Source organism: Streptomyces sp. NPDC023527 (assembly GCF_055560115.1).
The window spans coordinates 57672-113783 of sequence record NZ_JBVHJJ010000016.1 but is presented as its reverse complement, the minus strand read 5'-3'; the positions used below and the strand labels follow the sequence as shown (position 1 = coordinate 113783).

Below are 56112 nucleotides of genomic sequence, written 5' to 3'. Positions count from 1 at the left end.
TGCGGGCGTTCGACGCCGCGGCCGACGGCACCGTCGGCGGCACGGGCGTCGTGGCCGTCGTCCTCAAGCGGCTGGAGCGCGCCCTCGCCGACGGCGACACCGTGCACGGCGTCATCCGGGGCTGGGGCGTCACCAACGACGGCGCGGGCAAGCAGGCGTACGCGGCCCCCAGCGCCGACGGGCAGCGGGCCGCGATCCGGCAGGCGCTGGACCGGGCGGGCGTCGGCGCCGAGAGCATCGGCTATCTGGAGACCCACGGCACCGGCACGCTCAAGGGCGATCCCATCGAATTCGACGCCGCCGCGGCCGCGTTCCGCGAGGACACCGACCGGGTCGGCTACTGCGCGATCGGCTCGACGAAGCCCAACATCGGCCACCTCGACGTCGCCTCCGGACTGGCCGGCCTGATCAAGACGCTGCTGGTCCTCCAGCATGGGGTCGTACCGCCGCTGGCCAACTTCAGCCGCCCCAACCCGCTGCTCGCCCTCGACGACAGCCCGTTCCACATCCCGACCACCGCCCGCCCCTGGCCGGAGGGCGACACGCCACGCCGCGCGGGCCTGACGTCCCTGGGCGTCGGCGGCACCAACGTCCACCTCGTCCTGGAGCAGGCGCCCGAACCGGCGCCCCGCTCCGGCCGGGCCACCCCACCGGGCGTGCTGGTGCTCTCCGGCAGCGGCGAGGACGCCCTGGCCGCCAACGCGGCGGCCTTCCGCGACCGGCTGCGGCAGCGCCCCGACACCGACCTCGCCGATCTCGTCACCACCGCCGCGCTCGGCCGCGCCCACGGCAGGCACCGGCTGGCGGCCCGGGGCACGTCCCCCGCCGCGCTCGCCGACGCCCTCGACGCCTGGCTCGCCGGCTCGCGTCCCGCGACGGTGACGACCGGCACGGCACCGCGCGAGGAAACGGCCGGGGTCGCCCTGATGTTCACCGGGCAGGCCGCCCCGTACCCCGGCATGGCCCGGCCGCTGTACGAGCGTTTCCCCGCCGTCCGCGAGGTCCTGGACACCTGCGAAGCCCACTACCGGGACCTGGCCGGCGGCTCGCTCCTGGAGGGGCTGCTCGGCACCGGCGCCCGCGCCGACGGCGACACCGTCTGGCCCACCGACACCGCCCAGCCCGCCCTCTTCGCCCTCCAGTGCGCGCTCACCCGCCTCTGGCACGACGCCGGCATCGTCCCGGCCGCCGTCACCGGCCACAGCGTCGGCGAGTACGCGGCCCTGTACGCGGCGGGGGCGCTGTCGCTGGAGGACGGCATGCGCGTCACCGCGGAGCGCGGCCGGCTGATGCGGCGGCTCTGCGCCCCGGGCGCGATGGCCGCCGTCCCCCTCGACCGGGAAGCCGCCCGGACCCTCGCCGCCGGGACACCCGGTCTGGAGCTCGCCGTCAGCAACGGCGAGCGCGCCCAGGTGCTCGCCGGGCCCGTCGCCGCCGTCGACCGCCTCCTGGACACGCTCGCCGGGCGCGGTATCCGGGGCGAACGCCTGCCCGTGGACCGCGCCTTCCACACCGCCCTGATGGCACCCGTCCTGGAACCCCTGCGGGCGCTGCTCGCCGACGTGACGTTCCGGCCGGTGACCGTCCCGTTCGTCAGCGGCCTCGACGGCCGGACCCGCGCGCCCGGCTGGGTGCCGGACGCCGACTACTGCGTACGCCAGACACGCGAACCGGTGCGCTTCCAGGCGGCGTTGCGCGGCCTCGCCGGCCAGGACGGCATCGCCGTGCTCGTCGAGGCGGGCCCGCACACCACCCTCAGCGGCCTGGCCCGACGCGCCCTGCCCGAGCTCCGGTCGGTCCCCACGCTGCGCCGGGGCGCCGGGCTCGAAGCGCTGTGGGCGGCGGTGGCGGAGCTGTACTGCGCGGGCGCGGAGATCACCTGGCGGGCACTTGTGGAGGGCAGCGGGGGCCGGAGGATCCCGCTGCCCGGCTACCGGTTCCAGCACCAGCACCACTGGACCGGACCGGAGCTGACGGCCGTCAGGTCCACGACACCAGCGAGAAATGGAGCCGTAGTGGCACAGCACGAGGCAGCAGTCGAGCGGGTCGTCCGCACCATCGTCGAACTGACCGCCCGGCATCTCGGCCATGACCCGGGTGCGATCACGGGGGAGACGTCCTTCTTCGACCTCGGCGCGGACTCGCTCCAGATGATCAGCGTGCTGCGCGAGCTGGAGCAGGAGCACCGGGTCAAGGTGGCGATGAGGGAGCTCTTCGAGGAGACGGGCACGCCGCGCCAGCTCGCGGAGCTCATCGTCAGCCGGATGGGCGGACCGGAGCGACCGGCGGCCGAGCCGGCCGTGACGTATCCGGTGATGCCGGAACCAGTCACTCCGCAGCCCGTCGCCGCGCCCGAGCCCGTACGCGCTCCCGCCGTCGAGGCGCCGGCCGCCGCGCCCGAGTACGCCACGCGCGGCGAGCTGGAGGATCTCGCCCACAAGCTCCAGCAGATATCGCGGATACAGCTGCAGATGATGTCCCAGCTCTCCCAGCTGCTCGCCCTCCAGACGGCGGCCGCGACGGTGACACTGAACGGCAACGGCAACGGCAACGGCAACGGCAACGGCAAGGTGGCCAAGTGAGCGGCCTCGGTGCCGCCTCGGCGGCGCTCGACCAGGACCTGGCGGCCATGGCCGACCTCGCGCGGCGCATCGCACAGCAGCTCGGGACGCCGGAGACGGAAGAGACGGAAGAGAGGGCAGAGGCCCCCGATGCCGCGGAGAGCCCCCGGCCCCCGGCGACGACACCCGCCGAACCGCAGCGCGCGCACGGCCCCCGGGTGAGCGTCGCCCGCTCCTCCGGCATGGTCCGGGACGCCTCACCACGCGCCCAGCAGGACCACCTCGACGAGCTCGTACGCCGCTACACGGCCCGGACCCCCGGCTCCAAGCGGCTCGCCCAGCGCCACCGCCGGGTGCTGGCCGACAGCCGCGCCGTCGTCGGTTTCCGCAGCGCCACCAAGGAGATGCTCTACCCCATCGCCGGGCGCCGGGCGAGCGGCGCGTGGCTGGAGGACATCGACGGCAACCGCTATGTCGACATCACCATGGGCTTCGGCGTGCTGCTCTTCGGCCACGAACCGTCGTTCGTGAGCGAGGCGGTCCGCGAACACCTCTCGCGCGGCATCCAGCTCGGCCCCCGCGCCGCCGAGACCGGCGAGGCGGCCGAGTTGCTGGCCGGAATGACCGGCATGGAGCGGGTGGCCTTCGCCAATTCCGGCACCGAGGCCAACTCGGGCGCGATCCGGCTCGCCCGCGCCGCCACCGGCCGCGACAAGATGGTCATCTTCAACGGCGCGTACCACGGCCACGCCGACACCGTCCTGGGCCGCTCCTCGGGCCCGGCGAGCGACCGGACCACCGTCCCCGTCTCCAGCGGCATCCCGCACAGCGCGGTCGCCGACCTGCTGGTCCTCGACTACGGCAGCCGGGCGAGCCTGGAGGCCATCGAGCGGCTCGCGGACGAGATCGCCGTGGTCGTCGTCGAGCCCGTGCAGAGCCGGCACCCCTCCCTCCAGCCGGTGGAGTTCGTACGCGAACTGCGCGAGCTCACCCGCCGCCATGGCATCGTGCTGATGTTCGACGAGATGCTGACCGGCTTCCGGCCCGCCGCGCGCGGCGCCCAGGAGCTCTACGGCGTCACGCCCGACCTGGCCACCTACGGCAAGCTCCTCGGCGGCGGCTTCCCCATCGGCGCCATCGCGGGCCGCGCCGACATCATGGACGGCGTCGACGGCGGCCACTGGAGCTACGGCGACGACAGCTACCCGCCCGCCGACACGACCTTCTTCGGCGGTACGTACATCCAGCACCCGGTGTCGATGGTCGCGGCGCGCGCCGTGCTGACCCACCTCAAGGAGCACAGCCCCACGCTCCAGCAGCGGCTCAACGCCCGCACGGACGAGCTGGCCGCCACGCTCAACGGCTTCTTCGAGGCGGAGGAGTTCCCGCTGCGGATGAGCCACTTCGGCTCGCAGTTCCGCTTCGACCACCGCGCCGACATGGAGCTGCTCTACCACCACCTGATGCTGCGCGGCGTCCACGTGTGGGAGTGGCGCAACTTCTTCCTGTCCACCGCCCACTCCGACGGCGACCTGGAATTCGTCGCGGACGCCGTCAAGGACTCGCTGCGCGAACTGCGCCGGGCGGGCTTCTTCCCGGGCGGCCCGACGGTGGCCCGGAAGGGGGTGGCAGCAGGGCCCACCGCAGCAGGGCCCACCGCAGCCGCGCCCACCGCGTCCGCCGCCGCGCCCGCCGCCGCGCCCGCCGCGATCCCGACCATGGCCCTGAACGCGGCGGCGGCCCACCCGGCGAGCAGCGCGGCACCGCCGGTGCAGGAGCCCACGACCTCGGCCCTCGCGCCGACGACGGCCCCCACCCCGGTGCCGGCCGCGCAAGCCGCCCCCCGTACCACCGACTTCAGCATCTACTTCTTCGGCGACTACCCCCAGGACGACGCCGCCCGCCACGGCAAGTACGAACTCCTCATGGAGACCGCCCGCTTCGCCGACCGGCACGGCTTCCACGCCCTCTGGATGCCCGAGCGGCACTTCCACTCCTTCGGCGGTCTCTTCCCCAACCCCGCCGTGCTCGCCGCCGCCCTGTCCCGTGAGACCGAGCGGATCCGGCTCAACGCCGGCTCCGTCGTCCTCCCCCTCCACGACCCGATCCGGGTCGCGGAGGAGTGGTCCATGGTCGACAACCTCTCCGGCGGGAGGATCGGCATCGGCGTCGCCAGTGGCTGGCACGCCCACGACTTCGCCTTCTTCCCCGAGCGGTTCGGCCGCCATCGGGAGCTGATGTACGAGCAGTTGGCGGACGTCCGGCGGTTGTGGGGCGGCGAGGCCCTGCGGCGCGCCACCGGCGACGGCGAGGCCGACCTCCGGCTCTTCCCCCGGCCCGTGCAGGAGGCCCCGCCGCTGTACACGGCGGTCGTCGGCAACCCGGCCTCGTACGAGCTCGCCGCCCGGCACGACCTGGGCATCGTCACCAACCTGATGACCCAGAGCGTCGAGCAGCTCCGCGACAACATCGCGCTGTACCGCCGCACCCGGGCCGCCCACGGCCTGGACCCCGACAGCGGCCGGGTCGCCGTCCTGCTGCACACCTACCTGGCCGCCGACCACGCCACCGCGCGCGCCGAGGCGTACGAGCCGCTCTCCCGCTACATGCGGGCCTCCCTCTCCCTCTTCGGCGGCGTCGCCAACAGCCTCGGCCACAAGGTCGACCTGACCGGGCTCAGCGAGGACGACCTGGACGCGGTGTTCCGCCGCGCCTATGACCGTTACTGCGACCAGCGCGCGCTCATCGGCTCCGTGGACAGCGTCGCCCCCGTGGTCGACGCGGTGAGCGCGGCGGGCGCCGACGAGATCGTCTCCCTCGTCGACTTCGGCGTGGCGCCCGACGCCCTGCGTTCCGGCCTCGCCCATGTCGACGCACTGCGCCGCCGCCACCGCGAGCGGCCCCGGCCGGAGACCACCGACAGGCCGGCCGGCGCCCCTGCCCCGCTCTCGCCCGGCCAGCAGCGCATCTGGTTCCTGGAGCGCATGCTCCCGGGCCGCACGGCCTACAACGAGACCAAGGCCATCCGCCTCGACGGACCGCTCGACGTGCCCGCCCTGCGCGCGGCACTGCACGGGCTCGTGGCCCGGCACGAGGGGCTGCGCACCGCCTTCCGGGAGATCGACGGCGAGCCGCGCCAGCTCGTACGGGCCCCCGGCCGGGTGGACTTCGAGCTGGTCGACGGGGCGACGGACGACGACGCCCTCCAGCGGGTCCTGGACACCGAGAGCGCCCGCCTGTTCGACCTGGAGAACGGGCCGCTGTTCGTCACCCGGCTGGTGCGGCGGACGGACACGCGGCACGTGCTCGTCCTCTCCCTGCACCACATCGTCGTCGACGCCGCCTCGGCCACCGTCCTGGCCCGCGACCTGTCGGCCCTCTACCGCGCCGAGCGCGACGGAACCCCCGCCGAGCTCCCCGCCCTGACCTGGAGCTACGCCGACTACGCGCGCGAGCGGGCGGCCGGCCCGGACGAGCCCCGGGCCGCCGAGGACCTGGCGTACTGGCTCGACGCGCTCGGCGACGAACCGCCCGCCCTCGCCCTGCCCACCGACCGGCCCCGGCCCGCCATGATGACGTCCAACGGGCGGGCGGTCTTCCACACCCTCGACGCCGGCCTGTCCGCACGGCTGCGGGACGTCAGCCGCGCCCACCGGTCGACGCTGTTCATGACGCTGCTCGCCGGCTACGCCGCCATGCTGCACAAGGTCACCGGCCAGGAGGACATCGTCATCGGCACCCCGATGTCGAACCGGCCGCCCGAGGCCGAGAACCTGCTCGGCTTCTTCGTCAACACCCTCGCGCTGCGCGTCGACCTCTCCGGCGACCCGGAGTTCGGCACGCTCCTGAAGCGGGTGCGCACCGTCGCCCTCGACGCGTACGACCACGCCGGCGTGCCGTTCGAGACGGTGGTGCGCGCGCTCGCGCCGCGCCGGGCGACCGACCGGACCCCCGTCTTCCAGGTGCTCGCCGAGTTCCAACGCGACGAACCATTCCGCTTCGAGCTGCCCGGCATCGAGGCCACCCCGCTGGACGCGGGCCCGGACAAGGCGCTCACCGACCTGACCGTCTACTTCACCGACCAGCCGGAGGGCATCCGCTGCCATCTGGAGTACAACACCGACCTGTTCGACCCCGAGACCGTCGAGGGGTTCTTCACGACGTTCCGCGAGCTCCTCGAAGCGGCCGCCGACGCGCCCACGACCCCGCTGTCCCGGCTCGCCGCCCCCGTGGCCCACGGCGACCCCGTCCCCGCCGCGTGGCAGCGCGGACCGGTGCGCCCGCCGGAGCCCACCACCGTGCACGAACTGGTGGCCCGGCAGGTGGCGGCCGTCCCCGGCCGCACCGCCGTGATCTGCGGTGACACCTCCCTGACCTACGGCGAACTGGACGCGCGCGCCGAGCGGTTGGCCGCCGTCCTGCGGGAGCGGAACGAAACCGGCGACGAGCCGGTCGCCCTGTGGCTGCCGCGCTCGGCCGACCTCGTCGTGGCCATGCTCGCCGCCCTGAAGTCCGGCCGCCCCTACCTGCCCCTGGACCCCTCCCTCGGCCGGGCGCGAGCCGAGGCGGTGATCGCGGAGAGCGGCGCCCGGACGCTGGTGACCACCCGCTCCGCCGCGGCCGCCCTGACCCTGCCCACCGGCCTGGCCGTCGTGGCCCCCGACGACACCCCGGAGGGCACCGCCGCCCCGGGCCCGGTCGCCACGGACGGCGAATCCCTCTGCTACGTCATCCACACCTCCGGCTCCACCGGCGGCCCCAAGGGTGTCGCCGTGCCGCACCGCGGCGTCGTCGACCTGTGCCAATGGCACCACCGGCGGTTCGGGTTCACCGCCGACGACCGCAGCGCCGTCGTGTGCGGCCAGTCCTTCGACGCCTCGGTCATGGAGATCTGGCCCGCCCTGACGGCGGGCGCCTCCCTCACCGTCGCCGACGACGCCGTACGCACCGACCCGCGTGCCCTGGCCCGCTGGTACGCGGCGGAGAAGGTCACCTTCTCGATCCTGCCCACGGCCCTCGGCGAGCTGGTGCTGGAACTCCCGCCGGCCGACCAGCCGCCGCTGCGCCACCTGCTCATGGGCGGTGACGTCCTGCGCACCCGGCCCCGCCCGGAGGCCCCGTACGAGACGGTGAACGTGTACGGGCCCACGGAGGTCACTGTGCTGTGCACCGTCGAGACCGTCACCCCCGGCCCCGACGGCCGGGAGATCACGATCGGCCGGCCCGTCGACAACGTCCTCCTGCGCGTGCTCGACCCGGCGGGATCGCCGGTACCGGTCGGCGCGGTGGGGGAGTTGTACGTCGGCGGGCCCGGCGTGGCCCGCGGCTATCTCGGCCGGCCCGGCGCGACCGACGAGCGCTTCGTGCCGGACCCCGACGGCGGTCCCGGCCGGATGTACCGCACGGGTGACCTGGTGCGCTGGACCGAGGAGGGAAAGCTGGAGTTCCGCGGCCGGGCCGACGAACAGGTGAAGATCCGGGGCTTCCGGGTCGAGCCGGCGGAGGTCTCCCGCGCGCTCGACGCCCTCGACGGCGTCCGTGAGGCCGTGGTGCTGGGCCGGCGCGACCGCCGGGGCGAGGCGTACCTCGCGGCCTTCGCCGTACCGGCCGACCCGGTCGGAGGGACGGCCGCCGACCGCCAGGCGTTCGCCGACCTCATGGCGGACGAACTGGCCGCCCGGCTGCCGGAGTACCTCGTACCGCGCGCGTGGGCGGTGCTCACCGCGCTGCCCCTCACGGGCAACGGCAAGCTGGACCGCGCCGCCCTGCCGGCCTGCGACCTCGTCACCGGTGCGCCGGGCCGCGCCGCGCCCCGCCCCGCCGGGACACCGGCCGCCGAGCCGGTCGTCGCGGAGCTGCTGCGGGAGCTGTGGGCCGCGCAGTTGGCCGTCGGCGTGGAGGAGATCGGGCCCGATGCCTCCTTCTTCGACCTCGGCGGGCACTCGATCACCGCGATGCGGCTGATCAACCGGGTCCGGGACGCCTTCGGAACGGACTATCCGATGGCGCGCTTCTACCAGGAGCCGACGCTGCGGGCCATGACGGAGCATCTGTCCGCGGCCTTCACGGACACCGATACGGACGCGGGTACGGTCACCGATACGGGCGGGACCGGCACGGAGACCGACGCCGAGGTCGTCGAGGGCCGGGCGCCGGCCACCACCCAGCAGATCCGCTTCGTCTCCGCCCACCACGCGCACGCCCTGCCCCAGGTGCTCAACGTCGCCCTGCGGATCACCCTCTCCGGCCCCCTCGACGTGACCGCCCTGCGGACCGCGCTGACCCGGCTCGTGGCACGCCACGAGTCGCTCCGCACCCGCTATGTCCAGGAGGGCGGCGAGTGGTACCAGGAGGTGCTCCGGGCCCGCCCGGTGCGCCTGCCGGCCGAGGAGGCGCGCGGGGAGGAGGCGGAGCGGATCTGCGTGGAGGCCGCCAACACCCCCTTCGACCTCGCCGCGGGCGTCGCACCGGTTCTGCGCCTGCTGCGGACGGGGGAGAGCACCTGGGTGCTGCTGGTCGTCCTGCACCACTCCATGTGCGACGGGTGGGCCGTCAGCGTGCTGCTGAAGGAGATCGCCGCCCTCTACCGCGCCGCCGCCACGGGCGAGCCCGACACCTTGCCGGTGTCACCTCCGCAGCCCACCGCGTACGTCCAGTGGCAGCGGCAGCAGACGCGGGGGATCTCCACCACGGCGACGGTGGACCACTGGGTGCGGGAGCTGGAGGGCGCGGCCTTCCGGCACACCCTGCCGCTGGACCGGCCGCGCCCGGACGCCCTGAGCGGGCGCGGCGAGGTCGTGATGTTCACCGTGCCGGCGCCGGTGCGCGACGCCGTGGAGACCCTGGCCAGGCGGCGCGGCACGACACCGTACGCGGTCACGGCCGCCGCCCTGGGCCTGCTGCTCTCCCGGAAGGCCGGGCAGCCCGAGGCCGTCCTCAGCGTGCCGTACGCCAACCGTGAACGGTGGGAGTTCGAGCAGCTCGTGGCCTGCACCACCATGGCGTTCGTGCTGCGGGTCCGGGCCGGGGCGGCCGAGTCCTTCGGTGCCCTCGTCGATCAGGTGGCTCGTGCCTCGGCCGACGGCGTCGAGCACGTCGTGCCGCCCCGCGATCTCGCACCGGCCGTGCGCGAGCGCCTGGGCGTCGACATGCCGGCCCCGCTGCCGCTCGGCTTCGCCTACCAGAACTCGCTGGAGGCGGAGATCGACCTGCCCGGTGTCACGGCGTCCGTCGAGGACCTCGCGCCCGCCGCCAGCCGGACGGAGCTCAGCTTCGGCCTCGTCCCCGCCGGGGACGTGCTCACCGGGTACGTCGAGTACGCGGCCGATCTGTGGGACCGCGACACCGTCGAGGGCTGGGTCCGCGACTACGTCGGGCTGCTGGAGGAGGAGACCCGCCGGGCCCTGCGCGACTGAGGGCCCGGGCGACCGGCGGACCGGGGTGGGGCGAAGATCACAGCGCACCGCCCCGGTCGGTACGGGCGCTCCTGAGTACCGTGAACGGGTGCCGAAGAACCGGAACACGTTCTCATCCGACGCCCCCGCCGCCCTCGCGGCCTGGGGGCGTCGTGCCGCCTCGCGCGCGGTCCACAGAGGCTGGGCGTGGGTCCAGCGGGCCGGCGCGGTGACCGCCGACCGCCCCGGCCCGTACCGCTTCGGCCGGATCGGCGCCGGCACCCGGCTCGCCTTCCCGCTGGGCACGGTGTTCGGCGAGCGGTGGATCGAGCTGGGCGAGCACTGCATCATCGGCGAACAGGTCACCCTGACCGCCGGGATGATGCCCGACCTCGACCTCGGCCCGGATCCGGTGCTGCGCCTGGGCAACGGCGTGGTCCTCGGCCGGGGCAGCCATGTGGTCGCCTCCGCGCCGGTGACCTTCGGCAACGATGTCTTCTGCGGCCCGTACGTCTACGTCACCAGCGACAACCACTCCTACGACGACCCCGACCAGCCCATAGGCCGGCAGTGGCCGCGCAGCGCGCCCGTCACGATCGGTTCCGGGAGCTGGCTGGGCACCGGTGCGGTGATCCTGCCGGGCGCGCGGCTCGGGCGGAACGTCGTCGTCGCGGCCGGCGCGGTCGTACGCGGCGAGGTGCCCGACCACGCGGTGGTCGCCGGGGCCCCCGCCAAGATCGTACGGCGCTGGGAGGCCGCGACCGGCTGGGTGCCGCCGCTGCGCACCCCGGCGCCGATGCCGGTGCCCGACGGCGTCACGCACGAGCAGCTGCTCGCGGTCGCCGACCTGCCGGCGGAGCCGGGCGCCTGACCCGCCGTGGCGGGCGGGGTCACCCCGCCGCGAGCAGGACCGTGCCGACCAGTGCCAGTCCCGCTCCCGCGGCCTGTACGGTGCGCAGTCGTTCGCTGAGTACGCCGCGTGCGGCGAGTGCGGTGACCACGGGGTAGAGCGAGGCGAGCACGGCCGCGACGGTGACCGGGCCGCTGTGGGCGGCGAGGTTGTACGTGCCGTTGGCGGCGACGTCGGCGAGGCCGACGAAGGCGAGGGCGGGCAGCGCCGCCGTGATCGCGCGGCGCCCCTCGGCCGGCAGCGCTGGTGCCCCGCGCCGTACGGATACCAGCAGTGCGGTGCCGCCGACCAGGACGTTGCACACGCGCTGTATGAACAGGGCCAGGAACAGGCCGGTCAGCGTGGTCGATGCCTCCGCGATGAGCGCCATCACGGTGCCGAAGCCGAATGCCGCGCCCAGGGTGTACACCAGTGTCCGGCGCTGGACGGGCGCGCCGCCGCTCGCCGGGCCGCTGGCGAGGACGACCCCGGCGACGGCGACGGCGATGCCCGCGAATTGTGTGAGGCCGGGCCGTTCCCCGACGGCGAGACCGACGCCGAGCGGCACGGCGACGCCGCCGAGCGCGCCGATGGGTGCCACGACGCCCATCGGGCCGAGGGCCAGGGCCTTGTAGAAGGCGAGCATCGCGGCCGGGCCGACCACGCCCGCGGCCACCGCGAACCACAGCCGGGGCCCGGCCTCGCTCCAGCCGCCGGTGGCCACGACGACGACGCCGAGCACCGCGACGGCGAGCAGCTGGGAGACGACGACCACGGTCAGGGCGGGTATGCGCCGGGTCAGCAGCCCGCCGCCGAAGTCGGCGAGCCCCCACAGGAGGCTGGTGGTCAGGGCGAAGACCGCTGTCATGGGGGAGACCTCGCAGTACAGTGTGCTCAACAGGGTGGTACAGCGCACTGTAGTGCAGTCTATTGAACTGTGTCGCTAAAATATTGGACGGAAGCAGTGACGGACTTCGACCAGCTCACCCAGTCGCTCGCCCGCAACCTCAAGCGGTGGCGCGGCGAACGCAACTTCACGCTCGATGCCCTGGCGGCTCGTTCCGGAGTCAGCCGCGGCATGATCATTCAGATTGAGCAGGCCCGTACGAACCCCAGTGTCGGGACGACCGTGAAGCTCGCCGACGCGCTCGGCGTCAGCATCACCACGCTGCTCGACCAGGAGCAGGGCGCCCGGGTCCGGCTCGTGCCGGAGGAGCGGGCGGTGCGGATGTGGGCCACGGAGGCCGGCAGCCACACCACCCTGCTCGTGGGCGCCCAGGGGCGCGGGCCGCTGGAACTGTGGGACTGGCTCCTGGTCCCCGGCGACAGCAAGGACTCCGACCCGCACCCGCCCGGCACGGTCGAGATGCTGAGGGTCACGGCCGGCGAGCTCACGCTCGTCGTGGACGGCGAGGAGCTCACCGTGGTCGCCGGCACCTCGGCGACCTTCGACGGCGGTCTCGCGCACACCTACCGCAACAGCGGCACCGAGGCGGTGGAAATGACGATGGCGGTGTCCATCCCGTCGGTGGGCTGATCCCCCCCGGGGGGGGCTAGCCCAGGGACCTCAGCTCGATCGCCGGGCAGCGGTCCATCACCATGTCCAGGCCGGCCGCGCGCGTCCGCTCGTACGCCTCCTCGTCGACGACGTCCAGCTGGAACCAGACCGCCTTCGCGCCGATCGCGACGGCCTCGTCGGCGACGGCGCCGGCGAGGTCGCTGTTGACGAACACGTCCACCACGTCGACCGGAAAGGGGATTTCGCCCAGAGTGGCGTACCCCTTCTCGCCGTGGACCGTCTCGGCCTTGGGGTGGACGGGCACGACGCGCTTGCCGTGGCGCCGGAGCACCTCGGCGACGCCGAACGCCGCTCGCCGCTCGTTGTTCGACAGCCCGACCACCGCCCAGGTGTCGCCGGTCCGCTCGATGATCTTCCGGATGATCCCCGCCTCTGCATACATGCCCGCTCAACGACCGGCCGGCAGGGAGCATTCCCGGGCTGCGCATAGGGTGGCCGGATGCAGGACCATTACCGGACGGTGGCGCGCGAGGGCGTGCACGAGATCGAGATCAACAAGTCGCGCTTCCTCTGCGCGCTCGCGCCCGCCGCGACCGAGGAGGAGGCGCAGGCGTTCATCGCGCGCGTCCGCAAGGAGCACCCGACCGCCCGCCACCACTGCTTCGCCTACGTCCTGGGCGCCGACGGGTCCGTGCAGAAGGCGAGCGACGACGGTGAACCCGGCGGCACCGCCGGCGTCCCCATGCTCCAGATGCTCGTACGCCGTGAGGTCCGGTACGTCGTCGCCGTCGTCACCCGCTATTTCGGCGGCGTCAAGCTCGGTGCGGGCGGGCTCATCCGCGCCTACGGAGGCGCCGTCGGCGAGGCCCTCGACACCCTCGGCACCGTGACCCGGCAGCGGTTCCGGCTGGCCACGGTCACCGTCGACCACCAGCGGGCCGGCAAGCTGGAGAACGACCTGCGGGCCACGGGACGGGCGGTGCGCGAGGTGGACTACGGCGCCGACGTGCGCATCGAGGTCGGGCTGCCCGAGGCCGACATCGAGGGCTTCCGGGCCTGGCTCGCGGACACCACGGCCGGCACGGCCGGCTTCGAGCTCGGCGGCGAGGCGTACGGAGACGTCCGAGCCGCCGGGTCGGATCAGACGTAGTCCTCCAGCCGGGCCAGCGCGTAGCCCTGCTCCGTGACCTCGCGCAGGACCAGCCGCAGCATGTCGGTCATGGTTCCGCCCCACGCCTTGGGGCCGTTGAAGTGGGTGAGGATGATGTCGCCGGGGTGGAACCGCTGGTCGTCGTGGCCGAATTCGATCCGGTCCGCGAACGCCTCCTCCATCCACAGGGGCGCGGCGCGGGCCCCGCACTCCTCGGCGACGGTCAGGGTGTCGGCGTCGAAGTCACCGAAGGGCGGCCGGAAGAGGTACGGGCGGACGCCGATCTCCTTCTCCAGCTTGTCCTGCTGACCGCAGATCTCCTCGTACTGCTCGTCCGCGTCGATCGTGATCATCTGCGGGTGGTGCAGGGTGTGGTTCTGGATCGAGACGCCGAGCGAGTGCAGCTCGCGGAAGTAGCCGTAGTCCTCGCTCACCGACTCGTGGGTGAGGAACGCGGAGAGCGGCACCTTGAGGTCGCGCACCATCCTCAGGAACTCGGGGTCCTTCGCGGCGCCGTCGTCGACGGTCAGGAAGACGATCTTCTCGGTGGTCGGCACATGGGTGAACGCGGGAATCAGCCCAGGGCCCTGATCGGCCCACTCCGGCGTGGTCAGCTCCGGTTTGGCCTTGGGCGGTGGAGGCGCCACCAGGGGGACCCGCTCCAGGCCCCACTTCTTCGCGGCGGCCGTCCGCGCCTGGCGGGTCTGTGCCGTTCCGGCCGGGGCCTGGCCGTCCTCGGACGCGGGCTGGAGCGCGTCCCAGTCGGAGCAGGCGGCGCCGCTCATGAGGACGAGGAGTACGGTCAGCAGCCACCCGGCGGTGCGGCGTGCGCCGCGACGCGATCCGGACCCGGAACGTATGAGTCGCATATTCCGGATCCTGGCAGCGGGCCCCCGCGGGCGCTCGCCCGATACGCCCATCGGTGACACGCCCGTGGCGAGGGCACCCCGCCACGGGCCCGCGGCTCAGTCGGTGTCGAAGGTGCCCCGGCGGCGAGGCGGGTGAGCTCCATTCGACGTGGAGGATACCGCGGTCGGCGCCATCGGCGCGGTCGAGCTCGTACCGCTGATCGTCTGCGGCCTCTATGGCGGTGCGCCCGCCGCCGAAGCCGATGTCCTACGACCGGCGGACCGACGAACACGCCGTACGAAGGCGCGAGCGCGAGGCGGCGGTCGTCGAGGCGGCCTGAGCGCGGACGCGTACGCGACACCGGTGACCGCGCGGGACAACTGCGCTTCCAGAACGCGCTGTTGAACGGCGCGGCCCATGCCGCCCGCGCGAAGGGCTGCCATATGGTGGTGTCCGTGGGAGGGGTTGGAGGCAGGACCGGCCCCGGTGCCCGGCGTGGGCGCGTCGCGCGGGACGGCGGCGGGCTCCGGCCGGTGCTCGGGGGTGCGGTGGCGATCGCGGCCGGGGCCGGGGGCGGGTGGGCCTACGGCCACGCCGGCGCGTCGCCCGCGGACATCCTCCGCGACCTGGCCGTCGGCTGGGCCTTCGCCGGCGCCGGCCTCATCGCCTGGTGGCGCCGCCCGGCCAACCGCACCGGACCGCTGATGGTGGCCGAGGGCGTGACGTGGTTCCTCGGCAATCTCCAAGGCACCACGGTGCCCCTGCTGTTCGCCCTCGGCGCCTGGTGGGAGGCGCTGAACCTCGCCGTGCTCGGGCACCTCCTCCTGGCCTTCCCCGACGGCCGCCTCACCACGCCCCTCGCCCGGCGCGTCGTGACCGCCGGCTATGTGCTCGTGGCCCTGGGCGGACTGCTGCGCGTCCTCACCTACGACCCCGCCGCCGACGGCTCCGCCACCTACCTCACCTGCGACGGCTGTGGGCCCAACGCCCTCCTGGCCCACGCCGACCAGGGCCTCTTCGACGCCATCGACCTCGTCTACCGGTGGGCGGGCGCGGCACTGACCGTCGTGGTCGTCGGCGCCATGGTGCGCGGCTGGCGGGCGAGCGGCCCGGCGCGTCGCCGGGCGCTCCTGCCGGCCTGGATCTCCGTCCTCATCGCCGCGGCCTTCGTCGGCTGGGAGATCCTCTACGTCCTGTCCCCCGGCCTCCTCGGCCCCGGCGAGGCGACCCTCGCGCTGCTGTCCGACCTGAGCGAGACCGCCGTCCCCGTCGCCTTCCTCATCGGCCTGCTGCGGATGCGACTGCGCCGCGCGGCCGTCGGCAACGTGGTGATCGAGATCGGCGCCGACCCCACGCCCCGCCGCCTCCAGGACGTCCTCGCCCGCCGGCTCGGCGACCCCTCGCTGCGCCTCGGCCTGTGGGCGGACGAGGCCCACGCACACCTCGACCCGGACGGCCGCCCGCTGCGCCGCCCCCGCCCCGGCTCGGGCCGCAGCGCCACCCCGGTGGACAGTCGCGACGGCCCGTCGGCGCTGCTCGTGCACGACGCGGCCCTCGACGACGACCGGGAGCTGCTGGCGGCGGTGAGCGCCTCCGTACGGCTGTGCCTGGAGAACACCCGGCTGCGCTCGGAGGCCGACCGCCGCGGCCGGGAGACCCGGGCGGTCAACTCCCGCATCCTCCAGGCCGCCGACCGCGAACGGCAGCGGCTCGAACGCGACCTGCACGACGGCGCGCAGACCCGGCTGGTCTTCGCCCTGATGGCCCTCCAGCGGCTCGACGCCCGCCTCGCGGACAGCACGGACGTCAAGCTGCGCCAGACGGTCGCGGAGACCGACCGCACCCTGCGCATGGCGCTGTCCGACCTGCGCGGCATCGCCCGCGGCATCCACCCCGCCGTCCTGACCCGCGAGGGCCTCGGCCCGGCGGTCACCGCGCTCGCCGAACAGGCCCACCTCCCGGTCGTCGTGTCGGTGGAACCGCGCCGCTGCCCGCCGCTGATCGAATCGACCGCCTACTTCGCCGTCTGCGAGGCCCTGTCGAACGCCACCAAGCACGCCCGCGCCCGGGCCGTGACCGTCACCGCCCGGCACACCGGCGGCCGGCTGACCGTGGAGGTGACCGACGACGGGATCGGCGGAGCGGACCCCGGCCGGGGAACCGGGCTGCGCGGGCTGGCCGACCGCCTGACCGCGCTCGGCGGCGTCCTGCGGGTGACGAGCCCGCCGGCCGGTGGGACGCGGGTCCGGGTGGAGCTGCCGTGCGAGTGACCGTGACCGAGGACTCCGTGCTCCTGCGCGAAGGGCTGGTACGGCTCCTGGCCGAGGCCGGCGTCACCGTCGCCGGCCAGAGCGGCGACGCCGGCCGGTTGATCGAGCTCGTGGCGGAACAACGCCCCGACGTGGCCCTGATCGACATCCGGCTGCCCCCGACGTTCACCGACGAAGGGGTACGCGCGGCCTGCGGCATCCGCGAGCGCTTCCCCGACGTGGGGGTGCTGCTGCTGTCCCAGTACGTCGAGGCCGGCAGCGCCGTCCAGGTGATGTCGAGGGACCCGAGGGGCTTCGGCTATCTGCTCAAGGACCGGATCGCGGACGTCGAGGAGCTCACCGCGGCCGTCAAACGCGTCGGCGCGGGGGAGTCGGTCATCGACCGGGAGGTCGTCGCCCGGCTGCTCCACCGCCGCCGGGCGACGAGCTCGCTGGACGAACTCACGCCCCGGGAGCGGGACGTGCTGGAGCTGATGGCCGAGGGGCGTTCCAACGAGGCCATAGCCGAGCGGCTGTTCGTCGGTGGCAAGACCGTCGAGACCCACGTCCGCAACATCTTCGCCAAGCTCGGCCTGGAGCCGAGCCTCACGGACCACCGGCGGGTGCTCGCCGTGCTGACCCACCTCCAGCGCTGAACCACCCGCGCGGTACGCCGATTTCAGGGCCTGCCCTGAGGTGCGGGGCCGTGGTCGGTCCTTCAATGGAGTGCGCCGGGAGAAACACCCGGAAGGCAACACAAGAGCACGTCCAACGGAGGAAAGCTCATGAACCCACGCAAGAGCCTCGCCGTCGCGACGGCCGCGGTGGCACTCGGCACCGGCCTGACCCTGGCCGCTCCCGCCGCGCAGGCGCAGACGGCGGCGAAGCCCGCGACCGCGACGGCGGTGGGCTCCACCGCCGACTCGCCCGCCGTGCAGGCGAGCTGGAAGCGGATCTGGGGCCCGGTCAAGCACTCACCCACCAAGTACTGGGCGACACCCGACTTCACGCCGCGCAGCAACGCGCTGGGGGCCCACGCCCGCTGCTGGAACGGCGGCGACGGCACCCGGCTCAAGATCGACATCGTGCGCAGCAGCGACAAGAAGGTCATCAAGAAGGGCGGCTGGGGCGTCTGCACCGGGGACTGGATGAACGTGGACGCGTTCAACGCCAAGCCCGGCCAGAAGCACTACATGCGCATCTACCTTCAGGGCAAGGCCCACACCATCGAGGCCCGGGCCTACCACAAGGTCTAGTGGCGCGACCGGCGCCTCCCCGCTGACGGCCGCCGCGGGCGCGTTCGTCCCACCGGCCCCGGCCGGCGGGGCGAACCGCTCCGGGCGCGGGGGCGTCGGGGCCGGTGGCGGTACGGGGGTGCGCCACCGGTGCCACCGGCGCGCCCGTGTCCGCGGTGGTCGGCCACGGGTGGGGGCGCGCAGCGCGAGGACGGCCATGTCGTCGTGGCCGTCGCCGGGCCGGGCCTCGGAGACCGCCTGGCCCAGCGCCTCACGGGTGACTCAGTGCCCGGAGCGTGGAGGTTCGGCGGCTCTCGCGGAATCGTGATCGTCGTCCGTGACGCGCACCAGGAAATCGCCCCGCCCGTCGAACGTCACCTCGTGCACGGCGTCGAAGCCGTCCGTCCGCCGCGGCCGGCGGAGCCGCTTGAGGGTGGCGTACATACCGACGTCCGGCACCCGCTCGCGGCCCTCCCGCGCCGCGTTCCGCTCCAAGGCACCCGCGACATCCGGCGGAAACCAGTACGCCACGACCCGCGCCCCGTACCGACGGCCCGCCGCGATGAGCGGCGCCCACTCCAGGGGCGACGGGTTGGTGTTGTCCACCACCACCGGCACCCCCTCGGCCAGTGCCTCCCCGACCAGCCGCATCTGCCGCCGCTGCCGGTGCCGGGCCCCGCGGAAGAGATCCTTGCTGACCAGGGCGTGCGTGCCGGAGAAGGTACGGGCGCAGAAGGTCGACTTCCCCGACGCCTGCAGCCCGACGAGCACCACGAGCTCCAGGGGGACGGGGTCCGGCCCGTCGGCCGGGACGGGCGGCGGCCGGTGCATCGCGCCTCCTCTCGCCTCGTTCACGGGTGGGTGATCAGCGTACGGACCGGTGTCGATCTCCGGCTCGCCGAGCCCCGGGCGGGGTGCCCTCCGCCGCCGACATCCGCGGTCCGGGCATCCGCGGTGCCGACATCGAGTACCGTGCTGGTCGGGGTTGAATCAGAGGCGTGGAGGAACGGGAAATCATGCAGGTCGGAGACCCGGCGTGAGACTGCTGCACACCTCCGACTGGCACCTGGGCCGGTCCTTCCACCGGATGAGCCTGCTCCGCGCCCAGCGTGACTTCATCGATCACCTCGTGGCCACCGTGGCCGAGCACCGGGTCGACGTCGTGCTCGTCGCCGGGGACATCTACGACCGGGCCGTGCCCCCGCTCACCGCCGTCGAGCTGTTCGACGAGGCGCTGCACCGGCTCGCCGACCTCGGTGTGCCCACCGTCATGATCTCCGGGAACCACGACTCGCCCCGCCGCCTCGGCGTCGGCGCCGGCCTCATCGAGCGGGCCGGCATACACCTGCGCACCGACCCGGCCGGCTGCGGCATCCCCGTCGTGCTCGCCGACGCGCACGGCGACGTCGCCTTCTACGGGCTGCCCTATCTGGAGCCCGCCCTCGTACGGGAAGAGCTCGGCGCCCGGCGCGGTGGCCACACCGCCGTGCTGGAGGCCGCCATGGAGCGGGTGCGCGACGACCTCGCCGCACGCCCCGCCGGCACCCGGTCCGTCGTCCTCGCGCACGCCTTCGTCACCGGCGGCACCCCCAGCGACAGCGAGCGCGACATCACCGTCGGCGGCGTCGCGTCCGTCCCCGCCGAGGTCTTCGACGGCGTCGACTACACCGCCCTCGGCCACCTCCACGGCTGCCAGGCCATCACCGAGCGCGTCCGCTACTCCGGCTCCCCGCTCGCGTACTCCTTCTCCGAGACCGACCACCGCAAGACCATGTGGCTGATCGACCTCGACGACGCGGGCACCGTCACCGGTGAGCGGCTCGACTGCCCCGTGCCCCGGCCCCTCGCCCGCGTCCGCGGCCACCTGGAGGACCTCCTCCAGGACCCCTCGCTCGACCGCCACGAAGAAGCCTGGGTCGAGGCCACCCTCACCGACCCGCAGCGCCCCGACGAGCCCATGGCCCGCCTCGCCACCCGCTTCCCGCACGTGGTGAGCCTCGTCCTCGAACCCGACCGGGCTCCCGACGACCCACTCGCCTCCTACGCCCAGCGGCTCCGCGGCCGTAGTGACCAGCAGATCGCCGAGGACTTCGTCGCGCACGTACGCGGCGGCCGCGGCCCCGACGACGCCGAGCGCGAGGTGCTGACCGCGGCGCTCGACGCCGTGCGCCTGACCGAGATCGCGGGCGAGGGGGCCCGATGAGGCTGCACCGGCTCGCGATCACCGCCTTCGGGCCGTTCGGCGCCACCCAGACCGTCGACTTCGACGAGCTCTCCGCCGCCGGCCTCTTCCTGCTGCACGGCCCCACCGGCGCCGGCAAGACCTCCGTGCTCGACGCCGTCTGCTACGCCCTCTACGGCGGCGTGCCCGGCGCCCGCCAGGGCAGCGGCCTCGCCCTGCGCAGCGACCATGCCGCACCCGAGACCCTCACCGAGGTGACGCTCGACCTCACCGTCGGCGGCCGCCGCCTGGAGATCACCCGGCGGCCCGAGCAGCTGCGCCCCAAGAAGCGCGGCACCGGCTTCACCCGCGAGAAGGCGTACAGCGCGCTGCGCGAACGCGCCGACGACGGACAGTGGCGAGGCCTCAGCCGCTCCCACCAGGAGATCGGCGAGGAGATCGGCCAACTGCTCGGGATGAGCCGGGAGCAGTTCTGCCAGGTCGTCCTCCTGCCGCAGGGCGACTTCGCCCGCTTCCTGCGCGCCGAGGACACCGCTCGCGGCAAACTGCTCGGCAAGCTCTTCGACACCGGCCGCTTCGCCGCCGTCGAGGACCGCCTCGCCGAGCTGCGCCGCGCCGCCGAGGAGCAGGTGCGCACCGGCGACGAGCGGCTGCTCGCCCTCGCCCACCGGATGCGGCAGGCCGCCGCCGACCCCGCACTGCCCGAGGTCGGCACGGCGTCGCCGTCGGCCGCGGACCCGTCGCCGGGCACCACCGACGCGGCCGGCGGACCCCACGCCGTCCCGGCACCCCGCGCCGCCGCGACCGGGCGGCGCGCCTCCTCCCGTACGACCGCACCCGCAGGACAGACACTTGCCCCCGGTGACGACGGCCTGGCCGACGCCGTGCTGGAGTGGGCGGCCCTGGCCCGTACGAACGCGCGCGAGCGGCGCGGGATCGCCACCCTGGCCGTACGGACCGCCGAGGACGCCCACGGCGCCGCCCGGGACCGGGCCGACGCCGTCCGTGAGCTCGCCCGCCTCCAGCGCCGGCACGCCGAGGCCCGGCTCCGCGCCGACAGTCTCGACGAGCGGCGGGAGGAGCTCGGGCGGATCCGTGAGCGCCTGGAGCGGGCCCGCGCCGCGGCCGCCGTGGTGCCCCTCCTGGAGGCGCGCGACCGGGCCGAGCGCGCACACCGCGCCGCGGCCGCCACCGAGGCGACGGCACGCGCCGAGCTGCCCGACGAGCACCGGGACGACGGCGTCGAGGCACTGACGGCGCTGGAGCGGCGGCTGCACGAGGAACTCGGCTCGCTCTCCGCCGCCCGCCGGGCCGAACAGCGGGCCGCCGACATCGTCGCCGAGCGCGGCCGCCTGGACCGGGACGCCCGCCGGGCCGAGGAGGCCCTCGCCGACGCGACGGAATGGCTCGCCGACTGGGACACCCGGCGCGCCGCCCACGAGCAGCGCGTGGAGACCGCGCTGGCGGCGGTCACCCGGGCGGCCCTGCTCGAAGGCGAACTGGCCCCCGCCCGGCAGCGCCTCGACACGGCCCGCGAGCGCGACCGCCTGGCCGCCGAGGTCGAGGCCGCCGAGCAGCGGCTGCGTGACGCGCGTGACGTCGCGGGCGCCGCCCGCGAGCACTGGCTGGAGCTCAAGGAGCGCCGCCTGCTCGGCTTCGCCGCCGAGCTGGCGGCCGGACTGAGCGACGGCGAGGCGTGCAAGGTGTGCGGCGCCACCGAACACCCCGCCCCGGCCCGGACCACCGCCGACCACGTGGACCGCGCGGACGAGGAACGCGCGCTGCGCCGCTTCGAACAGGCCGACACCGTACGCGCGGAGGCCGACCGGCGACTCGGTGGGCTGAGCGCGTCCCTCGCCGTGGCCACGGCCGGCGCGGGTACCGCCACCGTCGCCGAACTGGCCGGGCTCGCCCAGGACATCGAGCGGACCTATGACGCGGCGCGGGACGCCGGTGCCGACGTCCACGCCGCGCGCCAGGCCCTCGAAGCGGCGAAGCGCGAATACGAGCTGCGCCGCGAGGAGCGGCAGGCGGCACAGCTGCGGATCTCCGCCCACGCGGCCCAGAGGGACCGCCTGGACGGCGAACTGGCCGAGCTGGAAGAGGAGTTGAGGCGGGCGCGGGACGGCGCGGAGACCGTCGAGGAGCGCTCGGCCCTGCTGGAGCGCCGGCTGATGTGCCTCGCCGACGCGATCGACGCCGTACGGGCGGCCGAGGGCGCGGCGACGCTCCTGAAGGAAGCCGACGCGCGGCTCGCCGACGCCGCCTACCGCGCGGGCTTCGACACCCCGCGGCTCGCCGCGGCCGCCGCCCTGCCCGACGCCGCCCAGCGCGAGCTCCAGCACCGCCTCGATCAGTGGCGGAGCGAGGAGGCCGCGGTCGCCGCCGAGCTCGCCGACGGTGCGGCCGCGGCCGCCGCCGCGCGCCCCCCGGCCGACCCGGCGGCCGCCGAAGCCGCCGAGGAGGCCGCGACCCTCGCGCTGCGGCGGGCCTCCGCCGAGGAGTCCGCCGCCCGCACCCGCTGCGAGGAACTGGACCGGCTCTCCGCCCAGGCCCTGGCCGACGCCCGCCGCCTCGCCCCGCTGCGCCGGGAGCACCACCGCGTGGCGGGCCTGGCCGCGCTCGCCGCCGGCACCTCCGCGCTCAACGAGCGGAAGATGCGCCTGGAGTCCTACGTCCTCGCCGCCCGGCTCGAACAGGTCGCGGCCGCCGCGACCGTACGCCTGCGCCGGATGTCCGCCGGCCGCTACACCCTCGTCCACTCCGACGCCCGCACCGGAAGCCGTCGTTCCGGCCTCGGTCTGCATGTCATCGACGCCTGGACCGGCAGCGAGCGCGACACCGCGACGCTCTCCGGCGGGGAGACCTTCTTCGCCTCCCTCGCCCTCGCCCTGGGCCTCGCCGACGTCGTCACGGAGGAGGCCGGCGGGGTACGCCTGGACACCCTCTTCATCGACGAGGGCTTCGGCAGCCTCGACGAGCAGACCCTGGACGAGGTGCTGGACGTGCTGGACTCGCTGCGGGAGCGGGACCGCACCGTCGGCATCGTCAGCCACGTCGCCGACCTGCGGCAGCGCATCCCCGCGCAGCTCCAGGTCGTCAAGGACCGCGCCGGCTCGGCGGTACGGCACCGCACGGCGGGCGCCGTCCTCAGCGGCTGAGCGCCCGTCGCGCCAGCGGTGAGGAATAGACGATGCTCGTGGTCACCGAACCGAGCGCGCCGATCCGGCCGGCGACCTCCTCCAGATGCCGCATCGAACGCGCCGCCACCTTGATCACGAAGCAGTCGTCGCCCGTGACGTGGTGCGCCTCCAGGACCTCCGGCGTCGTGGCCAGCAGGTCGTGGAAGGGCTTGTAATTGCCGTTCGGGTAGCGCAGCCGTACGAACGCGAGCACCGGCAGCCCCAGCTTCTCGGGGTCCACGACGGCGGTGTATCCGCCGATGACACCCGCCTCCTCCAGCCGGCGGACCCGTTCGGTGACGGCGCTGGGGGACATGTTCACGGTGCGCGCCAACTCGGCGAAGCCCGCGCGGCCGTTGGCCTGGAGGGCGTCGAGGATGCGCCAGTCGGTGGCGTCAGGGGAATAGCCGGTCATAGCCGATGTCTAGCAGTGGAAACACCGGTTGAACAAGGGTTTTCCCGGGGAATGACCATTCGCACAGCGGCGCGCGGCCCGTAGATTTTCTGCCATGACCACCACCGCTTCCCCCGCGAAGAACCCCGTCAGCGCCGTTCTCGCCGCCCCGCCCGCCGCCCCCGACGCCGCCGCGGCCTACTTCGCCGCCCGCCTCGCCTTCCACACCGACGTCGCCGACGTCCACACCGCGCTCGCCGCCGGCGCCACCGACTTCGTCGTCCTCGACTCCCGCTCCACCGCGGCATGGGACCAGGGCCACGTCCCCGGCGCCATCCACCTGCCGACCGCGCAGATCCCCGCCCAGGCCGCCGCGTTCCTCGACCCCGCCGTCCCCGTCGTCGTCTACTGCTGGGGTCCCGGCTGCGACGGAGCCACCCGCGCCGCCCTCGCCCTCGCCCGACTCGGCTACCAGGTCAAGGAGATGCTGGGCGGCATCGAGTACTGGATCCGCGAGGGCTACGCCGTGGAGACCTGGGAGGGCACCCGGCAGTCCCCGGCGGACCCGCTGACCGCGCCGATCGGCGCGGACGACTGCGGATGCTGAGGGCGCCCACACACCCGGGCGAAGCCTCTGTCCGGCCACGGTACTGTCCCGGTACCGTGGCCCCATGCCGGCACTCAACATCGAATTCACCGAAGAGGAGCTCGCGGCCATCCGCGAGGCCGCCGCCGCCGACGGCAAGAGCATCAAGGCGTATGTGCACGACCTGTCCGTGCGCGAACAGCAGCGGCGCCGCTTCGTGGAGCGCGCCGCGAAGTTCTGGAACGAACACATAGAGGAATTCGACGCCGCCTTCCCCGAGGAGGCGCCGGGGTCCGAAGGCGGTGCGGCCGCCTGATGTCGCTGCTCATCGACCTGCCCTGGCTCCTGGGTGTACAGGAGCAGAAGCTGTACGAAGAGCCTGCCGTCCACGACTACACCGCGCTCGCCGCGGCGGTCTCCCGGCACGCCTTCGACGTCGCGAAGTTCGACCACGAGCCCGACGCCGCCTGGCGCGCCGCGGCCCTGATGCACACCCTCGTCCGGCTCCAGCCGCTCCCGGTGCGCAGCAGCCTCTACGCGTGCATGGTCGTCGTGGCCTACATGGCCGCCGCGGGCGAGGGCATCGACCCGCCCTACGGCTCCATAGTGGACCTGGCCCGGGACATCAAGGAGTACCGGGTCGACGTCTACGAATGCGCCGACCGCATCCGCGCCTGGCGCATCTGACCGCCCCGAGCGGCGGGCGTCTCCCGCGCGGAACGCCCGCCCGCCGCACGGCGGAGCCTCAGAGCGCCGACAGCTCCGCCACCAGGTCGTCCAGGCCCAGCGACCCCTGCGACAGCGCCGCCATGTGCCACGCCTTCGCGTCGAACGCGTCGCCGTGCGCCGCGCGGGCCGCCTCGCGCCCGGCCAGCCAGGCCCGCTCGCCGAGCTTGTAGCCGATCGCCTGGCCCGGCATGCCGAGGTAGCGCACCAGCTCGCTCTCGACGTAATCCGCCGGGCGGCCGCTGTGCAGGCCGAAGAACTCCCGGCCCAGCTCCGGCGTCCAGCGCTCACCGGGATGGAAGGGGGAGTGGCCGGGGATCTCCAGCTCCAGGTGCATGCCGATGTCCACGATCACCCGTGCCGCGCGCATCATCTGCGCGTCCAGATAGCCCAGCCGCCGCTCGGCGTCGGTCAGATACCCCAGCTCGTCCATCAGCCGCTCGGCGTACAGCGCCCACCCCTCGCAGTTGGCGCTGACCCCGCCGAGGGTCGTCTGGTAGCGGGAGAGCCGGTCCGCCACGTGCGTCCACTGCGCGAGCTGGAGGTGATGGCCGGGCACGCCCTCGTGATACCAGGTCGACACCAGGTCGTACACCGGGAATCGGGTCTCGCCCATCGTCGGCAGCCAGGTGCGGCCCGGGCGGGAGAAGTCCTCGGACGGCTCGGTGTAGTACGGGGCCGCGGCGCCGCCCGGCGGGGCGATGCGGGACTCCACCCGCCTGACGCGCTCGGCGAGGTCGAAGTGGACGCCGTCCAGCGCCTCGATCGTGGTGTCCATCAGCTCCTGGAGCCAGCGCCGCACCTCCTCGACGCCCTCGATGTGCGTGCCGTGGACATCGAGATGGGCCAGCGCCTCCCACGGCGTCTTCGCGCCCGGCAGGACCTTCTCGGCCTCCTCGCGCATCTCGCCGAGGAGGCGGTGGAACTCCGACCAGCCGTACGCGTAGGCCTCGTCCAGATCCAGGTCCGCGCCGTTCCAGTAGCGGGACCAGCGGGCGTACCGCTCGCGCCCGACCACGTCGGGGGACCCTTCGACGGCCGGGGCGTAGACCTCGCGCAGCCAGTCGCGCAGCGCGGCCAGGCCGCCGGTCGCGGCGGCGGCGCCGGCGTCCAGCTCGGCCCGCAGCTCTTCGGGCCCCTCGGCGGTGAACTCCGCGAACCAGCCGCCGTCCGTGCCGATCCACTCGTCCAACTGCCCGAGCACCGTGGTGACCTGGCGGGGACCGCCCGGCATCTCGCGGTCGAGGCCCTCGGCCAGCGCGGCCCGGTAGCTCTCCAGCGACGCGGGCACGGCCCGCAGCCGCTCGGCGACCGCCGACCAGTCCTCGGCGCTGTCGACCGGCATCATGGTGAACACCTCGCGCACCGCGTGCAGCGGCGAGTGGATGTTGCTGACCGCGCGCAAGTGCTCGCCCGCCTCGTGTACGGCCAGTTGGGCGGTCAGCCGCTCCCTCAGCAGCCGGGCGCAGCGCCGCTCGATGTCGTTGTCCGCGCCGGGCCGCCGCTCCGCCTCGGCGAGCCGGCCGAGGGTCGTCCGGGCCAGCTCGGCCTGGGCGTCCCAGCCCGCGGGGGAGAAGTCCGGCAATCGTCGTGCGGACTCCGCCACTCCGAGGTACGTGCCGGTGAGGGGGTCGAGTTCGATGAAGGCGTCGACGTAGGCGTCGGCGACCTGGCGCGGCAGCGGGGCGCTGATGTTGTTCGGCATGTGGTCATCCTCGTACGCGGGACGCGGCCGCGTCAGGGGATTTCCGGGTCGGCCGGGAGACGGGCGTCAGGGCCGCACCGGCACGGGCGCCGGTGCGAGCCGGGCGGTGATGACCAGCGTGCCCTCCTCGATCTGGTAGTCCAGCGGCAGGTCCAGGGCGCGCATCGCCGCCACCATCCCGGTGTTGGACGCCTGTGTGACGGCGTAGACGCTCGCGCAGCCGGCCTCCACGGCCAGCGCCAGCAGCCGGGACAGCAGCTCCCCGCCGACCCCGCGCCGCTGCCAGGCGTCCTCGACGAGCAGCGCGATCTCGGTCTCCTCGCCGTCCCACAGCAGGTGGCCGAGCGTCACCAGCCGGCCGGAGGCGGTGTACGCGGCCAGGGTCCGGCCGAAGCGCGGGCTGAGCAGGTGGCGCAGATAGCGGTCGGCGTCACCGACCGGGCCGTGGTAGCGCAGGGCGAGCGTCGAGGCGGAGCAGCGCTCGTGCATCTCCCGCGCCGCGGCGAGGTCACCGCCGTCGGCGCGGCGGACGGTGATCTCATTGCCCTCGGGCAGCGTCAGCACATCACTGCGCGGTGGCACCCGCGGGCCGAGCCGGGCGTCCAGCTCGACCAGCGCGCGGGCGCGCGCGAACTCCGTGGGGGTGAACGGCAGATACGGGCGCTCGATGGTGATCGACCCGCCCGAGGGGTCGCGCAGCCGCATCACCGTGTCCTCCCACACCCCTTCCGCCGGCACGGGCTCGGCCGGCGCGCCCCCGCGGGGCGAGCGGGCGGGGACGGAGCGGATCGTGCAGCGGCCGAAGAGCTGCCGCAGCGCCAGCGGGAGCTCGGCGGCGTCGAGCGCGGTGCGGGTGGCGAGATGGAGGGCCCGGGTCGGGGCGTCCACCAGGTCGTGGGCGTCGGCGCGCTCCAGCCAGGTGTCGCTGCCGCCGCCGTGGGCGGCGGCGTCAGTGAGCTCGGTGGCGGTCAGCTTCTCCGGGGCGCGCAGCAGCAGTTCGTCGACGGCCCCGTCGGCCAGCGGATGCGTCTGCAGGGCGAGGATGTCGACGCGGTGCCGGGCCAGTGCGAGGCACAGCGCGGCCAGGCTGCCGGGTTCGTCGCGCACGGTCGTCCGCATCCGCCACAGCGCCGTGTCGCCGGCGCCCTCGGGGCCGGACGCCGCGGGTGCCGCCCCGGTCCCCTCCTCGGCGCGGTGGCGCCGTGCCCACCAGGTGTGGAAGCCGGTCGTGGCCAGCAGGGCGGCGGCCGAGGCGGCGAGGACGATCCGTCCGTCGGGGCCGTGCGCCACGGTGTTGGCCACGGAGTCGGCGGCGGCCACCGCCGTGAACAGGGCGGCCAGTTCGACCAGGTCCCGACGCCAGTGGTGGTGCGGCCGGTGCGGGGTCTTGGTGGAGGTCTCGTCCGTCATGGCCCCACCATGACCGAGCGGTGTTGCGTGATCACGAACAGCTTGTGACCGATGGGTAAAGCGCGCGGCTTGTAGGCAACCGCCCCGATTGCGCGTCCTACCCGGAGACCTCGCCCGACCGCAGGTCGGCGAGCGCGTCCTCCACGGCCCGGTGGAACGTCGGATAGGCGTAGATCATGTGCCGCAGCGCCTCGACGGGCACCCCCGCCTGGACGGCCACCGCCAGCCCGTACATCACCTCGCCGCCCGCCGGGCCCGCCGCGGTCGCGCCGACGAGCACGCCCCGGTCGAGGTCCTCGACCAGCTTGACCAGGCCCTCGTTGCCCGCCTTGTGGATCCAGCCGCGCGCCGAGGACGGCACCGGCGCCAGGCCCGTGCCCACCCGCAGCCCCTTCTCCCGGGCCTGCTTCTCCGTCAGGCCCACCGCGCCGACCTCCGGATCGGTGAACGTCACCCGGGGCAGCGCGCGGTAGTCGGCGTCCGGGCCCGGCTCGCCGAGGACCGCCCGCACGACGATCTCTGCCTGGTACATCGCGACGTGCGTGAACGCGCCGTGCCCCGTCACATCCCCCACGCCCCACAGCGCGGGTGCCGCGAGCAGCCGGCCGTCCACTTTCAGCGAGCGTGCCCCGGGGTCCAGGCCCACGGTCTCCAGGCCGAGGTCCGAGAGGTCCACCCGGCGGCCCGTGGACACCAGCAGCCGATCGGCCGTCAGGTCCGTGCCGTCCTCCAGGGAGAGGGTGAAGACGTCCCCCTGCCGGCGGACCCCGGTCGCGCGTGACCCCGTCCGCACGGTCAGGCCCTCGTGGCGCAGGACCTTCTCCAGCAGCTCGCCGGCCTCGGGCTCCTCGGCGGGCAGCAGCCCGTCCATGGCCTCCACGATCTCCACGCGGGTGCCGAAACGGGCGTAGGCCTGGGCGAGCTCCAGGCCGATCGCGCCGCCGCCGAGCACGAGCAGCGAACTCGGCGCCTCCTTGGCGGAGACCGCCTCGCGGTTGGTCCAGTACGGCACGTCCGCCAGGCCGGGCACCGGTGGCGCCGAGGGCTTGGTGCCCGTCGCGATCACGACGCCGAGCCGCGCGGTGAAGACCGGGTCCCGCGCACCGCCCGTGCCGGTCACCCGGACCTGCCCGGGCCCGTCCAGCCTGCCGCGCCCGCGCACCAGACGGCCGCCCTTGCCGGTGAAGCGGTCGGCGGCGACCTGGTCGTTCCAGTCGTCCGTGGCCTCGTCGCGGATCCGGGCGGCCACCGGGGCCCAGTCCGGCACCACCCCCGCGGAGCCGGCCATGCCGGGGACGCGCCGCGCCTCCGCCAGCAGATTCGCGGCGCGGATCATCATCTTGCTCGGCACGCACCCCCAGTACGGGCACTCGCCGCCGACCAGCTCCGCCTCCACGCCCACCACGCTCAGCCCCGCCTCGGCGAGGCGGCCGGCCACGTGCTCACCGCCCGGGCCCATGCCGATGACGACGACATCCACCTGCTCGGCCATGGCACCGCACCTCCCGCTCACCTCGCTGGGTGCTCCCCACCTTCCCACCCGCCACTGACAGCGTCACTGTCCGACGCGCCTGGGCGGGCGGCCCTCACCGGTCGGCGCGAGGTGTCGAGGATGACGCGGGCGACGAGCGCCGGGTCGTCGTTCATGGGGACGTGCCCGCAGCCGGGCAGCCGGACCAGGCGCGCGCCGGGGATCACCTTCTTGGCGCGGACGCCCTGGCGGCGGACGAGCAGCCGGTCGTTGCTGCCCCAGGCGATGGTGACGGGCACGTCCGGGACGTCGTGGACGAACCGCACCGTACGGCCCGCTGCGAGCGTGGCGCCGAAGCCGGTCGCCGCGCGCAGCGCCTCCGTCTCGGCGATCACCGCATCCGGCGAACGCCGTCCGGGCCGTGCGTAGATGGGGCTGACCAGGGCCGCGCGCCCCACCGCCGTACGGGCCAGCCGCGCCACGGTCGCCGGCGGCAGCGTCACGGCGCCGCGCCGCATCCCGAGCAGCATCCCGAAGGCGTACCGGCGCTCGGCTTCGTTCCAGAAGCCGGCGGGGGAGAGGGCCGTGACGGACCGTACGAGCTTGTCGTGCCCCAACTGCAGGGCGAGCAGACCGCCCAGGGAGTTGCCCGCGATGTGCGGCCGCTCCACACCGAGCGCCTCGAACAGCGCGCCGAGCACGGGGACCACGCCCGCCAGGCCGTACTCGACCCCTTCGGGCAGCGCGGGGGAGCGGCCGAAGCCCGGCAGGTCGACGGCGATCACATCGCGCTCGGCGGCCAGGATGCCGGTGACCGGGTCCCACGCCTGGAGGTGGTGGCCGATCCCGTGCAGCAGCACCAGGGGCTCGCCGCCGCCGTGCCGTTCGTAGGACACCTCGACCGTGCGCTGCCCGGCGGGGGTGTCGATGGGGAAGGCGACCGTGTCGGCCATGGGACGGCTCCTCGTCATCCGGCGGTGACTCCTGAGGTATTGAGACAGGATGTCAGCAACGATTACCGCTGGGTAGACCTTGTTCGATAAGGGGTCGAGGAGGGGTTCGACGAGGGGCCGGCGGGGTCTCGGCGCGGTCCGTCCGCCGGGTCCGCCGACCGGGTGGCCGCGAGCTTGCGCGGCGGTGACCGGGACCGCACAGTGACATGGGCGGTCACCGTTCGCGCAGGACTGAGCACACCGAGCACCGGGAGTGAGTGATGACGGCACGCCAGCGGAAGGTCGGCAAGCGCAGCAGGCCCACCCGGAAGGCGAGGGCCCGCGGGGCCGCCGTCCGTCGTCTGGCGAGGAGCAGGAAGGTCGTCGGGCGCCTCGCCCACCGGCGCGACCGCGCCGTCCGGCGCACCGTCCGCGCCTATCTGGCGGCCGTGATCAGCACCTCCGCGTCCCCCGCCCGCCAGGCCGGGCGGACGACCGCCGTGACCTCCGACGTCCTGTACACCCTGAAGCGGAACGGTGTGATCCGTCACCGGTCGCTCGTCCACTCCGTCACCGCCTACGTCCCCGCGACCATGGCCAGGGCCGTCGGAGCCGGCGACACCGTCGTGCTGCGCACCTACCGGCGCAGGCCCAAGGAGGGTGCGCCCGGTGCCCTCTACCGCGTGGCCCGAGCGCTGTGAGGCGACACCGGGGGCCGACGGCCCTTTCGTAGCTACGCACGAAGAGAGGCGAGGCGCGGACCTGCGCGAACCGCCTATAGACTCTCGACACGTGACTGCTGCGTCTTTGAAGCCCCGCATCCCCAACGTCCTCGCCGGCCGCTATGCCTCCACCGAGCTGGCCGTCCTGTGGTCCCCCGAGTACAAGGTCAAGCTGGAGCGGAAGCTGTGGCTCGCGGTGCTCCGTGCCCAGAAGGACCTGGGGATCGAGGTGCCGGACGCCGCCCTCGCCGACTACGAGCGGGTCCTGGACCAGGTCGACCTCGCCTCGATCGCCGAGCGCGAGAAGGTCACCCGCCATGACGTGAAGGCCCGGATCGAGGAGTTCAACGACCTCGCCGGCCATGAGCAGGTCCACAAGGGCATGACCTCCCGTGACCTCACGGAGAACGTCGAGCAGCTCCAGATCCGGCTCTCGCTGGAGCTCGTACGCGACCGCGCCGTCGCCGTCCTGACCCGCCTCGGCAAGCTCGCCGGCGAGCACGCCGAGCTGGTCATGGCAGGCCGCTCGCACAACGTCGCCGCCCAGGCCACCACCCTCGGCAAGCGCTTCGCCACCACGGCCGACGAGCTGCTGGTCGCCTACGGGCGGCTGGAGGAGCTGCTCGGCCGCTATCCGCTGCGCGGCATCAAGGGTCCGGTCGGCACCGCACAGGACATGCTCGACCTGCTGGGCGGGGACGCCGCGAAGCTGGACGAGCTGGAGCGCCGCATCGCCGGCCACCTCGGCTTCGCGCAGGCCTTCACCTCCGTCGGCCAGGTCTACCCGCGCTCGCTGGACTACGACGTGGTGACCGCGCTGGTGCAGCTGGCCGCCGCCCCCTCCTCGCTCGCCAAGACCATCCGCCTGATGGCCGGGCACGAGCTGGTGACCGAGGGCTTCAAGCCGGGCCAGGTCGGCTCGTCCGCGATGCCGCACAAGATGAACACCCGCTCCTGCGAGCGCGTCAACGGCCTCATGGTCATCCTGCGCGGCTACGCCTCGATGACGGGCGAGCTCGCGGGCGACCAGTGGAACGAGGGCGACGTCTCCTGCTCCGTGGTGCGCCGCGTCGCGCTGCCGGACGCGTTCTTCGCGCTCGACGGCCTGCTGGAGACCTTCCTCACCGTCCTCGACGAGTTCGGCGCCTTCCCCGCCGTCGTCGCCCGCGAGCTGGACCGCTACCTCCCCTTCCTCGCCACCACCAAGGTGCTGATGGGCGCCGTACGGGCCGGGGTCGGCCGGGAGGTCGCCCACGAGGCGATCAAGGAGAACGCGGTGGCCTCCGCGCTGGCCATGCGCGAGCAGGGTGCCGAGCGCAACGAGCTGCTCGACAAGCTGGCGGCCGACGAGCGGATCCCGCTGGACCGCGCGGCCCTGGACGCCCTGATGGCCGACAAGCTCTCCTTCACCGGTGCCGCCGCCGACCAGGTCGCCCTGGTCGTCTCCCGCATCGAGGAGATCGCCAAGCAGCACCCGGAGGCGGCCGCCTACGCCCCCGGCGCCATCCTCTGACGCTTTCCCCCGCGTCTCACGGACCGCCCGCCGCCGTGTCCTCCCCGGACACGGCGGCGGGCGGTCCGCGTTTTCCGGCCTGTCCGTCCGAGGACCTGCCGCACGGACCGTGTGAGGGCGCTCGGGGGCACCGCCTATCATCGGGATGTCCTCTGCTCCGTCGATCAAGGTGGGCCGCACAGTGGTAGGTGACGTGGTCGCGGAGGATCTGCGGGTCCTGTTCTGCGGGATCAACCCGGGGCTGATGTCCGCCGCCACCGGGCACCACTTCGCCCGGCCCGGCAACCGCTTCTGGCCCGTGCTGCACCGGTCCGGCTTCACGCCCAGGCAGCTCGCCCCGGCCGAGCAGGAGGAACTGCTCGCGTACGGGCTGGGCATCACCAACGTCGTGGACCGGCCCTCCGCACGGGCCGACGAGGTGAGCAAGGAGGAGTTCCGCGCGGGCGGGCTGCTGCTCACCGAGAAGGTGGCACGGCTGCGGCCCCGGTGGCTGGCGGTCGTCGGCGTCACCGCGTACCGGATCGCCTTCGACGACAAGCGCGCGGTGATCGGACCGCAGGAGCGGACGATCGGCTCCACCCGGGTCTGGGTGCTGCCCAACCCCAGCGGCCTCAACGCCTCGTGGCCGCTCCCGCGGATGACCGAGGAGTACGAGCGGCTGCGCGCCGCCGCCGACGAACCCCTCTGATCCCCCCGGGCCGGCCCCCCCGCTCAGGCGTCCCGGTGGCGCAGCGACCACCAGCCCGCCGCCGCCGCGACCCCCGCCCACAAGGCCGCCACCCCGAGCCCCGCCCACGCGCCGAGCAGGCCCTCCGGCGCCGCGTGCAGGATCTGCTGCCCGGCCCGGTCCGGCAGGAACTGCGAAACCCTGCCCACCGCCGAATCCGTGTCCCCGCCGAGCACCGGCGAGAGGAAGCAGACGAGAGGGACGAGCAGCCCTATCGTGCCGACCGTGCTGCGCAGCACGGCCGCCACACCCGCGGACAGCACGGTCAGCAGCGCGAGATGGAGGCCGCACCCGGCCACCGCCCGCAGCGCCCCGGGCGCGCCGAGACCCAGACCGTGCTCACCGAGCATCCCCTGTCCCACGAGGAACCCGCACACCCCGGCGAGCAGCCCGGCGGCGAGCGCGAGCCCGGTGGTGACGGTCAGCTTGGCGGCGTACAGCAGTCCGCGCCGGGGGACGGCGGTGAGCGAGACGCCGATGGAGCCGCGGGCGTATTCCCCCGCCACCATCAGCGCGCCGAAGCAGACCGCGGCGATCTGGCCGAAGGAGATGCCGAAGAACGAGGCGAAGAGGGGCTCGAAGTCCCGGTCGGCGCTGTCGCCCTGGAGCGCGCAGACCAGGACGGAGATGCCCGCGGTCGTCACGAAGGCGCTCGCGAGCGCGACGACCAGGGCGCGGACCGAGCGGAACTTGACCCACTCGGAGCGGAGGACGGCGGTGAACGACATCGGGTCAGACCCTCTCGGTGGTGGAGGCGGTGTATTCGGCGGCTTCGGCGGTCAGATCGAGATAGGCCCGCTCCAAGGAGCCCCGCTCGTCGGTGAGTTCGAGGAGCGGAATGCCCTCGCGGGCGGCGAGGGCACCGATGTGGGCGGCCTCGGCCCCGTCGACGGTCCAGCCGCCGTCGCCGTCGGGCTCGGCGGTGAACCGGGTCCCGGCGAGCGCCTCGCCCAGCCGCTGCCCCTCCGTGGTGCGCAGCCGTACGCGGGGGCGGGTGCGGTCCTTGACGAAGGCGTCCATGGAGCTGTCGGCGAGCAGCCGGCCCCGCCCGAGGACCAGCACATGGTCGGCGGCCTGTGCCGTCTCGCCCATCAGATGGCTGGAGACCAGCACGGTCCGGCCCTCTCCCGCCAGCCGCCTCATCAACTCCCGGATCCAGATGATGCCTTCCGGGTCGAGCCCGTTCGTCGGCTCGTCGAGCATGAGGACGGGCGGGTCGCCGAGCAGCGCGGCGGCGATGCCGAGCCGCTGGCGCATGCCGAGGGAGAAGGTCCGTATCCGCCGCCGGGCGACCTTCGCCAGCCCCGCCTCCTCCAGGACCTCACCGACCCGGCGGGCGGGGAGGAGGTTGCTGTGGGCGAGGGCGAGCAGGTGGTCGCGTGCGGTACGGGCGGGATGCGCGGCCGTCGCGTCGAGGAGCGCGCCGACGTGCCGCAGGGGCTCGGCGAGCGTCGCGTACGGGCGCCCGCCGACGGTGGCGGTGCCGGACGTGGGCCGGTCGAGGCCGAGGACGACGCGCATAGTGGTGGACTTGCCCGCGCCGTTGGGCCCGAGGAATCCGGTCACGCGGCCCGGCTCGACGGTGAGGCTGAGGCCGTCCACGGCGCGCACGGAACCGTAGCGCTTGGTGAGTCGGTCGATGGTGATCGAGGTCATGGCCCAAGGCTGTCGCGGTGGGCACGGCGGCGGCTTCCCTCCCGCGTGGGTGATCTCTCCCCCACGTGGGGGAGGCCGCCCCCGGGGACTGTTGAAATGATGTGAGCATGCTCGCTCTGCTGCGGCCGCTCACCCGGGCGGTCACCTATACCCGCTGGCTGCACCTGGTCATGGCCGCCGTGCTCGGCGCGGTCTTCGCGTTCGTCTTCCCCGGCGTGGGAAACCTGGACGGCCGGCACGGCGGATGGCTGCTGGTGTGGCCGCTGCCGTTCCTGACCGCGATGGCGATGATCCCCGGCGTCCGGCTGTCGGAGGGGACGCAGGCCCGGCTGCTGCTGTTCCCGAGGGTGGGCGACGAGGGGGATCCGGGGGTCGCCGCGTCGCCTTCCGCGTCCTGGGGAGACCGGTGGCGGACCGCGCTGTGGCTGGTGCTCCGGTACGAAGTGGGCATGGTGCTGGCGTTCCTGAGCGTGCATCTGCCGACGCTGGCCGTCTCCCTCCTCGGCTCCGCCGGCGAACCGGGCGACAAGCCGCTGCTGTGGCCGCCCGGTGATCACGGCTGGTACGCCCTGCTCGCCCCGCTGCCCGTCCTGCTCCTGCTGGCCGCGACCGTCGCGGCCGGCACACTGACGGCGGCGGCCGCACGGTGGCTGCTCGGCCCCTCGGCGGCGGAGCGGATCGCCGCGCTGGAGGAGCGCACGGACCGGCTGCTCGAACACAACCGGCTCGCCAGGGAGTTGCACGACTCCATCGGCCACGCCCTGACCGTGGCCGTGGTGCAGGCCGGCGCGGCGCGGGCCGCGGGCTCCGAGGAGTTCACCCAACGGGCGCTGGCCGCCATCGAGGACACCGGGCGGCACGCCCTTGAGGACCTGGAGCGGGTGCTGAAGGTACTGCGCGAGGACGCGCCGCGACCGGGCGACCGGCCTTCCCTCACCGACACCGGACGCCTCCTGGAAGCGGCGCGCGGCTCGGGGGCGCACGTCACGGCCGAGCTCACCGGCGACCTGGACACGATCCCCGGGCCGGTCTCCCGCGAGGGCTACCGCATCGTGCAGGAGGCGCTCACCAACGTGCTGCGGCACGCCGGGCCCGTACCCGTGACCGTACGCATAGCGGCCCGCACGGACACGCTGGAGCTCGACATCCGCAATCCCCTGCCCGACCGCGCGGCCGCCGTGACGGGTGGCGGCAGCGGGCTGCGCGGCATCCGCGAGCGCGCGGCGCTGCTCGGCGGCCGGGCCGACACCGGTGCGCACGAGGGCGCCTGGCGGGTGCGGGCGCTGCTCCCGCTGGACGGGCGGGGATGATCCGGTGGCGATAACCGTGCTGCTCGTCGACGACGAGCCCCTCGTACGCGCCGGACTGCGCGCCATCCTCGAAGCACAGCCCGACATCGAGGTGGTGGGCGAGGCCGCGGACGGCGCAGCCGTGCTGCCGCTGGTGCGCGGGCTGCGGCCGGACGTGGTCGCGATGGACGTGCGGATGCCGCTCATGGACGGCATCGAGGCGACGCGGACGGTGCTGCGGACCGTCCACCCACCGCCGAAGATCATGGTCGTGACGACCTTCGAGAACGACGAGTACGTCTACGACGCGTTGCGCGCGGGCGCGGACGGCTTCCTGCTCAAGCGCGCCGCACCCGCCGAAATCGTGCGGGCGGTACGGACGGTGGCGGCCGGCGAGTCGCTGCTCTTCCCCGTCGCGCTGCGCGCGCTCGCGGCCGAGCGCGGCAACGAGCGCGCCCGCGCGGCGATGGAGCGGGCGGCGCTGACCGCGCGGGAGGCCGACGTCCTGCGGCTGATGACGCGCGGGATGTCCAACCCGGAGATCGCCCGCAGCCTGCTGCTGGGCACCGAGACGGTCAAGACGCACGTCAGCGCGGTGCTGTCCAAGCTGGGGGCGCGGGACCGGACGCAGGCGGTGATCGCGGCGTACGAATCGGGGTTCGTCACCCCGGGATGAGCCCCCGCCCGTAACGCGGTTGGGCGCACCGCTGATCACCCAGTAGTATGTACACCGCGCCGCTAGCTCAGTTGGCTAGAGCGGCTGACTCTTAATCAGCAGGTCCGGGGTTCGAGTCCCTGGTGGCGCACCGACAACGGCGAGGGCCCTCACGTCACGTGAGGGCCCTCGCCGTGTATCCGGCCGCGTGCCCGGCGTGACCCGCCCGAGGTTCCGAGGCTCGCCGCTCCGGCCGGCACCCGATACGATCCGGCCAGACAGCAAAGAGCGCGCAAAGCGAGGAGGCGGCACGTTGGGGCGGCTCACCGGTGGGGACCCGTCTCTGTTGCGGCGGATCAATTCGGCCGTCGTGCTGCACGCGCTCCGCGCGGCGGCCACCCCCGCCTCGCCCACCCTCACCGATCTGGTCAAGGTGACCGGGCTGTCCCGGCCGACCGTGGAGGGCGTGGTCGAGGGGCTGATCGACTCCGGTCTGGTGGTGGAGGTGCCCGCCGAGGAGGGCGAGGCCCGCCGCCAGGGGCGTCCGGCGCGGCGCTTCCGCTTCCGCGTGGAGGCCGGCCATCTGCTGGGCGTCGAGATCGGGCCGCACCGGATCGCCGTGCTGATGGCGGATCTGGGCGGGCGGGTCATGGGCTCGGCGTCCCTGGAGGTCTCGGCGACGGCGTCGGCGGACGAGCGGCTGGAGGGCGTCCGGGACGCGGTCACCGACCTGTTGCAGCGCTCGGGGGTGCCGCGCGCCCAACTGCGCGCCGTGGGCGTGGCCACGCCCGGCATCGTGGAGGCGGACGGGACCGTACGCCTGGGCACTGCGCTGCCGGGGTGGACCGGACTGCCGCTGGGCGAACGGCTGCGGCGGTCCTTCCGATGTCCGGTCCTCGTGGAGAACGACGCGAACGCGGCCGCGGTGGCCGAGCACTGGAAGGGCGCGGCCACGGCCTCGGACGATGTCGTGTTCGTCCTCGCCGGCCTGAGCCCGGGTGCCGGATCGCTGATCGGCGGGCGGCTGCACCGGGGTTATGGAGGCGCGGCCGGGGAGATCGGCGCGCTGCACCTGCTGGGCCGCGAGGCCACCCCGGAAGAGGTGCTGTCCACCACCGGCGAGCCCCTGCACCCGCTGGACGAGGCCCAGGTGGCACGGGTGTTCGCGCTGGCCCGCGCGGGCGACGAGCGGGCCGCGGCGGCCGTGGAGCGGTTCATGCGGCGGCTGGTGCACGACGTGGCGGCGCTGGTGCTCGCGCTCGACCCGGAGCTGGTCGTGGTGGGCGGCTGGGCGGCCGGCCTGAACGGGGTCCTGGAACCCCTGCGCGAGGAGCTGGCCCGCTACTGCCTGCGGCCGCCGCGCGTGGTGCAGTCCCTGCTGGGCGAGGCGGCCGTGGCGACGGGCGCGCTGCGCCTGGCTCTCGACCACGTGGAGGAGCAGTTGTTCGCGGTCGAGAGCACGGTGACGGCGCGGCGCTGAAGGGAGTGCCGGCCCGGGTCAGCCGGCCACCAGCTGCATCCCGGCGTCGCCGAAGGTGAGCCGGCAGGTGTCGGCGCGGTAGGTGGCCACGGCGACGGCGGCGGTGCGGCCGGCCGCGAAATAGCGCGTGGTGACCAGCAGTACGGGCGCGCCGGGGAGCCGGTCGAGCTGCTTGGCGTCGTCGGCGCGGGCGGAACCCAGCTCCACGGCCTGGTCCTGGCCGTCCAGTTCGAGGCGCCGCAGTTCGTGCAGGACCAGCCGGGCGCGGGCGGGACCGGAGAGCGCGTCGACGCCCGCGAGACCGGGGACGGTGCTCGTCGGTACGTACAACAGCTCGGCGGCGACGGGCTGGCCGTGGGTCCGGCGGCTGCGGCGCACGGTGTGCACGGCCTCGCCGGCGACGGTGTCCAGCAGCCGGGCGACGGCCGCGGGCGGTGCCTCCTCCACGCTGCCGACGGGCTCCCAGGTGTCGGTGACGCCCCCCGGCCAGGAGTGCTCGGCATCGCCGACGGCCACACCCACGCGGGGCGGGGCGACGGTGGTGCCGACGCCGCGGCGGCGCTGGAGCCGCCCTTCCAGTTCGAGCTGTTCGAGCGCCTGGCGGAGCGTGGCCCGGGCGACGCCGAAGCGGGCCGCCAGTTCACGTTCGTTCGGCAGGATCTCGCCCACCGCGAACTCGGAGTCGAGTGCGTCGGTGAGCACGGTCTTCAGGTGCCAGTACTTCGGCTCCGGCACCGTTTCCAGCTGCGTGGTCCCCACCCTGATCCTCCGCGACGGCTTTTTGCGCGCTTCTTTATTAAAGGTTGTTGCAGTATGCCTGCGACCATAGGACGGCGCACAGACTTGGTCAAGACCAATGCCATCTTTGTCAGAGGCGTCGGATACGGTCGTCGTTCATCGGATCGTGCGACTTGGGGTAGGGCGATGGGGCAGGTCACCGTGGTCACGGGTGGCGGCAGGGGGATCGGGGCGGCGGTCGCGCTGCGCCTGGCCCGCGCCGGCCACAGCGTCGGCATCGGCTACGAACAGGCGCGCGACGCCGCTGAGGAGACGGCGGAAACCGTGCGCGCCGAGGGCGTGGGGTGCGTGGCCGTCCGGGCCGACACCAGCGTCGAGAGCGAGGTCGACGCCCTCTTCGACGCGGTCAAGGAGCGGCTGGGGCCGATCACCGGCCTGGTCAACAACGCCGGGATCACCGGCCTGCTGGGCCGCTTCACCGAGACGCCGGTCGAGGCGATGCGCCGGGTCGTGGACGTCAATGTGACGGGGGCGCTGATCTGCGCCCGCCGGGCGGCCCTGGAGCTGTCGACCCGTCACGGCGGGCCGGGGGGTGCGATGGTGAACATCTCCTCGGGCGCCGCCACCCTGGGCAGCCCCGGCGAGTACGTGCACTACGCGGCGAGCAAGGCCGCCGTGGACGCCATGACCATGGGCCTGTCCAAGGAGCTCGCCGCGGAGGGCATCCGCGTCAACTCCGTACAGCCCGGCATGATCGTCACCGACATCCACGCCGCGATGGGCGACCCCGACCGGCCGTGGCGCGACACCGGCCGGGTGCCGATGGGCCGGCCCGGCGAGCCGGACGAGGTCGCGGCCGCGGTCGCCTGGCTGCTGTCGCCGGAGGCGTCGTACACCACGGGCGCGGTGCTGCGGGTGGCCGGAGGGCTCTGACCGACCGCACGGGCCGGGTCGCAAGGGCCCCGAGGGGAGGGGGAGTTGTCCTTACGGAGCGGCTCTCAGCCGCACCCCGCTGCCTCCCGGCCCTTCGCGCACACCGGCCCCGTGCCCGGCAGGCCGGCGTCCGTCCACGGGCGTTCGGCCTCCGTCGGCATGCCCAGCCAGGAGATGTGGGTGGGCACCGCCCTGCCCAGGCCGGCGTCGAAGTGCGCGCCCGTCCGGCCGTCGCCGGAGGAGCGGCCCGTCAGGCGCCTGCCGATCCAGGGGCCGAGGTGCTCGCGGGCGAAGCGGACATCGGAGGTGCGGCGGGCCCGCCAGCCGGGTCGCACGAACGGGGGGAGCGGCGCCCGCCAGTCCTCCCGCGGCTCATGCCCCAGCGCCTGCCAGACGGCCTCGGCCACCCGGCGGTGGCCCTCGGTGTTCAGGTGCAGCCGGTCCTCGGCCCACATCCGGGGGTCGCCCAGCACCTCGGCGCCGAAGAGGTCCACGACCAGCGCGCCGTGCCGCTCGGCCAGCTCGTCGATGAAGCCGAACAGCTGCTCCATGCGCGGCCGGAACCGCTCCAGGACCGGGCCCTGCCGGCCGGGGCTGCGCATCAGCACCAGCTGCCGGCAGCTCGGCGCGAGCCGCTCCACGGCCTCCGCCAGCCGCGCGCACACCAGGTCCACGTCGCACTTCGGCCGCAGGACGTCGTTGAGCCCGCCGACCAGCGTGACCAGGTCGGCGCCCAGCGCGGCGGCGGGCGCCGCCTGCTCGTCCGCGATCTGGCCGATCAGCTTGCCGCGCACGGCGAGGTTCGCGTAACGGAAGCCGTCGGCGCGCGTCGCCAGCCGCGCCGCGAGCAGATCGGCCCAGCCGCGGTAGGAGCCGTCGGGCAGCTCGTCCGACATGCCCTCGGTGAAGGAGTCGCCCACCGCGACGTAACTGGTGTACGTAGCATTCATTTCCATGAGGGCCCGATCCTACCGAAACCGGCCACCGCGGAGCCGCCGCTTTTCTCCGCCGGTCCTCTACGCCGGCCGGCCCACCAGCTCCCGCAGCACGTCCTCCAGCGTGACCAGCCCGGCGAGCTTGCCGTCCTCGCCGATGACCGCCGCGAGGTGGGTGCCGGTGCCGCTCATCGCCGTGATCACGTCGTCCAGCGGGGTCGCCGCCCGGACGGTCGCGATGCGCCGCATCCGCTGCAGCGGGAAGGGCAGGTCCCGCGGCTCGGCGTCCAGGGCGTCCTTCACATGCAGGTAGCCGAGGATCCGGCCCGCGTCGTCGATGACCGGGAAGCGGGAGAAGCCGGATGCCGCGGAGAGCCGCTCCAGGCCCTCGGGGGTGATCCCGAGCGGCGCGGAGACCACCCGCTCCACGGGCGTCACCACGTCCCGGACGGGACGGGTGCCCAGCTCCAGGGCGTCCCGCAGCCGCTCGGTGGACCGCTCGTCGAGCAGGCCCGCCGCGCTGGAGTCGGCGACGATCCGGGCGAGCTGGTCGTCGGAGTAGGTCGAGGCGACCTCGTCCTTCGGCTCGACCCGCAACAGCTTCAGCAACCCGTTCGCCAGCGCGTTGATGGCGAAGACGAACGGGCGCAGGGCCCGCGCCAGGGCCGCCAGCGGCGGGCCGAGCAGCAGGGCGGTGCGCACCGGCTCGGCCAGCGCGATGTTCTTCGGCACCATCTCGCCGAAGAGCATGTGCAGATACGTCGCCACGGCCAGCGCGATCACGAACGACACCGGGTGGATCAGCCCGTCCGGGATCCCGACCGTGTCGAAGACGGGCTCCAGCAGATGGGCGATGGCCGGCTCGGCGACCGCGCCGAGCACCAGCGTGCACAGCGTGATGCCGAGCTGCGCGGCGGCCATCAGCGCCGAGACGTGCCGCAGACCCCACAGCACGCTGCGGGCCCGCCGGTCGCCCTGGTCGGCGTACGGCTCGATCTGGCCCCGGCGCACCGAGATCATGGCGAATTCGGCGCCCACGAAGAAGGCGTTGACGACCAGCGTCGCCAGGCCGATGAGGATCTGGAGGGCGGTCATCGGCCGGCCTCCCCGTCCGTGCTCGCCGTGCGGTCCGGCGGCGGCGCCGTGAGCCGCACCCGTGCCGCGCGGCGGCCGGACGCGTCGGTGACGTCGACGCGCCAGCCCGCCACCTCGACGGTGTCGCCCTCGGCCGGGATCCGGCCGAGCTCGGTGGCGACCAGGCCGGCCAGCGTCTCGTACGGGCCGTCCGGCGCCCACAGGCCGATGATCTCCAGCTGGTCGGTGCGGACCGCGCCGTCCGCGTCGTACAGCGGGCGGCCCTCCGGGCCGGTGCCGGCCGGGGCCAGGTCCGGCAGCTCGTGCGGGTCGTGCTCGTCGCGGACCTCGCCGACGACCTCCTCGACGATGTCCTCCAGGGTGACGACGCCGGCCGTGCCGCCGTACTCGTCGATGACGACGGCCATCGTGCGCTTGCCCGACAGCCGGTCCAGCAGCCGGTCCACGGTCAGCGACTCGGGTACGAGCAGCGGCTCGCGCAGCAGCGCGGTGACCGGGTGGTGGCGGCGCTCCTCGGCGGGTATGGCCACGACGTCCTTGATGTGGGCGATGCCGATGACGGTGTCGAGATTGCCCCGGTAGACGGGGAAGCGGGACAGTCCGGTGGCCCGGGTGGCGTTGGCGACGTCCTCGGCCGTGGTCTGCGCGTCGAGCGCGGTGACCTGGACGCGGGGCGTCATCACGTTCTCCGCCGTCAGCTCGGAGAGGTTCAGCGTCCGTACGAACAGCTCGGCGGTGTCCGCCTCCAGCGCGCCCTCCTTGGCGGAGTGCCGGGCGAGCGCGGCGAGCTCCTGCGGCCCGCGCGCGGAGGCCAGCTCCTCGGCGGGCTCCAGGCCCATGCGGTGCAGGGTGCGGTTCGCGGTGTTGTTGAGGTGCCGGATCAGCGGCCGGAACGCGGCGCTGAACGTGCGCTGCGCCCCGGCGACCCGCTTGGCCACCGGTAGCGGGCGCGAGATCGCCCAGTTCTTGGGCACCAGCTCGCCCACCACCATGAGCACGACCGTGGACAGGACGGTGCCCAGCACCAGCGCGGTCGAGGAGGCCACCGAGGGGGAGAGGCCGAGCGCCTCCGCCGGGCCGGTCAGCAGCGCCGCGATGGACGGCTTGGAGATCATGCCGATGATCAGGCCGGTCACGGTGATGCCGAGCTGGGCGCCGGAGAGCTGGAAGGTGAGGCTGCGGACGGCCTTGAGCGCGCTCTCCGCGCCGAGGTCGCCGTACTCGGCGGCCCGCTCCAGCTCCGCGCGCTCGACGGTGGTGAGCGAGAACTCCGCCGCGACGAACACGGCGCAGGCCAGCGTCAGCAGCAGGGCCACCACCAGAAGCAGCACTTCGGTCATCGGTTCACCTCCGTCCCATGGTCGGGCAGAGGAGGAAGGATCGCGCGATGTCGGCTACTGGGAGGCTCGCCCATGGGCGGACGCTCACACCTTTCAACTGGAGGTTCGGGAAGAACGGGAAAGAACAAGGTAAGAGAACTACTGTCCACCCATGGTAAAGGATAGGCAAAGCGACGGGTGGGTCACCGGCCCGCCGCCGCCGGGCCGGCCGGTCAGGAGCCGCGCAGCTCCTCCATGACCGGGGCGAACGCCTCCAGACTCGGCTCCAGGACGGTGAAATAGGTGAAGCCGAACCGCTCCCGGTGGCCGCGCACCTGCTCCGCCATGTCCTTGACCGAGCCGGCCAGCAGCGCCGGGTGGTCCAGCAGCTCGTCCTCGGAGAGGTCCGGCGCGTGCCGGCCGAGCTCGCGGGCCGTGGCCCGGCGGTCGGCGCCGGCGGCCACGACCTGGACGAGGTAGTTCAGCTCGGCGGCGCTCTCGCGCTCCGCGGCGAAGCCCTGGTACATCGCCATCCGCTCCTCGATGACGCCGGGGCTCAGTAGCCGCAGCTCGCCGGTCGCGGTCGTGGCCGCGCCCGTGAACGCCGCGACGTCGGCGTGGCGCGCGGCCAGCCGCAGCATGCGCGGGCCGTTGCCGCCGAGGAGCAGCGGCGGGCGGGGGGCCTGCGCCGGCCGCGGCGCGTGCTCCGGGTCGCCCAGCAGCCGGTCCAGCTCGGCGACCGTGCGTTCCAGGTGGTCCACGCGCTCGCGCGGCGAGCCGAAGGGGAGGCCGGCCCTGTCGTGCTCCTCCTTCACATAGCCGGTGCCCAGGCCCAGCTCCAGGCGGCCGCCGGTGAGCTGGTCCGTGGTGGCCACCTCGCGCGCGAGCAGCGCGGGGTTCCACAGCCCGGCGTTGAGGACGAAGGTGCCCAGGCGCGGCCGCTCGGTGGCCTCCGCGGCGGCGACCAGCGAGGGGAAGGGCGCCGGCATGCCGAGGTGGTCGGCCACGAGGATGACGTCATAGCCCAGGGCCTCGGCCTTGCGGCACTTCTCGCGCCACTCGGCGGCGGAGCCGGGGGTGAGCATGTTGACGGCGAAACGGAACGGACGTGCCACGGGATCTCCCTCGTAAGTGGTGATCCAGAACTTACCGGAGGGAGTCTCCGCTTTGGTGTTCGTTCCTTTCCGGCACCGCCCTTCGTGACCGACCTCACGGCGTCCCCGGCTCGCCCGGACGCCGGGCCACTCCGAGCACGACCTGGGACGCGGGCGTCGCCACCCGGCTCTCCGGGATCCGCAGCCTGCGGTAGTCGCCCAGCTCGAACCCCGCCGCCTCGATCGAGGCCAAGGGGTCGCGCGCCGTGTGGCAGCCGCCGAACAGCAGCGGCCACACCGTCGCGTCCAGGGCCCGCTGGGTGGCCGCCAGCACCCGTCCGTCCGCGCGGCCGTGCTCGAAGAACCGCAGCTCACCGCCCGGCCTGAGGACCCGCCGCAACTCCGCCAGGGCCCGCCGCACATCCCGCACGGAACACAGCACCAGCGACACCACCGCCGCGTCGAACGCCTCGCTCTTGACGGGCAGCGCCTCCGCCGCGCCGGGCACGACGTCCACCGGCACCCCGGCCCGTACCGCGGCCTCCACCGCCAGTGCGCGCAACCGCCGTTCGGGCTCGATCGCCACCACCTCGGAGACGGTGCCCGGATAGTGCGCGAAGTTCAGGCCGTTGCCCGCGCCGATCTCGATCACCCGGCCCGACAGCCCGGTCAGCAACTGCCGCCGGTGCTCGGCCACTCCGCCCCGCTCGTCGATGATCGGGCTCAGGCGGGCGTAGACGCGGGAGAAGACCGGATGGTGGACGGCGTCGTGCGGTTTTCTGATGCTCCGGAGCGACATGGCGGACCCCTTCCCGGGGATGCGACGGCTACGGAGATGCTTCCCCCGGCCGGACCCCGTCGCACCCGTCGGCGCGGGTGGTCCTTTCGGCCCGTCCTTTCCGCCCCGCCTTTCAGCCCCGTCGGCCGGCCGTGAACGCGGCCGCGTCCCAGGTGCCCCCCAGCTCCGGCGCCAGCCAGCCCGGCGCCGCCGTACGGAATCCGGCCGGCGGGAGGGAACCGGCGCCCTCGGGCACCGCGCCCAGCAGCGGGGCGCCCGCCATCTCGGGCAGCTCGGCGAGGTTGCACAGGGCCGCCAGATCCGGGTCCGCGGGCCAACTGCCGATCACGACCCCCCGGCAGCGCAGACCGCGCGAGCGCAGCGCCTCCGCCGTGAGCGCCGTCATATTGAGGGTGCCCAGCCCCGCCTGGGCGACGATCAGGACGGGCGCGTCCAGCAGCCCCGCCACGTCCGCGAGCGTGGAGCCCGTCTCGTCCATCCGTACGAGCAGCCCGCCGGCGCCCTCCACGAGCACCAGGTCGTGGGTGCCGGCCAGCGCCGTCGCCGCCCGCTCGACCTCGCCCGGCCGCACGGGCGCCAGGCCCGCCCGGAGCGCGGCCGTCGCTGGCGCCAACGGCTCGGGGTAGCGCGCGAGTTCGACGTCCGTCACCGCGCCGGCCAGCCGCAGCACCTCGGCGACGTCCCCCGGCTCGTCCGGTGCGACCCCGGTCTGCGCGGGCTTGAGCACGGCGACCGAGCGCCCCGCGGCGACCGCGGCCGCCGCGACCGCCGCGGTCACGACGGTCTTGCCGACCTCGGTGCCGGTGCCGCTGACGACGAGTACGGACATGCTTCTGCCTCCTCACCGCGCCTCGCGGCGCGGTTCGTACGTTGTGGTGGCCGGGGCCCTCCCGGCCGTTTCGTGGGCGGGCGCCCGGCCGGGCCGCTCAGCCCTCCCGCGCCGCCGCGCACACCGCCGCGCAGATCCGTGCCACGTCCTCGTCGCCCGTCACATAGGGCGGCATCACATAGACGAGGTCGCGGAACGGCCGCACCCATACGCCCTCGCGGACCGCGGCGCGGGTCGCGGCCGCGACGTCCACCTCGTGGTCGAGCTGGACGACACCGATGGCGCCGAGCACCCGTACGTCCCGTACGCCCGGCAGTGCGGCCGCGGCGGCCAGGCCGTCGCGCAGCCCGGCCTCGATGCGCTTGACCTCCGTCCGCCAGTCCTGCGACAGCAGCAGGTCGATGGACGCGCAGGCGACGGCGGCCGCCAGCGGGTTGGCCATGAACGTCGGGCCGTGCGCCAGCACCGGCACCTCGCCGCGCGAGATGCCGTCGGCCACCCGCGGCGTGCACAGCGTCGCCGCCATCGTCAGGTAGCCGCCGGTCAGCGCCTTGCCGAGGCACATCACATCGGGGGTGATCCCCGCGTGGTCCGCGGCGAACAGCGCCCCCGTGCGGCCGAACCCGGTCGCGATCTCGTCGAGGATCAGCAGGACGTCGTGCTCGTCGCACGCCTCCCGCAGCACCCGCAGATAGCCCGGGTCGTGGAAGCGCATCCCGCCCGCGCCCTGCACCACCGGCTCGACGATCACCGCCGCCAGCTCATGGGCGTGGCGGGCGATCAACTCCCGCAGGTGCGTCGCGTACGCGGGGTCCGTACCGGCGTCGAAGCCGTCCGGCGGCGCGTCCGCGAACAGCTGCCGCGGCAGCGCGCCCGACCACAGCTCGTGCATGCCGCCGTCCGGGTCGCAGACCGCCATCGGCTGCCAGGTGTCACCGTGATAGCCGCCCCGCCAGGTCATCAGCCGGCGCTTCTCCGGCCGGCCGAGCGAGCGCCAGTACTGCAGGCACATCTTCACGGCGACCTCGACCGACACCGAACCGGAGTCGCAGAGGAAGACGTGTTCGAGCCCCTCGGGGGTGATCTCCACCAGCCGGGCGGCCAGCCGCACGGCGGGCTCGTGCGTGAGCCCGCCGAACATCACATGGCTCATCCGCCCCAGCTGCGCTTGCGCGGCCTCGTTGAGCACCGGGTGGTTGTAGCCGTGGACGGCGGACCACCACGACGACATGCCGTCGATCAATTCGTGCGAGCCGTGCGCCGGTTCGGCGAGCCGCAGCCGTACCCCCGACGCGGACTCCACGACCAGTGGCTCCTGGCGGCCCGGCATCGGGCCGTAGGGGTGCCAGACGTGCTGCCGGTCGAGGGCCAGCAGGTCCGCGACGGGCAGGGCGGGGGAGAGCGGCTCAGGCATTGGGCGGCAGGTCCGTACCCGCTCCGCGGCGCCGGACGGCGACCAGGTCCGTGCGGACCTCACCGGCCGGGACCGGGATCTCGTCCGCCGGCGCGCTCTCCTCGACGGCGTCACCGTCACCGCAGGGGCCGCAGCCGCCTCCGCCGTGCCCGCCGCAGCCGCCGGCCAGGGCGTCGGCCCGGTGCTCGGGCAGCGTCGTGGTGCCGGCGCCCTCGACCTCGAAGCCCGCGTCCTCGATCATCGCCAGGTCGGCCTTGCCCTCCTGGCCCTCACTGGTCAGGTAGTCGCCCAGGAAGATCGAGTTCGCCAGGTGCAGGGCGAGCGGCTGCATCGACCGCAGGTGCACCTCGCGCCCGCCCGCCAGCCGTACCTCCACGTCCGGGCAGACGAAGCGGACCATCGCCAGGATCCGCAGGGCGCGCTGCGGGGTGAGGTTCCACTCCTTGGCCAGCGGCGTGCCCTCGAAGGGGATGAGGAAGTTGACCGGCACCGAGTCCGGGTCCAGCTCGCGCAGCGAGAAGACCACGTCCACCAGGTCCTCGTCGCTCTCGCCCATGCCCGCGATCAGACCGGAGCAGGCGGACATGCCCGCCGCCTGCGCCTGCTGCACGGTCTGGACGCGATCGGCGTAGGTGTGCGTGGTGGTGATGTCGCCGTACGTGGCCTCGGAGGTGTTGAGGTTGTGGTTGTAGGCGTCGGCACCGGCCGCGCGCAGCCGCTCGGCCTGCCCGTCGGAGAGCAGTCCGAGGCAGGCGCAGACCTCGATCTCCTCGTTCTGCTCCTTGATCGCCTCGATGGTCTTCGAGACCCGGTCGACGTCCCGGTCCGTCGGCCCGCGACCGCTGGCCACCAGACAGATGCGCTTGGCGCCACCGGCGACGCCGGCGGCCGCGGCCGTCGAGGCGTCCTCCGGCTTGAGCCAGGTGTACTTCAGGATCCCGGCCGTGGAGCCGAGCCGCTGCGAGCAGTACGAGCAGTCCTCGGGGCAGAGTCCCGACTTGAGGTTGACCAGGTAATTGAGCTTCACTCGGCGCCCGAACCACTTGCGGCGCACCTTGCCCGCCGCGGCCACCACGTCGAGCAGCTCGTCGTCGGAGGTCGCCAGCACGGCGAGCGCCTCTTCACGGGTCGGCAGCTCCCGCCGCAGCCCCTTGTCCACCAGCGTGTTCAGCAGGTCCATGACCGAGATCCTTACCCACGCGACCACTCCGGGCCAATGGAGGGAGTGGACAACAGGGGTGGTTTGAGGTGTGTGTATTGCCACACGCTGCCCGGGCCGGAGGGCGACTACGTTCTATGCAGTGCATACAAAGGCGCTCCGGCTCCGATCTGTGCGCAGTGGACCCACGACGCCATGGAACGCGAGGAGGGCCGATGCCCCAGGACCCGTTCGACTGGATCGACCGGCACCATGAACGGCGCCTCGCGGCAGGGCTCGTACGGACCCTCCGGCCCCGCCCCGCAGACTCGCCGCTCATCGATCTGGCCGGAAACGACTATCTGGGGCTCACCCGGCACCCCGAGGTCACCGGAGCCGCCGCCGAGGCCGCCCACCGGTGGGGCGCGGGCGCGACCGGCTCCCGGCTGGTGACCGGCAGCACCGAGCTGCACGCCCGGCTGGAGGCGGAGCTCGCGGAGTTCTGCGGCTTCGAGGCTGCGCTCGTCTTCTCCTCCGGCTACGCCGCGAACCTCGCCGCCGTCACCGCGCTGTCGGGACCGGACGAAAGCGACACGCTGCTGGTCTCCGACGCGGGCAACCACGCCTCGCTCATCGACGGCTGCCGGCTCGCCCGCGCCGGGACGGCCGTCGTCCCGCACGCCGACCCCGAACTGCTCGGCAAGACGCTGGAGGCCCACGGCGGCCGGGCGCTCGCCGTCACCGACTCCGTCTTCTCCGTCGACGGCGACGCCGCCCCGCTGGCCGCGCTCGCCGCCGTGTGCCGGGAACACGGCGCGGGGCTGCTCGTCGACGACGCGCACGGCCTGGGCGTCCTCGGCGACGGCGGCCGCGGCGCCGTGCACGCGGCGGGGCTCGCGGGCTCCCCGGACGTGGTCGCCACCGTCACGCTGTCGAAGTCGCTGGGCAGCCAGGGCGGCGCGGTGCTCGGCCCGGCCCGGGTGATCCGGCACCTCGTCAGCAATGCCCGCACCTTCATCTTCGACACCGGCCTCGCCCCGGCGGCCGTCGGCGCGGCCCTCGCGAGCCTTGAGGTGCTGCGCCGCGAGCCCGAACGCGCGGCCCGGGCCCGGCGGGTGGCCACCGAACTGCACCGGAGGGTGACGGACGCGGGGCTGACGGCGGCCCGGCCCGATGCGGCGGTGGTGTCCGTACAGGCCCCTTCGCCGGAGGCGGCGGTCCAGTGGGCGGCCGACTGCCGGACCGCGGGGATCGCGGTCGGTTGCTTCCGGCCGCCGTCCGTGCCCGACGGCATCTCGCGGCTGCGGCTGACCGCCCGCGCGGACTTGTCGGACCGGCAGATCGAGGAGGCGGCCGCCACGGTCGTACGGACCGCGCCGGCCGCCTGACGCGCTCAGTTCACAGGGCGGACCGCTCGAAGGAGTCGTCGAGCGGAGGGAACGTCCCGTCGCCCAGTCCTCCGACGAACGAGGACCAGGCGGCGGGGGTGAACAGAAGAACGGGGCCGGCCGTGCGCTTGGAGTCGCGCACGGCGACGACCTCTGGGGCCGGACCGGATGTCTCCACGCAGTTGTTCATTCCGGTGCTGTAGCTGCTGCGTCGCCATACTGCGCCGCGCAGGGCTGCCGCGGAAGGTACGTACCGAGGCATTGCGGACATGGTGCCTCCTTACGCGCCGTCGTTGATCCCGGCGATGAATTCCAACGAGTCCTCGTGCGAGAGGGCGTGCGTCCGCAGCTTGGTGAACGCCGCGCCGTACGCCCGGAGGTCTTCTTTCCGCTCCAAGTAGAGGCTACTCGTCAAGTGGTCGAGAACAACCACATCCAGATCAGCAATGCGCGGAAATGAGAAAATAACAAAAGACCCGGTGATGCCGATGTGGCCGCTGCTGGAGAACGGCAGGACGTGCAGCCGCACATGCCGCTGCGCACCGGTCTCCACCAGGTGTCGCAACTGACCTGCCATGACCTCCCGTCCGCCCACCTCATGGCGGAGCACGGCCTCGTCCAGCACCGCGCACAACTCCAGTGGCTTCTCGCCCCGCAGTACCGACTGCCGCGCCATGCGCACCCGCACCAGCTCCTCGACCTGCTCCGGCGGCGGGTCGTCGAGCGCCGCCCGGGTCACCGCCCGGGCGTAGGCGGGGGTCTGCAGCAGCCCCGGGACGACGGCGGTCTCCAGGGTGCTGAGCCGCGACGCCTCCGACTCCAGGCTGATGAAGTCCAGGTAGGCGGGCGGCAGCAGATTGCGGTAGGCGTACCACCAGCCGCGCCGCCCCCCTTCCGCGTCGGCCGTCCCCGCGCCGCACAGCGCGCCCAGCAGGGCGCGCAGCTCCGGGTCCGCCACCTTGTAGGCGTCCAGCAGTAAGGCCACGTCGGACGATTTCACGCCGCTGCTGCCGGTCTCGATCCGGCTGACCTTCGACTGGTGCCAGCCCACCGCGCGGGCGGCGTCCAGGCTGGTCAGCCCGGCGAGCTCGCGCTGACGACGCAGCTCCGCGCCGAGTTTGCGGCGGCGCACCGCGGGTCCGTATCGCATCAGCCCTCCCGACCGCCCGAGGTGAACACCTACACGTCAGTGTCAATAGACCAGTGTGCCGCCCAAATGCGTTCCTGTGTCGTAGAGTTCACCGCTTCGAGCGACAGATATATGCATATCTCGGTGGATCGCTCTCTTCACTGCTGTTATCAGTGGCACTCTGTCGCGATAGAGCCGTCCGGGACCGTTCTCGACTTCGGTGGGCGATGTGCCGCGAAACGTCGACAGTCCGGTCCCGGTGGGAAAGGGACACTGCCATGGCAGACCACCAAGAAGCCGCCGTCACTCTGCCGAGCGCCCCCGCCTCGGTCTCCACGGCCCGCCGCTATGTCGCCGATGTGCTGGCCGATTGGGGGCTGCCGGGCGGTACGGACGCCGCCGAGACCGTGCGCCTGATCGTCTCCGAGCTCGCCACCAACGCCGTGCAGCACACCCGTGGACAGTCGCCCACCTTCACCGTGGACATCCACCTCGACCGGGACCGGCACCTGCGCATCGGCGTCACGGACAGTCACCCCCGCTTTCCGAGCCGGCTGCCCGCGGCCGTCCAGCAGGACAACGGCAGGGGTCTGGTCATCATCCGCTGCCTGACCGCCGAGCACGGTGGGCGGCTCTTCTTCACGCCTACCGCGGACGGCGGCAAGACCGTGTGGATCTCGCTGCCGTGGACCGTGCCGGTCGGCGCGGAGCACTGAGATACCGGCGCGGCCCCCCGCATGGCGTGCGGGGGGCCCGGACGGTGGCGCGTCGTCGACTTCCCTGCCGCGAGGCTCAGTTCACCCGGCCGTACAGGACGCTGTTGGTCCAGATCCGCTCCAGGCGGACGACGGAGCCGGTCTTGGGCGCGTGCCAGATCCTGCCGTCACCGGCGTATATCCCGACGTGGTAGATGCCGCGCCCGGAGACGAAGAACACCAGGTCGCCGCGGGTACGGGCGGAACGGGAGATGTGGCGGGTGCCGTTGTACTGCTGGGCGGCGGTGCGGGGCAGGGACTTGCCGGCCCGCTTGAAGGAATAGAGCGTCAGGCCCGAGCAGTCGAAGCGGTACGGACCGGTGGCGCCCCACTGATAGGGGGAGCCCTGCTTGGAGGCCGCGATGCGCAGTGCCGTGGTCGAGACGGACGAGGCCTGAGCGTCGGTCGCCCCGCCCGGCACCAGCACCGTGGCGCCGACGGCGGCGAGAGTGAGAGCCGAGGCCGCGCCGGCCTTCGACAGCTTTGACGGACGTTTGTGCGCGCCCATGGTGCCAACCCTTCGTCAGCCGCCTGTGAAGGATGACCTGTCGGGTTCGGGCAGGCGAAGGTTGCCCGGCCGTCGCAACGGCTTCACCCCAAGGGCCGACCGCACTACTCTGGTCGTCCCACCGTGCTTGGGTCCTCCATCCCCACCGATGCGTACGGTCGACCCGGCATCCAGACAGCGGCGGGGTTCGGCGTCCGCCTGGACCGCCCCGCCGGGATGGCGGGGTCTTGTCGTCGACGGGATCTTGGCGCAGCCCTGGTACGGATTCCGAGCGGATCCAGAGGTATGTGAGGCTGATCACTTCTGGGCAATTCCGCTGGACACGGAGCGAATTGACCATATCGGCGTGCCCTTGTTGAGCCCCTGGCCTGCGGCCCGTCCCCGCCGCTCCGGCGCGGCGTGCGTGCCCGGTTGAAATCGATCACCGCGCACCGTCTACGCCGCCGTCCGGCGTCTGCGGGAGCGGTGTTTATTCGCTCGCCGACCCCTGGTCCGTAGGTGCGGGCGGGAGTGTGAGCGGGACAGTGACCCGGTGCGCCCGCCGCTCCCCGTCCAGAACGAGCATCGCCCGCGTCAGGGTGCCCGCGTGCATCTCCCGTTCGCCGCGTTCGTACATGACTGCGAGCGCGTCGCGCAGCTCACCGGCGGCGACGACCAAGGTCTGCGCCGCCCGTAGCCCGCTGTACGTGCCGTGCGCGCGGGCCGGATTGATCCGGCCCAGGAGATCCAGTACGTGCAGATAGCAGTCGACCACTTCGCCCTCGGCGCGCGTCAGGGCGGGCAGCGGCGGCAGTTCGGGTGGCAGCACGGCGGATCACCTCGCGGAGAGGGGGGTGCCCTGCTGCTTGCGGCTGGAGGTGAGCCGGTCGACGAGCCCGTAGGCCAGCGCGCCCTCGGCGTCGAAGATCTTGTCGCGCTCGATGTCGCGCCGGATCCGCTCCGCGCTCTGCCCGGTGTGCCGGACCAGCATCTCCTCAAGAGTGTCCCGGGTCCGCAGCAACTCCGCGGCCTGGATGCCCAGATCCGTCACCTGCCCCTGGATCGGCTCGGCCAGGGAGGGCTGGTGGATCAGCACCCGGGCGTTCGGCAGCGCCAGCCGCTTGCCCGGTGTGCCGGCCGCGAGCAGCACGGCGGCCGAGGACGCGGCCTGCCCGAGACAGATCGTCTCCACGTCGCAGCCGACATAGCGCATCGTGTCGTAAATGGCGGTCATCGCGGAGACCGAACCGCCGGGGGAGTTGATGTAGAGCGAGATGTCGCTGTCGGGCGCCGCGTGCTCCAGGTACATGAACTGCGCGATGACGTCGTTGGCGGCGGCGTCGTCGACCGGCGTGCCGAGGAAGACGATCCGCTCGGAGAGCAGCTTGGAGTAGGGATCCATGGAGCGGGTCCCGTAGCTGGTGCGCTCGGTGAACACCGGCAGGACGTGACGGGCCGTGGCGTGGGTCATCGCTGCTCCCTGCGTAGAAAATGTACAGGATGTACATCTCGTTAGAATGGTGAGCATGGCCTATGAAATTCCTGTGACGCAAGCCCGAGCCGAGCTCGCGGACCTGATCAACCGCGTCGTCTACGGCGGTGAGCGCGTGGTCGTCACCCGCCACGGCAAGCCGCTCGTGGCCCTGGTTTCCGCCGCTGACCTGCAAAAACTCGAAGCGGAGGAGACGGTGGCGGAGGAGCAGGTGATCAGCACGGTCTCCACTGTGCGGCCCCTGTCGTCCGCTCCCGGCGAACGGAGCCGGTTCGGCATCGCCGCCCGGCACCGGGGGACCGACGGCCGGCGCGGGGAGAGCTGAGCGGTCCGACGTCTCCCGCCCCACCTCCGGCCATGGGTGCGCAAAGAGCCAGTTAACGCGTTGGAAAAGGTTGCGCTCTAATCTGCAATCCCTGGCCGTCCTGAGAAGAACCCCAGGTCAACAGTGTGTAGAACACAGGTGTGTACCTGGTGTGTTCGACCGGGTTACCTGGCTCTCCAGTGAGGTGGACGCATGCAACTCTCCCCGCACGAGCAGGAACGCCTGCTCCTCCATGTGGCCGCCGACGTCGCCGAGAAGCGGCGGGCCCGCGGGCTGCTGCTCAACCATCCCGAGGCGGTGGCGCTGATCACCGTGCACATCCTCGAAGGCGCCCGTGACGGCCGCACCGTCGCCGAGCTGATGTCGTCCGGACGCAAGGTGCTCACCCGTGCCGAGGTCATGCGGGGCATACCCGAGATGATCCACGAGGTACAGGTCGAGGCCACCTTCCCGGACGGTACGAAGCTCGTCACCGTCCACGAGCCCATCGGCTGACGGGGGAGACGCCGCCGTGATCCCCGGAGAGATCCTGACCGCCGCCGAGCCCGTACGCCTCAACCAGGGGTTGCCGCGCACCCGGCTCACCGTCCTCAACGCCGCCGACCGGCCCGTACAGGTCGGCTCGCACTACCACTTCGCCGAGGCCAACCCCGGCCTCGTCTTCGACCGCGCCGCCGCGCACGGCAAGCGGCTGTCCATCGCCGCGGGCACCGCCGTCCGCTTCGAGCCCGGCCTCCCCGTCGAGGTCGACCTCGTGCCCATCGGCGGCAAGCGTGTCGTGGAAGGGCTGCGCGGCGAGTGCGGAGGGCCGCTCGATGACTGACCCGACGGCCGACCCGATGGGCGCGATGAGCCGCGCCGCCTACGCGGAGCTGTACGGACCGACCGCCGGCGACCGGATCCGCCTCGCCGACACCGATCTCCTCGTCGAGATCGAGGAGGACCGCTGCGGCGGCCCCGGACACGCCGGCGACGAGGCGGTCTTCGGCGGTGGCAAGGTCATCCGCGAGTCGATGGGCCAGTCCCGGGTCACCCGCGCCGAGGGCGCCCCCGACACCGTCATCACCGGCGCCGTCGTCCTCGACCACTGGGGGATCGTCAAGGCCGACATCGGCATCCGGGACGGCCGGATCACCGGCGTCGGCAAGGCCGGCAACCCCGACACCATGGACGGCGTCCACCCCGACCTCGTCATCGGCCCCGAGACCGAGGTCATCGCCGGCAACGGCAAGATCCTCACCGCCGGAGCCGTCGACGCCCACGTCCACTTCATCTGCCCCCGGCTCGTCGACGAGGCCCTCGCCTCCGGCGTCACCACCCTCGTCGGCGGCGGCACCGGCCCGGCCGAGGGCAGCAAGGCCACCACCATCACCCCCGGCTCCTGGCACCTCGCCCGGATGTTCGAGGCGATGGAGGGCTATCCCGTCAACATCGGCCTGCTCGGCAAGGGCAACACCGTCTCGTACGACTCGATGCGCGCCCAGCTGCGCGCGGGAGCCGTCGGCTTCAAGATCCACGAGGACTGGGGCGCGACACCGGCCGCGATCGACGCCTGCCTGGCGGTGTGCGAGGAGAGCGGCGCCCAGCTCGCCATCCACACCGACACCCTCAACGAGGCCGGGTTCGTCGGCGACACCCTCGCGGCCATCGCCGGCCGCTCCATCCACGCCTACCACACCGAGGGCGCGGGCGGCGGGCACGCGCCCGACATCATCACCGTCGTCTCCGAGGCGAACGTCCTGCCCAGCTCGACCAACCCCACCCGC

51 protein-coding genes, 1 tRNA gene and 1 riboswitch (2 of these 53 running past the window's edge) are annotated in these 56112 nt (G+C 73.7%); of the genes, 27 read left to right on the top strand and 25 right to left on the bottom strand.

All coding sequences use genetic code 11. From position 1 onward, the window contains the following. From ACZ303_RS28175 to ACZ303_RS28165, 3 genes are all read left to right on the top strand, one after another. On the top strand, positions 1 to 2582 hold the 3' portion of the coding sequence (locus ACZ303_RS28175; RefSeq protein ID WP_467343274.1) for a type I polyketide synthase. The gene continues 703 nt to the left of window position 1, outside the view; the window shows 2582 of its 3285 coding nt (coding positions 704–3285); its start codon lies off the left edge, out of view; the stop codon is at positions 2580 to 2582. Positions 2583 to 2629: 47 nt separating this feature from the next. Then, positions 2630 to 9976, top strand: coding sequence for a MupA/Atu3671 family FMN-dependent luciferase-like monooxygenase (locus tag ACZ303_RS28170; RefSeq protein ID WP_467343342.1), 7347 nt, complete (start codon positions 2630 to 2632; stop codon positions 9974 to 9976). A gap of 88 nt (positions 9977 to 10064) precedes the next feature. Next, entirely contained in the window at positions 10065 to 10826 is a 762-nt protein-coding gene (locus ACZ303_RS28165; RefSeq protein WP_467343273.1) for an acyltransferase, read from the top strand. A 19-nt stretch (positions 10827 to 10845) separates the two neighbouring features. Here ACZ303_RS28165 and ACZ303_RS28160 read toward each other — a convergent pair whose 3' ends face one another. Next, the gene (locus tag ACZ303_RS28160; protein WP_467343341.1) at positions 10846 to 11712 is read right to left on the bottom strand and encodes an EamA family transporter; all 867 of its coding nucleotides are present in this window, start codon (positions 11710 to 11712) and stop codon (positions 10846 to 10848) included. 96 nt (positions 11713 to 11808) lie between these two features. On the opposite strand from ACZ303_RS28160, the gene ACZ303_RS28155 reads away from it, so the two are divergent. Next, positions 11809 to 12381, top strand: coding sequence for a helix-turn-helix domain-containing protein (locus tag ACZ303_RS28155; protein ID WP_467343272.1), 573 nt, complete (start codon positions 11809 to 11811; stop codon positions 12379 to 12381). Between the two features lie 16 nt (positions 12382 to 12397). Here the strand turns inward: ACZ303_RS28155 and ACZ303_RS28150 are convergent, their stop codons facing one another. Beyond that, positions 12398 to 12805 (bottom strand): CoA-binding protein, encoded by a 408-nt coding sequence (locus tag ACZ303_RS28150; RefSeq protein WP_467343271.1) that lies wholly within the window; start codon positions 12803 to 12805, stop codon positions 12398 to 12400. A 57-nt stretch (positions 12806 to 12862) separates the two neighbouring features. Here ACZ303_RS28150 and ACZ303_RS28145 point away from each other — a divergent pair, with 57 nt between their 5' ends. Next, complete coding sequence (locus ACZ303_RS28145; protein WP_467343270.1) at positions 12863 to 13513, top strand: YigZ family protein; 651 nt, start codon at positions 12863 to 12865, stop codon at positions 13511 to 13513. Here the strand turns inward: ACZ303_RS28145 and ACZ303_RS28140 are convergent. Beyond that, positions 13504 to 14382, bottom strand: a complete 879-nt coding sequence (locus tag ACZ303_RS28140; protein WP_467343269.1) for a polysaccharide deacetylase family protein — start codon at positions 14380 to 14382, stop codon at positions 13504 to 13506. The genes ACZ303_RS28145 and ACZ303_RS28140 overlap by 10 nt on opposite strands. A gap of 435 nt (positions 14383 to 14817) precedes the next feature. Here ACZ303_RS28140 and ACZ303_RS28135 point away from each other — a divergent pair, with 435 nt between their 5' ends. From ACZ303_RS28135 to ACZ303_RS28125, 3 genes are all read left to right on the top strand, one after another. Next, a complete protein-coding gene (locus ACZ303_RS28135; protein WP_467343268.1) occupies positions 14818 to 16632 on the top strand; it encodes a sensor histidine kinase in 1815 nt (604 codons plus the stop codon). After that, positions 16623 to 17267, top strand: coding sequence for a LuxR C-terminal-related transcriptional regulator (locus tag ACZ303_RS28130; RefSeq protein ID WP_467343267.1), 645 nt, complete (start codon positions 16623 to 16625; stop codon positions 17265 to 17267). Before ACZ303_RS28135 ends, ACZ303_RS28130 begins: the two co-directional genes overlap by 10 nt. Positions 17268 to 17396: 129 nt before the next feature. Beyond that, on the top strand, positions 17397 to 17867 hold the full coding sequence (locus tag ACZ303_RS28125) for a hypothetical protein (protein WP_467343266.1): 471 nt from the start codon (positions 17397 to 17399) through the stop codon (positions 17865 to 17867). 261 nt (positions 17868 to 18128) lie between these two features. Here ACZ303_RS28125 and ACZ303_RS28120 read toward each other — a convergent pair whose 3' ends face one another. Beyond that, on the bottom strand, positions 18129 to 18677 hold the full coding sequence (locus ACZ303_RS28120) for an AAA family ATPase (protein WP_467343265.1): 549 nt from the start codon (positions 18675 to 18677) through the stop codon (positions 18129 to 18131). Positions 18678 to 18882: 205 nt separating this feature from the next. Here ACZ303_RS28120 and ACZ303_RS28115 point away from each other — a divergent pair, with 205 nt between their 5' ends. Together ACZ303_RS28115 and ACZ303_RS28110 are read left to right on the top strand one after the other, a co-directional pair. Continuing rightward, positions 18883 to 20049, top strand: a complete 1167-nt coding sequence (locus ACZ303_RS28115; RefSeq protein ID WP_467343264.1) for an exonuclease SbcCD subunit D — start codon at positions 18883 to 18885, stop codon at positions 20047 to 20049. Beyond that, the gene (locus tag ACZ303_RS28110; protein ID WP_467343263.1) at positions 20046 to 23189 is read left to right on the top strand and encodes an AAA family ATPase; all 3144 of its coding nucleotides are present in this window, start codon (positions 20046 to 20048) and stop codon (positions 23187 to 23189) included. The genes ACZ303_RS28115 and ACZ303_RS28110 overlap by 4 nt, the downstream gene beginning before the upstream one ends. Here the strand turns inward: ACZ303_RS28110 and ACZ303_RS28105 are convergent. Continuing rightward, entirely contained in the window at positions 23179 to 23625 is a 447-nt protein-coding gene (locus ACZ303_RS28105) for an Lrp/AsnC family transcriptional regulator (RefSeq protein WP_467343262.1), read from the bottom strand. The two genes, ACZ303_RS28110 and ACZ303_RS28105, sit on opposite strands and share 11 nt — an antisense overlap. A 94-nt stretch (positions 23626 to 23719) precedes the next feature. On the opposite strand from ACZ303_RS28105, the gene ACZ303_RS28100 reads away from it, so the two are divergent. The 3 genes from ACZ303_RS28100 (at position 23720) to ACZ303_RS28090 (ending at position 24877) form a co-directional block, all read left to right on the top strand. Beyond that, positions 23720 to 24211: a rhodanese-like domain-containing protein gene (locus tag ACZ303_RS28100; RefSeq protein ID WP_467343261.1), complete on the top strand. Its 492-nt coding sequence runs from the start codon at positions 23720 to 23722 to the stop codon at positions 24209 to 24211. Positions 24212 to 24275: 64 nt separating this feature from the next. After that, complete coding sequence (locus ACZ303_RS28095; RefSeq protein WP_467343260.1) at positions 24276 to 24506, top strand: hypothetical protein; 231 nt, start codon at positions 24276 to 24278, stop codon at positions 24504 to 24506. Further along, positions 24506 to 24877, top strand: a complete 372-nt coding sequence (locus ACZ303_RS28090) for a toxin Doc (protein WP_087929196.1) — start codon at positions 24506 to 24508, stop codon at positions 24875 to 24877. Before ACZ303_RS28095 ends, ACZ303_RS28090 begins: the two co-directional genes overlap by 1 nt. A gap of 58 nt (positions 24878 to 24935) precedes the next feature. Here the strand turns inward: ACZ303_RS28090 and ACZ303_RS28085 are convergent, their stop codons facing one another. From ACZ303_RS28085 to ACZ303_RS28070, 4 genes are all read right to left on the bottom strand, one after another. Next, positions 24936 to 26621, bottom strand: a complete 1686-nt coding sequence (locus ACZ303_RS28085; protein WP_467343259.1) for a DUF885 domain-containing protein — start codon at positions 26619 to 26621, stop codon at positions 24936 to 24938. Positions 26622 to 26687: 66 nt separating this feature from the next. After that, positions 26688 to 28031 (bottom strand): GNAT family N-acetyltransferase, encoded by a 1344-nt coding sequence (locus ACZ303_RS28080; RefSeq protein WP_467343258.1) that lies wholly within the window; start codon positions 28029 to 28031, stop codon positions 26688 to 26690. Positions 28032 to 28128: 97 nt separating this feature from the next. Continuing rightward, on the bottom strand, positions 28129 to 29523 hold the full coding sequence (locus tag ACZ303_RS28075; protein WP_467343257.1) for a dihydrolipoyl dehydrogenase family protein: 1395 nt from the start codon (positions 29521 to 29523) through the stop codon (positions 28129 to 28131). 17 nt (positions 29524 to 29540) lie between these two features. Beyond that, positions 29541 to 30455, bottom strand: a complete 915-nt coding sequence (locus ACZ303_RS28070) for an alpha/beta fold hydrolase (RefSeq protein ID WP_467343256.1) — start codon at positions 30453 to 30455, stop codon at positions 29541 to 29543. Positions 30456 to 30715: 260 nt separating this feature from the next. Here ACZ303_RS28070 and ACZ303_RS28065 point away from each other — a divergent pair, with 260 nt between their 5' ends. The 3 genes from ACZ303_RS28065 (at position 30716) to mug (ending at position 33357) form a co-directional block, all read left to right on the top strand. Then, positions 30716 to 31135 carry a hypothetical protein gene (locus tag ACZ303_RS28065; RefSeq protein ID WP_467343255.1) on the top strand — a complete coding sequence of 140 codons (420 nt, stop codon included), beginning with the start codon at positions 30716 to 30718 and terminating at the stop codon, positions 31133 to 31135. Between the two features lie 91 nt (positions 31136 to 31226). Continuing rightward, positions 31227 to 32669, top strand: a complete 1443-nt coding sequence (gene purB / locus ACZ303_RS28060; protein WP_467343254.1) for an adenylosuccinate lyase — start codon at positions 31227 to 31229, stop codon at positions 32667 to 32669. A gap of 145 nt (positions 32670 to 32814) precedes the next feature. Continuing rightward, the gene (mug, locus tag ACZ303_RS28055; RefSeq protein ID WP_467343253.1) at positions 32815 to 33357 is read left to right on the top strand and encodes a G/U mismatch-specific DNA glycosylase; all 543 of its coding nucleotides are present in this window, start codon (positions 32815 to 32817) and stop codon (positions 33355 to 33357) included. Positions 33358 to 33380: 23 nt separating this feature from the next. Here the strand turns inward: mug and ACZ303_RS28050 are convergent, their stop codons facing one another. Then, a complete protein-coding gene (locus ACZ303_RS28050; RefSeq protein WP_467343252.1) occupies positions 33381 to 34124 on the bottom strand; it encodes an ABC transporter permease in 744 nt (247 codons plus the stop codon). Positions 34125 to 34128: 4 nt separating this feature from the next. After that, on the bottom strand, positions 34129 to 35052 hold the full coding sequence (locus tag ACZ303_RS28045; protein ID WP_467343251.1) for an ABC transporter ATP-binding protein: 924 nt from the start codon (positions 35050 to 35052) through the stop codon (positions 34129 to 34131). 107 nt (positions 35053 to 35159) lie between these two features. Between ACZ303_RS28045 and ACZ303_RS28040 the strand changes: the two genes are divergently transcribed. The 4 genes from ACZ303_RS28040 to ACZ303_RS28025 all read left to right on the top strand — a co-directional run bounded on the left by ACZ303_RS28040 (position 35160) and on the right by ACZ303_RS28025 (position 38476). Continuing rightward, entirely contained in the window at positions 35160 to 36362 is a 1203-nt protein-coding gene (locus ACZ303_RS28040; RefSeq protein WP_467343250.1) for a sensor histidine kinase, read from the top strand. Between the two features lie 4 nt (positions 36363 to 36366). Next, the gene (locus tag ACZ303_RS28035; RefSeq protein ID WP_467343249.1) at positions 36367 to 37017 is read left to right on the top strand and encodes a response regulator transcription factor; all 651 of its coding nucleotides are present in this window, start codon (positions 36367 to 36369) and stop codon (positions 37015 to 37017) included. A gap of 56 nt (positions 37018 to 37073) precedes the next feature. Then, positions 37074 to 37147: transfer RNA gene (locus ACZ303_RS28030), tRNA-Lys, on the top strand. A gap of 162 nt (positions 37148 to 37309) precedes the next feature. Further along, the gene (locus ACZ303_RS28025; RefSeq protein WP_467343248.1) at positions 37310 to 38476 is read left to right on the top strand and encodes an ROK family protein; all 1167 of its coding nucleotides are present in this window, start codon (positions 37310 to 37312) and stop codon (positions 38474 to 38476) included. Between the two features lie 18 nt (positions 38477 to 38494). Here the strand turns inward: ACZ303_RS28025 and ACZ303_RS28020 are convergent, their stop codons facing one another. Further along, positions 38495 to 39235, bottom strand: coding sequence for a GntR family transcriptional regulator (locus tag ACZ303_RS28020; protein ID WP_467343247.1), 741 nt, complete (start codon positions 39233 to 39235; stop codon positions 38495 to 38497). 165 nt (positions 39236 to 39400) lie between these two features. On the opposite strand from ACZ303_RS28020, the gene ACZ303_RS28015 reads away from it, so the two are divergent. Continuing rightward, positions 39401 to 40147: an SDR family oxidoreductase gene (locus ACZ303_RS28015; RefSeq protein WP_467343246.1), complete on the top strand. Its 747-nt coding sequence runs from the start codon at positions 39401 to 39403 to the stop codon at positions 40145 to 40147. A gap of 65 nt (positions 40148 to 40212) precedes the next feature. Here ACZ303_RS28015 and ACZ303_RS28010 read toward each other — a convergent pair whose 3' ends face one another. The 8 genes from ACZ303_RS28010 to bioB form a co-directional block, all read right to left on the bottom strand. Then, entirely contained in the window at positions 40213 to 41103 is an 891-nt protein-coding gene (locus tag ACZ303_RS28010; RefSeq protein ID WP_467343245.1) for an SGNH/GDSL hydrolase family protein, read from the bottom strand. A gap of 60 nt (positions 41104 to 41163) precedes the next feature. Next, the gene (locus tag ACZ303_RS28005; RefSeq protein WP_467343244.1) at positions 41164 to 42177 is read right to left on the bottom strand and encodes a hemolysin family protein; all 1014 of its coding nucleotides are present in this window, start codon (positions 42175 to 42177) and stop codon (positions 41164 to 41166) included. Continuing rightward, entirely contained in the window at positions 42174 to 43517 is a 1344-nt protein-coding gene (locus tag ACZ303_RS28000) for a hemolysin family protein (protein ID WP_467343243.1), read from the bottom strand. The genes ACZ303_RS28005 and ACZ303_RS28000 overlap by 4 nt, the downstream gene beginning before the upstream one ends. A 212-nt stretch (positions 43518 to 43729) precedes the next feature. Continuing rightward, positions 43730 to 44611 (bottom strand): TIGR03621 family F420-dependent LLM class oxidoreductase, encoded by an 882-nt coding sequence (locus ACZ303_RS27995; protein ID WP_467343242.1) that lies wholly within the window; start codon positions 44609 to 44611, stop codon positions 43730 to 43732. Positions 44612 to 44705: 94 nt separating this feature from the next. Then, a complete protein-coding gene (locus tag ACZ303_RS27990; RefSeq protein WP_467343241.1) occupies positions 44706 to 45389 on the bottom strand; it encodes a class I SAM-dependent methyltransferase in 684 nt (227 codons plus the stop codon). A gap of 112 nt (positions 45390 to 45501) precedes the next feature. Further along, on the bottom strand, positions 45502 to 46218 hold the full coding sequence (gene bioD / locus ACZ303_RS27985; protein ID WP_467343240.1) for a dethiobiotin synthase: 717 nt from the start codon (positions 46216 to 46218) through the stop codon (positions 45502 to 45504). A 97-nt stretch (positions 46219 to 46315) separates the two neighbouring features. After that, positions 46316 to 47632 (bottom strand): adenosylmethionine--8-amino-7-oxononanoate transaminase, encoded by a 1317-nt coding sequence (locus ACZ303_RS27980; protein ID WP_467343239.1) that lies wholly within the window; start codon positions 47630 to 47632, stop codon positions 46316 to 46318. After that, positions 47625 to 48812, bottom strand: a complete 1188-nt coding sequence (gene bioB, locus ACZ303_RS27975; protein WP_467343238.1) for a biotin synthase BioB — start codon at positions 48810 to 48812, stop codon at positions 47625 to 47627. Before bioB ends, ACZ303_RS27980 begins: the two co-directional genes overlap by 8 nt. Positions 48813 to 49006: 194 nt before the next feature. On the opposite strand from bioB, the gene ACZ303_RS27970 reads away from it, so the two are divergent. Further along, entirely contained in the window at positions 49007 to 50158 is a 1152-nt protein-coding gene (locus tag ACZ303_RS27970) for an 8-amino-7-oxononanoate synthase (RefSeq protein ID WP_467343237.1), read from the top strand. Between the two features lie 10 nt (positions 50159 to 50168). Here ACZ303_RS27970 and ACZ303_RS27965 read toward each other — a convergent pair whose 3' ends face one another. Both ACZ303_RS27965 and ACZ303_RS27960 read right to left on the bottom strand, forming a co-directional pair. Next, positions 50169 to 50429, bottom strand: a complete 261-nt coding sequence (locus ACZ303_RS27965) for a DUF397 domain-containing protein (RefSeq protein WP_467343236.1) — start codon at positions 50427 to 50429, stop codon at positions 50169 to 50171. A 9-nt stretch (positions 50430 to 50438) separates the two neighbouring features. After that, positions 50439 to 51308: a helix-turn-helix domain-containing protein gene (locus tag ACZ303_RS27960; RefSeq protein ID WP_467343235.1), complete on the bottom strand. Its 870-nt coding sequence runs from the start codon at positions 51306 to 51308 to the stop codon at positions 50439 to 50441. 257 nt (positions 51309 to 51565) lie between these two features. Between ACZ303_RS27960 and ACZ303_RS27955 the strand changes: the two genes are divergently transcribed. Continuing rightward, positions 51566 to 52003: an ATP-binding protein gene (locus ACZ303_RS27955; RefSeq protein ID WP_467343234.1), complete on the top strand. Its 438-nt coding sequence runs from the start codon at positions 51566 to 51568 to the stop codon at positions 52001 to 52003. A gap of 76 nt (positions 52004 to 52079) precedes the next feature. On the opposite strand, the gene ACZ303_RS27950 is transcribed toward ACZ303_RS27955, so the two are convergent. The 3 genes from ACZ303_RS27950 to ACZ303_RS27940 all read right to left on the bottom strand — a co-directional run bounded on the left by ACZ303_RS27950 (position 52080) and on the right by ACZ303_RS27940 (position 54000). Continuing rightward, positions 52080 to 52550 carry a C40 family peptidase gene (locus ACZ303_RS27950; RefSeq protein WP_467343233.1) on the bottom strand — a complete coding sequence of 157 codons (471 nt, stop codon included), beginning with the start codon at positions 52548 to 52550 and terminating at the stop codon, positions 52080 to 52082. A 5-nt stretch (positions 52551 to 52555) separates the two neighbouring features. Further along, positions 52556 to 52729, bottom strand: a riboswitch (cyclic di-AMP (ydaO/yuaA leader). 290 nt (positions 52730 to 53019) lie between these two features. Next, positions 53020 to 53358: a hypothetical protein gene (locus ACZ303_RS27945; RefSeq protein WP_467343232.1), complete on the bottom strand. Its 339-nt coding sequence runs from the start codon at positions 53356 to 53358 to the stop codon at positions 53020 to 53022. Positions 53359 to 53364: 6 nt separating this feature from the next. Then, entirely contained in the window at positions 53365 to 54000 is a 636-nt protein-coding gene (locus ACZ303_RS27940) for an ATP-dependent Clp protease proteolytic subunit (RefSeq protein ID WP_467343231.1), read from the bottom strand. Positions 54001 to 54055: 55 nt separating this feature from the next. Between ACZ303_RS27940 and ACZ303_RS27935 the strand changes: the two genes are divergently transcribed. The 4 genes from ACZ303_RS27935 to ACZ303_RS27920 all read left to right on the top strand — a co-directional run. Then, positions 54056 to 54346 carry a type II toxin-antitoxin system Phd/YefM family antitoxin gene (locus ACZ303_RS27935; protein ID WP_467343230.1) on the top strand — a complete coding sequence of 97 codons (291 nt, stop codon included), beginning with the start codon at positions 54056 to 54058 and terminating at the stop codon, positions 54344 to 54346. 192 nt (positions 54347 to 54538) lie between these two features. Continuing rightward, complete coding sequence (locus ACZ303_RS27930) at positions 54539 to 54841, top strand: urease subunit gamma (protein WP_467343229.1); 303 nt, start codon at positions 54539 to 54541, stop codon at positions 54839 to 54841. Between the two features lie 16 nt (positions 54842 to 54857). Further along, complete coding sequence (locus ACZ303_RS27925; RefSeq protein ID WP_467343228.1) at positions 54858 to 55169, top strand: urease subunit beta; 312 nt, start codon at positions 54858 to 54860, stop codon at positions 55167 to 55169. A gap of 16 nt (positions 55170 to 55185) precedes the next feature. Next, positions 55186 to 56112, top strand: the 5' portion of a protein-coding gene (locus ACZ303_RS27920) for an urease subunit alpha (protein WP_467343340.1). Its footprint extends 795 nt past the window's final position; only the first 927 of its 1722 coding nucleotides appear in the window; the start codon lies at positions 55186 to 55188; its stop codon lies off the right edge, out of view.

Bases quoted from the DNA above. Each gene is read 5' to 3' on its own strand.
- ACZ303_RS28100 (WP_467343261.1), top strand. From the start codon at position 23,720: ATGACCACCACCGCTTCCCCCGCGAAGAACCCCGTCAGCGCCGTTCTC.
- bioB (WP_467343238.1), bottom strand. From the start codon at position 48,812: ATGGACCTGCTGAACACGCTGGTGGACAAGGGGCTGCGGCGGGAGCTG.
- ACZ303_RS28045 (WP_467343251.1), bottom strand. From the start codon at position 35,052: ATGACCTCGATCACCATCGACCGACTCACCAAGCGCTACGGTTCCGTG.
- ACZ303_RS28150 (WP_467343271.1), bottom strand. From the start codon at position 12,805: ATGTATGCAGAGGCGGGGATCATCCGGAAGATCATCGAGCGGACCGGC.
- ACZ303_RS28075 (WP_467343257.1), bottom strand. From the start codon at position 29,523: ATGGCCGAGCAGGTGGATGTCGTCGTCATCGGCATGGGCCCGGGCGGT.
- ACZ303_RS27965 (WP_467343236.1), bottom strand. From the start codon at position 50,429: ATGTCCGCAATGCCTCGGTACGTACCTTCCGCGGCAGCCCTGCGCGGC.
- ACZ303_RS27930 (WP_467343229.1), top strand. From the start codon at position 54,539: ATGCAACTCTCCCCGCACGAGCAGGAACGCCTGCTCCTCCATGTGGCC.
- bioD (WP_467343240.1), bottom strand. From the start codon at position 46,218: ATGTCCGTACTCGTCGTCAGCGGCACCGGCACCGAGGTCGGCAAGACC.
- ACZ303_RS28005 (WP_467343244.1), bottom strand. From the start codon at position 42,177: ATGACCGCCCTCCAGATCCTCATCGGCCTGGCGACGCTGGTCGTCAAC.
- ACZ303_RS28095 (WP_467343260.1), top strand. From the start codon at position 24,276: ATGCCGGCACTCAACATCGAATTCACCGAAGAGGAGCTCGCGGCCATC.
- ACZ303_RS27980 (WP_467343239.1), bottom strand. From the start codon at position 47,632: ATGCCTGAGCCGCTCTCCCCCGCCCTGCCCGTCGCGGACCTGCTGGCC.
- ACZ303_RS28125 (WP_467343266.1), top strand. From the start codon at position 17,397: ATGAACCCACGCAAGAGCCTCGCCGTCGCGACGGCCGCGGTGGCACTC.
- ACZ303_RS28160 (WP_467343341.1), bottom strand. From the start codon at position 11,712: ATGACAGCGGTCTTCGCCCTGACCACCAGCCTCCTGTGGGGGCTCGCC.
- ACZ303_RS28040 (WP_467343250.1), top strand. From the start codon at position 35,160: ATGCTCGCTCTGCTGCGGCCGCTCACCCGGGCGGTCACCTATACCCGC.
- ACZ303_RS28110 (WP_467343263.1), top strand. From the start codon at position 20,046: ATGAGGCTGCACCGGCTCGCGATCACCGCCTTCGGGCCGTTCGGCGCC.
- ACZ303_RS28085 (WP_467343259.1), bottom strand. From the start codon at position 26,621: ATGCCGAACAACATCAGCGCCCCGCTGCCGCGCCAGGTCGCCGACGCC.
- ACZ303_RS28145 (WP_467343270.1), top strand. From the start codon at position 12,863: ATGCAGGACCATTACCGGACGGTGGCGCGCGAGGGCGTGCACGAGATC.
- ACZ303_RS28140 (WP_467343269.1), bottom strand. From the start codon at position 14,382: ATGCGACTCATACGTTCCGGGTCCGGATCGCGTCGCGGCGCACGCCGC.
- ACZ303_RS27955 (WP_467343234.1), top strand. From the start codon at position 51,566: ATGGCAGACCACCAAGAAGCCGCCGTCACTCTGCCGAGCGCCCCCGCC.
- ACZ303_RS28105 (WP_467343262.1), bottom strand. From the start codon at position 23,625: ATGACCGGCTATTCCCCTGACGCCACCGACTGGCGCATCCTCGACGCC.
- ACZ303_RS27940 (WP_467343231.1), bottom strand. From the start codon at position 54,000: ATGACCCACGCCACGGCCCGTCACGTCCTGCCGGTGTTCACCGAGCGC.
- ACZ303_RS27960 (WP_467343235.1), bottom strand. From the start codon at position 51,308: ATGCGATACGGACCCGCGGTGCGCCGCCGCAAACTCGGCGCGGAGCTG.
- ACZ303_RS28000 (WP_467343243.1), bottom strand. From the start codon at position 43,517: ATGACCGAAGTGCTGCTTCTGGTGGTGGCCCTGCTGCTGACGCTGGCC.
- ACZ303_RS27935 (WP_467343230.1), top strand. From the start codon at position 54,056: ATGGCCTATGAAATTCCTGTGACGCAAGCCCGAGCCGAGCTCGCGGAC.
- ACZ303_RS28120 (WP_467343265.1), bottom strand. From the start codon at position 18,677: ATGCACCGGCCGCCGCCCGTCCCGGCCGACGGGCCGGACCCCGTCCCC.
- ACZ303_RS27970 (WP_467343237.1), top strand. From the start codon at position 49,007: ATGCCCCAGGACCCGTTCGACTGGATCGACCGGCACCATGAACGGCGC.
- ACZ303_RS28050 (WP_467343252.1), bottom strand. From the start codon at position 34,124: ATGTCGTTCACCGCCGTCCTCCGCTCCGAGTGGGTCAAGTTCCGCTCG.
- ACZ303_RS28170 (WP_467343342.1), top strand. From the start codon at position 2,630: ATGGCCGACCTCGCGCGGCGCATCGCACAGCAGCTCGGGACGCCGGAG.
- ACZ303_RS28090 (WP_087929196.1), top strand. From the start codon at position 24,506: ATGTCGCTGCTCATCGACCTGCCCTGGCTCCTGGGTGTACAGGAGCAG.
- ACZ303_RS28080 (WP_467343258.1), bottom strand. From the start codon at position 28,031: ATGACGGACGAGACCTCCACCAAGACCCCGCACCGGCCGCACCACCAC.
- ACZ303_RS28070 (WP_467343256.1), bottom strand. From the start codon at position 30,455: ATGGCCGACACGGTCGCCTTCCCCATCGACACCCCCGCCGGGCAGCGC.
- ACZ303_RS28010 (WP_467343245.1), bottom strand. From the start codon at position 41,103: ATGGAAATGAATGCTACGTACACCAGTTACGTCGCGGTGGGCGACTCC.
- ACZ303_RS27990 (WP_467343241.1), bottom strand. From the start codon at position 45,389: ATGTCGCTCCGGAGCATCAGAAAACCGCACGACGCCGTCCACCATCCG.
- ACZ303_RS28015 (WP_467343246.1), top strand. From the start codon at position 39,401: ATGGGGCAGGTCACCGTGGTCACGGGTGGCGGCAGGGGGATCGGGGCG.
- mug (WP_467343253.1), top strand. From the start codon at position 32,815: ATGTCCTCTGCTCCGTCGATCAAGGTGGGCCGCACAGTGGTAGGTGAC.
- ACZ303_RS28065 (WP_467343255.1), top strand. From the start codon at position 30,716: ATGACGGCACGCCAGCGGAAGGTCGGCAAGCGCAGCAGGCCCACCCGG.
- ACZ303_RS27950 (WP_467343233.1), bottom strand. From the start codon at position 52,550: ATGGGCGCGCACAAACGTCCGTCAAAGCTGTCGAAGGCCGGCGCGGCC.